This is a genomic window from Enterobacter cloacae complex sp. IR5428 (assembly GCF_049238585.1).
Classification (GTDB): domain Bacteria; phylum Pseudomonadota; class Gammaproteobacteria; order Enterobacterales; family Enterobacteriaceae; genus Enterobacter; species Enterobacter intestinihominis.
In genome coordinates this window covers 342,695-398,661 of record NZ_JBMKHV010000002.1, presented here as the reverse complement: position 1 = coordinate 398,661, position 55,967 = coordinate 342,695, and the positions used below count along the sequence as shown (strand labels likewise).

The 55,967-nt window shown below is 56.0% G+C and carries 54 protein-coding genes, 1 tRNA gene and 1 pseudogene; 26 read left to right on the top strand and 30 right to left on the bottom strand.

The window, feature by feature from the left end; all coding sequences use genetic code 11:
- Positions 1-28 precede the first annotated feature (28 nt).
- Positions 29-1,891: a bifunctional glutathionylspermidine amidase/synthase gene (gene gss, locus ACOTXC_RS04235; protein WP_045308372.1), complete on the top strand. Its 1,863-nt coding sequence runs from the start codon at positions 29-31 to the stop codon at positions 1,889-1,891.
- Between the two features lie 52 nt (positions 1,892-1,943).
- Here gss and pgaD read toward each other — a convergent pair whose 3' ends face one another.
- Genes pgaD through pgaA form a run of 4 tightly spaced genes read right to left on the bottom strand, consistent with a single transcriptional unit; the run spans position 1,944 to position 8,083 of the window.
- Complete coding sequence (gene pgaD, locus ACOTXC_RS04230; RefSeq protein WP_421767431.1) at positions 1,944-2,378, bottom strand: poly-beta-1,6-N-acetyl-D-glucosamine biosynthesis protein PgaD; 435 nt, start codon at positions 2,376-2,378, stop codon at positions 1,944-1,946.
- Positions 2,375-3,706: a poly-beta-1,6-N-acetyl-D-glucosamine synthase gene (gene pgaC, locus ACOTXC_RS04225; protein WP_023298589.1), complete on the bottom strand. Its 1,332-nt coding sequence runs from the start codon at positions 3,704-3,706 to the stop codon at positions 2,375-2,377. Before pgaC ends, pgaD begins: the two co-directional genes overlap by 4 nt.
- Entirely contained in the window at positions 3,699-5,636 is a 1,938-nt protein-coding gene (gene pgaB, locus ACOTXC_RS04220) for a poly-beta-1,6-N-acetyl-D-glucosamine N-deacetylase PgaB (protein WP_058646104.1), read from the bottom strand. Before pgaB ends, pgaC begins: the two co-directional genes overlap by 8 nt.
- 8 nt (positions 5,637-5,644) lie before the next feature.
- Positions 5,645-8,083 carry a poly-beta-1,6 N-acetyl-D-glucosamine export porin PgaA gene (pgaA, locus tag ACOTXC_RS04215; protein ID WP_421767430.1) on the bottom strand — a complete coding sequence of 813 codons (2,439 nt, stop codon included), beginning with the start codon at positions 8,081-8,083 and terminating at the stop codon, positions 5,645-5,647.
- Positions 8,084-8,751: 668 nt separating this feature from the next.
- Here pgaA and ACOTXC_RS04210 point away from each other — a divergent pair.
- On the top strand, positions 8,752-9,279 hold the full coding sequence (locus ACOTXC_RS04210; protein ID WP_045308383.1) for a helix-turn-helix transcriptional regulator: 528 nt from the start codon (positions 8,752-8,754) through the stop codon (positions 9,277-9,279).
- Positions 9,280-9,340: 61 nt separating this feature from the next.
- On the opposite strand, the gene ACOTXC_RS04205 is transcribed toward ACOTXC_RS04210, so the two are convergent.
- Both ACOTXC_RS04205 and ACOTXC_RS04200 read right to left on the bottom strand, forming a co-directional pair.
- Positions 9,341-12,373: an autotransporter domain-containing protein gene (locus tag ACOTXC_RS04205; RefSeq protein ID WP_421767429.1), complete on the bottom strand. Its 3,033-nt coding sequence runs from the start codon at positions 12,371-12,373 to the stop codon at positions 9,341-9,343.
- 114 nt (positions 12,374-12,487) lie between these two features.
- Entirely contained in the window at positions 12,488-12,802 is a 315-nt protein-coding gene (locus ACOTXC_RS04200; RefSeq protein WP_003862457.1) for a lipoprotein, read from the bottom strand.
- A gap of 175 nt (positions 12,803-12,977) precedes the next feature.
- Here ACOTXC_RS04200 and ACOTXC_RS04195 point away from each other — a divergent pair, with 175 nt between their 5' ends.
- From ACOTXC_RS04195 to ACOTXC_RS04185, 3 genes are all read left to right on the top strand, one after another.
- Positions 12,978-13,610, top strand: a complete 633-nt coding sequence (locus ACOTXC_RS04195) for a LuxR C-terminal-related transcriptional regulator (protein WP_421767428.1) — start codon at positions 12,978-12,980, stop codon at positions 13,608-13,610.
- On the top strand, positions 13,607-15,385 hold the full coding sequence (locus ACOTXC_RS04190) for an ATP-binding protein (RefSeq protein ID WP_421767427.1): 1,779 nt from the start codon (positions 13,607-13,609) through the stop codon (positions 15,383-15,385). Before ACOTXC_RS04195 ends, ACOTXC_RS04190 begins: the two co-directional genes overlap by 4 nt.
- 410 nt (positions 15,386-15,795) lie before the next feature.
- Complete coding sequence (locus tag ACOTXC_RS04185) at positions 15,796-16,122, top strand: hypothetical protein (protein ID WP_023298582.1); 327 nt, start codon at positions 15,796-15,798, stop codon at positions 16,120-16,122.
- Here ACOTXC_RS04185 and ACOTXC_RS04180 read toward each other — a convergent pair.
- The 3 genes from ACOTXC_RS04180 to ACOTXC_RS04170 form a co-directional block, all read right to left on the bottom strand.
- Complete coding sequence (locus ACOTXC_RS04180) at positions 16,100-16,918, bottom strand: DUF4225 domain-containing protein (protein WP_333028319.1); 819 nt, start codon at positions 16,916-16,918, stop codon at positions 16,100-16,102. The two genes, ACOTXC_RS04185 and ACOTXC_RS04180, sit on opposite strands and share 23 nt — an antisense overlap.
- A 521-nt stretch (positions 16,919-17,439) precedes the next feature.
- Positions 17,440-17,515 (bottom strand) — tRNA-Phe (locus ACOTXC_RS04175).
- A 95-nt stretch (positions 17,516-17,610) separates the two neighbouring features.
- Positions 17,611-18,324, bottom strand: coding sequence for a DUF554 domain-containing protein (locus ACOTXC_RS04170; RefSeq protein ID WP_003862452.1), 714 nt, complete (start codon positions 18,322-18,324; stop codon positions 17,611-17,613).
- 181 nt (positions 18,325-18,505) lie between these two features.
- On the opposite strand from ACOTXC_RS04170, the gene ACOTXC_RS04165 reads away from it, so the two are divergent.
- A complete protein-coding gene (locus tag ACOTXC_RS04165) occupies positions 18,506-20,641 on the top strand; it encodes an ornithine decarboxylase (RefSeq protein ID WP_023298579.1) in 2,136 nt (711 codons plus the stop codon).
- 99 nt (positions 20,642-20,740) lie between these two features.
- On the opposite strand, the gene ACOTXC_RS04160 is transcribed toward ACOTXC_RS04165, so the two are convergent.
- Together ACOTXC_RS04160 and ACOTXC_RS04155 are read right to left on the bottom strand one after the other, a co-directional pair.
- Complete coding sequence (locus ACOTXC_RS04160) at positions 20,741-21,433, bottom strand: response regulator (RefSeq protein WP_022649373.1); 693 nt, start codon at positions 21,431-21,433, stop codon at positions 20,741-20,743.
- Positions 21,423-23,060: an ATP-binding protein gene (locus tag ACOTXC_RS04155; RefSeq protein WP_421767426.1), complete on the bottom strand. Its 1,638-nt coding sequence runs from the start codon at positions 23,058-23,060 to the stop codon at positions 21,423-21,425. The genes ACOTXC_RS04160 and ACOTXC_RS04155 overlap by 11 nt, the downstream gene beginning before the upstream one ends.
- A 345-nt stretch (positions 23,061-23,405) precedes the next feature.
- Between ACOTXC_RS04155 and ACOTXC_RS04150 the strand changes: the two genes are divergently transcribed.
- The 8 genes from ACOTXC_RS04150 to citG are packed head-to-tail and all read left to right on the top strand — an operon-like array spanning position 23,406 to position 30,717.
- A complete protein-coding gene (locus tag ACOTXC_RS04150; RefSeq protein WP_022649371.1) occupies positions 23,406-24,767 on the top strand; it encodes a 2-hydroxycarboxylate transporter family protein in 1,362 nt (453 codons plus the stop codon).
- A 17-nt stretch (positions 24,768-24,784) separates the two neighbouring features.
- Positions 24,785-25,648 carry a fumarylacetoacetate hydrolase family protein gene (locus ACOTXC_RS04145; RefSeq protein WP_015571851.1) on the top strand — a complete coding sequence of 288 codons (864 nt, stop codon included), beginning with the start codon at positions 24,785-24,787 and terminating at the stop codon, positions 25,646-25,648.
- A 13-nt stretch (positions 25,649-25,661) separates the two neighbouring features.
- Positions 25,662-26,684, top strand: a complete 1,023-nt coding sequence (citC, locus tag ACOTXC_RS04140; RefSeq protein WP_022649369.1) for a [citrate (pro-3S)-lyase] ligase — start codon at positions 25,662-25,664, stop codon at positions 26,682-26,684.
- 16 nt (positions 26,685-26,700) lie between these two features.
- A complete protein-coding gene (citD, locus tag ACOTXC_RS04135; RefSeq protein ID WP_023298577.1) occupies positions 26,701-26,994 on the top strand; it encodes a citrate lyase acyl carrier protein in 294 nt (97 codons plus the stop codon).
- Positions 26,991-27,866: a citrate (pro-3S)-lyase subunit beta gene (gene citE, locus ACOTXC_RS04130; protein WP_023298576.1), complete on the top strand. Its 876-nt coding sequence runs from the start codon at positions 26,991-26,993 to the stop codon at positions 27,864-27,866. Before citD ends, citE begins: the two co-directional genes overlap by 4 nt.
- 10 nt (positions 27,867-27,876) lie before the next feature.
- Positions 27,877-29,394 carry a citrate lyase subunit alpha gene (gene citF / locus ACOTXC_RS04125; RefSeq protein WP_421767425.1) on the top strand — a complete coding sequence of 506 codons (1,518 nt, stop codon included), beginning with the start codon at positions 27,877-27,879 and terminating at the stop codon, positions 29,392-29,394.
- 2 nt (positions 29,395-29,396) lie between these two features.
- Positions 29,397-29,936 carry a citrate lyase holo-[acyl-carrier protein] synthase gene (gene citX, locus ACOTXC_RS04120; RefSeq protein ID WP_022649366.1) on the top strand — a complete coding sequence of 180 codons (540 nt, stop codon included), beginning with the start codon at positions 29,397-29,399 and terminating at the stop codon, positions 29,934-29,936.
- Positions 29,914-30,717: a triphosphoribosyl-dephospho-CoA synthase CitG gene (gene citG, locus ACOTXC_RS04115; RefSeq protein WP_400174504.1), complete on the top strand. Its 804-nt coding sequence runs from the start codon at positions 29,914-29,916 to the stop codon at positions 30,715-30,717. Before citX ends, citG begins: the two co-directional genes overlap by 23 nt.
- An 81-nt stretch (positions 30,718-30,798) precedes the next feature.
- Here citG and ACOTXC_RS04110 read toward each other — a convergent pair whose 3' ends face one another.
- The 4 genes from ACOTXC_RS04110 to mutY all read right to left on the bottom strand — a co-directional run bounded on the left by ACOTXC_RS04110 (position 30,799) and on the right by mutY (position 34,899).
- A complete protein-coding gene (locus tag ACOTXC_RS04110) occupies positions 30,799-32,055 on the bottom strand; it encodes a nucleoside permease (protein ID WP_022649364.1) in 1,257 nt (418 codons plus the stop codon).
- 291 nt (positions 32,056-32,346) lie between these two features.
- Entirely contained in the window at positions 32,347-33,423 is a 1,077-nt protein-coding gene (mltC, locus tag ACOTXC_RS04105; protein WP_032621902.1) for a membrane-bound lytic murein transglycosylase MltC, read from the bottom strand.
- Positions 33,424-33,547: 124 nt separating this feature from the next.
- Positions 33,548-33,820 (bottom strand): oxidative damage protection protein, encoded by a 273-nt coding sequence (locus tag ACOTXC_RS04100; RefSeq protein WP_003862425.1) that lies wholly within the window; start codon positions 33,818-33,820, stop codon positions 33,548-33,550.
- A gap of 26 nt (positions 33,821-33,846) precedes the next feature.
- Positions 33,847-34,899: an A/G-specific adenine glycosylase gene (gene mutY, locus ACOTXC_RS04095; protein ID WP_169313206.1), complete on the bottom strand. Its 1,053-nt coding sequence runs from the start codon at positions 34,897-34,899 to the stop codon at positions 33,847-33,849.
- A gap of 144 nt (positions 34,900-35,043) precedes the next feature.
- On the opposite strand from mutY, the gene trmB reads away from it, so the two are divergent.
- Genes trmB through ACOTXC_RS04080 form a run of 3 tightly spaced genes read left to right on the top strand, consistent with a single transcriptional unit; the run spans position 35,044 to position 36,863 of the window.
- Positions 35,044-35,763, top strand: a complete 720-nt coding sequence (gene trmB, locus ACOTXC_RS04090) for a tRNA (guanosine(46)-N7)-methyltransferase TrmB (RefSeq protein ID WP_022649361.1) — start codon at positions 35,044-35,046, stop codon at positions 35,761-35,763.
- Positions 35,763-36,089, top strand: a complete 327-nt coding sequence (locus tag ACOTXC_RS04085; protein ID WP_003862421.1) for a YggL family protein — start codon at positions 35,763-35,765, stop codon at positions 36,087-36,089. The genes trmB and ACOTXC_RS04085 overlap by 1 nt, the downstream gene beginning before the upstream one ends.
- A 57-nt stretch (positions 36,090-36,146) precedes the next feature.
- Positions 36,147-36,863: a DUF2884 domain-containing protein gene (locus ACOTXC_RS04080; protein ID WP_022649360.1), complete on the top strand. Its 717-nt coding sequence runs from the start codon at positions 36,147-36,149 to the stop codon at positions 36,861-36,863.
- Between the two features lie 67 nt (positions 36,864-36,930).
- Here the strand turns inward: ACOTXC_RS04080 and ACOTXC_RS04075 are convergent, their stop codons facing one another.
- Genes ACOTXC_RS04075 through ACOTXC_RS04050 form a run of 6 tightly spaced genes read right to left on the bottom strand, consistent with a single transcriptional unit; the run spans position 36,931 to position 40,670 of the window.
- Positions 36,931-37,293: an endonuclease domain-containing protein gene (locus tag ACOTXC_RS04075; protein WP_023306916.1), complete on the bottom strand. Its 363-nt coding sequence runs from the start codon at positions 37,291-37,293 to the stop codon at positions 36,931-36,933.
- 56 nt (positions 37,294-37,349) lie between these two features.
- Complete coding sequence (gene hemW, locus ACOTXC_RS04070; protein WP_303756186.1) at positions 37,350-38,498, bottom strand: radical SAM family heme chaperone HemW; 1,149 nt, start codon at positions 38,496-38,498, stop codon at positions 37,350-37,352.
- Entirely contained in the window at positions 38,491-39,084 is a 594-nt protein-coding gene (locus ACOTXC_RS04065) for an XTP/dITP diphosphatase (RefSeq protein ID WP_022649357.1), read from the bottom strand. The genes hemW and ACOTXC_RS04065 overlap by 8 nt, the downstream gene beginning before the upstream one ends.
- 3 nt (positions 39,085-39,087) lie before the next feature.
- Complete coding sequence (gene yggU, locus ACOTXC_RS04060) at positions 39,088-39,384, bottom strand: DUF167 family protein YggU (protein ID WP_022649356.1); 297 nt, start codon at positions 39,382-39,384, stop codon at positions 39,088-39,090.
- Complete coding sequence (locus tag ACOTXC_RS04055; protein WP_003860024.1) at positions 39,381-39,947, bottom strand: YggT family protein; 567 nt, start codon at positions 39,945-39,947, stop codon at positions 39,381-39,383. Before ACOTXC_RS04055 ends, yggU begins: the two co-directional genes overlap by 4 nt.
- A 21-nt stretch (positions 39,948-39,968) precedes the next feature.
- Positions 39,969-40,670: a YggS family pyridoxal phosphate-dependent enzyme gene (locus ACOTXC_RS04050; protein ID WP_023298569.1), complete on the bottom strand. Its 702-nt coding sequence runs from the start codon at positions 40,668-40,670 to the stop codon at positions 39,969-39,971.
- A gap of 17 nt (positions 40,671-40,687) precedes the next feature.
- Between ACOTXC_RS04050 and ACOTXC_RS04045 the strand changes: the two genes are divergently transcribed.
- Positions 40,688-41,668 carry a type IV pilus twitching motility protein PilT gene (locus ACOTXC_RS04045; protein WP_165715821.1) on the top strand — a complete coding sequence of 327 codons (981 nt, stop codon included), beginning with the start codon at positions 40,688-40,690 and terminating at the stop codon, positions 41,666-41,668.
- Positions 41,669-41,678: 10 nt separating this feature from the next.
- On the opposite strand, the gene ruvX is transcribed toward ACOTXC_RS04045, so the two are convergent.
- The 8 genes from ruvX to metK form a co-directional block, all read right to left on the bottom strand.
- Complete coding sequence (gene ruvX / locus ACOTXC_RS04040) at positions 41,679-42,095, bottom strand: Holliday junction resolvase RuvX (protein WP_006811925.1); 417 nt, start codon at positions 42,093-42,095, stop codon at positions 41,679-41,681.
- Positions 42,095-42,655 carry a YqgE/AlgH family protein gene (locus ACOTXC_RS04035; protein ID WP_022649353.1) on the bottom strand — a complete coding sequence of 187 codons (561 nt, stop codon included), beginning with the start codon at positions 42,653-42,655 and terminating at the stop codon, positions 42,095-42,097. The genes ruvX and ACOTXC_RS04035 overlap by 1 nt, the downstream gene beginning before the upstream one ends.
- A gap of 74 nt (positions 42,656-42,729) precedes the next feature.
- The gene (gene gshB / locus ACOTXC_RS04030; protein WP_199126774.1) at positions 42,730-43,677 is read right to left on the bottom strand and encodes a glutathione synthase; all 948 of its coding nucleotides are present in this window, start codon (positions 43,675-43,677) and stop codon (positions 42,730-42,732) included.
- 31 nt (positions 43,678-43,708) lie between these two features.
- Positions 43,709-44,440, bottom strand: a complete 732-nt coding sequence (rsmE, locus tag ACOTXC_RS04025; protein WP_421767424.1) for a 16S rRNA (uracil(1498)-N(3))-methyltransferase — start codon at positions 44,438-44,440, stop codon at positions 43,709-43,711.
- A 51-nt stretch (positions 44,441-44,491) separates the two neighbouring features.
- Positions 44,492-45,199, bottom strand: coding sequence for a deoxyribonuclease I (gene endA, locus ACOTXC_RS04020; protein ID WP_023306912.1), 708 nt, complete (start codon positions 45,197-45,199; stop codon positions 44,492-44,494).
- A 94-nt stretch (positions 45,200-45,293) separates the two neighbouring features.
- The gene (locus tag ACOTXC_RS04015; protein ID WP_032626162.1) at positions 45,294-45,791 is read right to left on the bottom strand and encodes a SprT family zinc-dependent metalloprotease; all 498 of its coding nucleotides are present in this window, start codon (positions 45,789-45,791) and stop codon (positions 45,294-45,296) included.
- Positions 45,792-45,850: 59 nt separating this feature from the next.
- Positions 45,851-47,248, bottom strand: a complete 1,398-nt coding sequence (gene galP, locus ACOTXC_RS04010) for a galactose/proton symporter (RefSeq protein ID WP_032626160.1) — start codon at positions 47,246-47,248, stop codon at positions 45,851-45,853.
- Positions 47,249-47,664: 416 nt separating this feature from the next.
- Positions 47,665-48,819 carry a methionine adenosyltransferase gene (gene metK, locus ACOTXC_RS04005; RefSeq protein ID WP_022649349.1) on the bottom strand — a complete coding sequence of 385 codons (1,155 nt, stop codon included), beginning with the start codon at positions 48,817-48,819 and terminating at the stop codon, positions 47,665-47,667.
- A gap of 425 nt (positions 48,820-49,244) precedes the next feature.
- Between metK and ACOTXC_RS04000 the strand changes: the two genes are divergently transcribed.
- The 4 genes from ACOTXC_RS04000 to speB all read left to right on the top strand — a co-directional run bounded on the left by ACOTXC_RS04000 (position 49,245) and on the right by speB (position 52,726).
- On the top strand, positions 49,245-49,385 hold the full coding sequence (locus ACOTXC_RS04000) for a hypothetical protein (RefSeq protein ID WP_418251239.1): 141 nt from the start codon (positions 49,245-49,247) through the stop codon (positions 49,383-49,385).
- 94 nt (positions 49,386-49,479) lie between these two features.
- The gene (gene yqgB, locus ACOTXC_RS03995; protein WP_057979949.1) at positions 49,480-49,611 is read left to right on the top strand and encodes an acid stress response protein YqgB; all 132 of its coding nucleotides are present in this window, start codon (positions 49,480-49,482) and stop codon (positions 49,609-49,611) included.
- Between the two features lie 8 nt (positions 49,612-49,619).
- Positions 49,620-51,596, top strand: a complete 1,977-nt coding sequence (gene speA / locus ACOTXC_RS03990) for a biosynthetic arginine decarboxylase (RefSeq protein WP_022649348.1) — start codon at positions 49,620-49,622, stop codon at positions 51,594-51,596.
- Between the two features lie 209 nt (positions 51,597-51,805).
- Positions 51,806-52,726 (top strand): agmatinase, encoded by a 921-nt coding sequence (gene speB, locus ACOTXC_RS03985; protein WP_017382921.1) that lies wholly within the window; start codon positions 51,806-51,808, stop codon positions 52,724-52,726.
- Between the two features lie 76 nt (positions 52,727-52,802).
- On the opposite strand, the pseudogene ACOTXC_RS03980 reads toward speB, so the two are convergent.
- Positions 52,803-53,135: pseudogene (locus ACOTXC_RS03980) on the bottom strand (MFS transporter); the annotation flags it as partial.
- A gap of 415 nt (positions 53,136-53,550) precedes the next feature.
- Between ACOTXC_RS03980 and ACOTXC_RS03975 the strand changes: the two are divergent.
- From ACOTXC_RS03975 to ACOTXC_RS03960, 4 genes are read left to right on the top strand one after another with little or no spacing between them, the layout of a single operon-like run.
- A complete protein-coding gene (locus ACOTXC_RS03975; RefSeq protein ID WP_003860044.1) occupies positions 53,551-53,874 on the top strand; it encodes a Rieske (2Fe-2S) protein in 324 nt (107 codons plus the stop codon).
- Positions 53,871-54,179: a recombinase-like helix-turn-helix domain-containing protein gene (locus tag ACOTXC_RS03970; RefSeq protein ID WP_032626155.1), complete on the top strand. Its 309-nt coding sequence runs from the start codon at positions 53,871-53,873 to the stop codon at positions 54,177-54,179. Before ACOTXC_RS03975 ends, ACOTXC_RS03970 begins: the two co-directional genes overlap by 4 nt.
- 10 nt (positions 54,180-54,189) lie before the next feature.
- Positions 54,190-55,212, top strand: a complete 1,023-nt coding sequence (locus ACOTXC_RS03965; RefSeq protein ID WP_063201555.1) for an aromatic ring-hydroxylating oxygenase subunit alpha — start codon at positions 54,190-54,192, stop codon at positions 55,210-55,212.
- A complete protein-coding gene (locus ACOTXC_RS03960; protein ID WP_063201552.1) occupies positions 55,212-55,961 on the top strand; it encodes an SDR family oxidoreductase in 750 nt (249 codons plus the stop codon). Before ACOTXC_RS03965 ends, ACOTXC_RS03960 begins: the two co-directional genes overlap by 1 nt.
- Positions 55,962-55,967: the final 6 nt, after the last annotated feature.

Here is a 55,967-nt window from a genome sequence, read left to right as displayed (position 1 = left end):
TGCCGCCTGCCTGTTTTAGGTTGGACACATGCGTAAAGGAACGTTAAGCAGTGACGCACCCTTCGGGACGTTATTAGGTTATGCGCCGGGTGGCGTGGCGATTTACTCTTCAAATTACGGCAGTCTCGATCCGCGTCACTACCCGGAAGACGCGGAATTCCGCAGCTATATCGGCAACGAATACATGGGCCATAAATGGCAGTGCGTTGAGTTTGCGCGCCGTTTCCTGTTTCTCAACCACGGGTTTGTCTTTACCGACGTCGGGATGGCGTGGGAGATCTTCTCCCTGCGTTTTTTACGCCAGGTGGTGAATGACAACATCCTGCCGCTACAGGCCTTTGCTAATGGCTCAAAACGCGCGCCGCAGGCCGGTGCGCTGCTCATCTGGCAAAAGGGCGGTGAGTTTCAAGAGACCGGCCACGTCGCTGTCATCACCCAGTTGCTGGACGACAGAGTGCGCATTGCCGAGCAGAACGTTATTCACTCTCCGCTGCCGATGGGGCAGCAGTGGACGCGCGAGCTGCGTCTGAGCGTTGAGAACGGTTGCTATACGCTTCATGATACGTTCAGCGATACCGAGATCCTCGGCTGGATGATCCAGACGGAGGAGACGGAACACAGTATTCCTCAGCCGGAGATCGACGGTGAGCTGCTGAAAATCAGCGGCGCGCGGTTGAAGAACAACCGTCAGTTCGACGGAAAATGGCTCAATGAAAATGACGCCCTGCAACAGGCGTACGTTCGCGCGAACGGCCACGTTATTAACAACGATCCCTGCCAGTACTTCACCATTACCGAAAGTGCCGAGCAGGAGCTGATCAAAGCCACCAACGAACTGCACCTGATGTATCTTCATGCCACCGACAAGGTGCTGAAAGACGACAGCTTACTCGCGCTTTTCGACATCCCGAAAATTCTCTGGCCGCGTCTGCGCCTCTCCTGGCAGTGGCGTCGTCACCATATGATCACCGGTCGTATGGATTTCTGCATGGATGAGCGCGGCATTAAGGTTTACGAGTACAACGCGGATTCCGCCTCCTGCCATACCGAGGGCGGGCTGATTCTTGAAGAGTGGGTGAAAAACGGCTATCGCGGCACCGGCCACAATCCGGCGGAAGGGCTGCTGGAGGAGCTGACCGGCGCCTGGAAGCACAGCCACGCGCGGCCGTTCGTCCATATCATGCAGGACAACGATATCGAAGAGGATTACCACGCGCTCTTTATTCAGCGCTCGCTGATCCAGGCCGGGTTTGAAACCAAAATCCTGCATGGACTGGGCGCGCTGAGCTGGGATGCCGCCGGGCAACTGATTGATGATGAAGGCCGTCACGTCAACTGCGTATGGAAAACCTGGGCGTGGGAAACGGCGATCGAGCAGATCCGCGAGGTGAGCGAAACCGAGTACGCCGCCGTGCCCATCCGTACCGGTCACCCGCAAGGTGAAGTGCGCCTGATTGACGTCCTGCTGCGCCCGGAAGTGCTGGTCTTTGAACCGCTGTGGACGGTGATCCCAGGTAACAAGGCGATCCTGCCGGTGCTGTGGCAGCTGTTCCCGAACCACCGTTACCTGCTGGATACCGATTTTGAGGTGAATGCGCTGCTGAAACGGACAGGCTATGCCGTTAAACCGATAGCCGGACGCTGCGGGAGCAATATCGATCTGATCGGCGCCCAGGATCAACTGCTGGACCAGTCCAGCGGCAAGTTTGTTGACCGCAAAAATATCTACCAGCAGCTATGGTGCCTGCCAAAGGTTGACGGCAGATACATACAGGTCTGCACCTTTACCGTGGGCGGAAACTATGGCGGAACCTGTCTGCGTGGGGATGACTCGCTGGTGGTGAAGAAAGAGAGCGATATTGAACCGCTGATTGTGGTGAAGGATAACTAATTCATACCCGCGACAAAAAAGCCCCCGCCGGATAACCTGCGGGGGCTTTTTCTTACTCTTCTTCCTCGACCTGCTGCTCGCTGATCTTCAGATCAATGATCCGGCCGATCTGGTCATGATAGACCGTCAGCAGGTTGTACTGGCTCATCTCGGACATAATTTGCGGCGTGACGTTAAAACTTTGGGCAAGCTCGTCATGGCGCAACATTTGCGGATGACGCCGCCTCACATGCGCGCGGCGGCGATTGTACTGATACCACAGGATCAGCAGCCAGCCGTTGAACGCGGCAATCAGCAGATAAACCAGCAATGTATTAAAGGAGGCGATAATCATGCTCCAGCGGTGATCGCTCGCCTCGGTTAACTGCATCCACAGCCTGGCATACAGGAAAAACAGGAATCCTCCCCAGGCTATCAGCGTTAATGCGGCATCGAAAAGACGCGGTGCCAGCCGATGTTCAGTCAAAATTAACGTATTCTCGTTCATTGAATGCTCCCTTTTCCCCGGTCCGGACTGATCCAGCGCGCGCGGGCGCGTTTACGTTTAAGCATGACTTTCGGAAATGCCACGAGGGTGGTAAACAGGCCAATCATCCAGTACACCATCGGGAACCAAATCACCCAGAACAGCGAGCCTGCCACTTTCCGCTCGTAGCGCCGCTCGATATACAAACTGACGAGGAATTGCAGCAGGCACATCACCCCCAGCAGCAGCCCGGTAAACGCCGGGGGAAACAGACTCGCAACGGCCAGGTTCGCGGGAAGAGGGATAATATGGCTAAGAATGAACATCACCACGGTCGCTCCATAGGCAAACGCCCACAGCGTTGACAGCGCGTACTCGAGAAACAGGGGCCACATCCGATGATGTTCCCAGCGGGCCATTTTGCGCAGGTTAACCAGAAACACCTCTGCACCGCCCTGAGCCCAGCGCAGACGCTGTTTCCACAGCCCCTTGAGCGTCTCCGGCATCAGGATCCAGCACAGCGCCCGCGGCTCGAAAAAGATATCCCAGTGGCGCAGCTGAAGCTTCCAGCTTATGTCAATGTCCTCTGTGATCATATCCGGGCTCCAGTACCCGACATCCGCCAGCGCCTGTCGGCGAAAGGCGGCGATGACGCCGGAGACCGTAAAGACCCGGCCATAGATCCGCTGCGTTCGCTTGATAAGACCAATAATGGAAGAAAACTCGCCCACCTGAATACGACCAATCAGCGTTGAGCGCGTGCGAATACGCGGATTTCCGGTGACGGCCCCAACGTGGGGATACTGAATCAGCGGTGCCACCAGATACGCGGCCGTATCGCGATCGAGCAGGGCGTCGCCGTCAATGCAGACCAGCAGATCGCCCCGGGCCGCCGCCGCACCAGCCTTGAGCGCCACGGCTTTCCCCTGATTCTCCGCGAGATTAATCACCCGCAGGCGCGGCTGCTCCTGCGCCAGTTGATGCAGCACCTGCGCGGTATTGTCCGAAGAGCCGTCGTTGATGGCGATAACCTCAACATTCCAGTACCGCTGACCCAGCGCGGCGCTAATGGTCTCCCGTGCGTTGCGTTCCTCATTAAAGCAGGGAATAAGAATCGAGATTAACGGTTCACCGGCTAAGGCGGGCGCGGGTGTTGCGTTATCCCACGACCAGTGCCGTTCAAGCTGAAACCAGAAATAGAGGCCGCCGGTTACCCAGAGCACGGACATAAACAGCGGCCAGAAAAAGACAAAGTCCAGAATCAGTTCGCCGGTAAACAGCGCGGCTACGCCTAACGGCAACCCGAATACCAGACACAAAATAGAGAAGGCGATAATGCGATCAGTCATTGTCAGGATACCAGTACGAAGAAAATTCAGGCCTGATACGCGAAATATCAGGTTGGTTGTTGAGGAAGTCGTCGGGGTAATAACCGTAATTTTTGATGCCGTTCAGCTGGAGCACCTGCATCCACTCCACCAGACGTTCATCGGCTACGGCACGCTGCGGTTTCTGCGCCCAGTCCCTGGCCTGTAGCTCAAAAATCGTTTTATTCAGCGCGCCGGGGCGTGCGGCGACGGCGTTGACTAAACGCGTCAGCCAGGCATTGCTCTCTTCTGCCGGGACGGACTCCATCAGTGGCATTGCCATCGGCACCGTCCAGTCGTAGGCCGACAGAAAATCATCCAGATTTTGCGCAAACCACGCTTCGCTTTCGGGCTGCAGAATGGGGAGGGCGAACATATTGCGCGCGGTTTTGATCTGCGGGCCACGGATGTCCTTCACCGTCTGGCTCAGGGCCTGGGTAAACCCGATAAGCTGCTGGCTCTTCTGCCGGGTCGTCTCCTGTCCGGCATCATCAACGTCCGTCAGCACCGCGTCGTCATGGAACAAGATCCCGTTGAAGCTGGCATAGCGGGCCAGATCTTCATAGATCTCCGTCACCTGTTGGCGAACCTGTGGACTCCAGGGGGAGAGCCGGATATAGGGCTCGGCGGCCACGGTCAACTCTCCCGTTTGGCGATCCCGGCGCTGCACGCGCGGCAGGGCTGGACTGAGATCGAAAGAGAGGACCGGCATCCACGCAAAGACTTTCACTCCCGCGCGGGTTTGTAGCTGCCAGGCGACAAAATTAAAAAGATCGGCCCGGACCGGAAGACGACGGTTGGGGAAATAGAGCGCGCCGATCCTGCCGTCGCCCCGCGGATCCGAAAACGCCTGGAGAAACACATGGCTGATTTTCATGTCGTAGACCCGCTGGACGAGTTTGTTGATGTTTTTCGTCTGCTGGGCCGGATCGGGATCGTAGACATAATCGAGATCAACATGCATGACGCGCACCGGGTCAAACTCCTGAACGCGGCTAACCGTGTTGGCAAAGGTTTTTATCGACGGATTTCCGGCAATCAGCAGGCGCGGGATGTTGCCGAGGTCGCGCACGTTTGCCAGCCCGTCCTCCAGGGTAAAGGCCAGCTGATAGCCCTGTTTCTGGGCGATAGCGAGCGATGTACCGTTGGCAGCCCCATAGGGCCACACCCAGGCACGCGGCGCTTTTCCCGTCACCTGGGTGATTTTTTCGGTGACTTTCCGTACGTCTGCGGCGATCCGCTGGTTGAAGTGTTCATCGGTTTCGTAATGCCCCGTCGCGTTATCGAAAAAACGGTTGGCGATAGCGGGTTCACGGCTTCCCTGCGGGTTGGCCGGGATGCCGTAATGCGAGGCCCAGGTATGCGAGCCGATTTCAACCAGCGGGGAGCGGCTGAGCTCGCGCACCATGTCCCATGTCGCGAACCGATCGCGGGGCGTCATCAGACCGCCGAAGTTAACTTTTTGATTTGCCGGCGTATCCACCCAACTGCCCACCGGCGCCCACAGCGCAGGAACGTTCCAGGCCTGAAGCAGGGGCCAGACGCGGGTGTAAAAGCTGCTGTAGCCGTCGTCGAAGCTGAGCAAAACGGCTTTCGGCGGCAGCGTTTTTTTTCCTTCATGCGCATCCACAATGTCCTGCACGCTGATGGCGTGATAGCCGTTGTGCAAAAGCCAGCTTATCTGCTCGTTTAACGCGCTGGTGCGAACGGAGAGGTAGCGCTGATCGGCAGCATCATCTTCGACGTCGTGGTAGGCCAGGACCAGAAACTGATTCTCCGGCCAGGGTTTGCTGGCCTCCAGCTGCGGCCTCTCTTCAGGAGCCATAAAGGAGAGCGGCTGCGCGCAGAGGCTCGCGCTGAGGCAGAGCCAGCCGATGACGATCAGGCTTACAGAAAAACGTGTATTCAGCATATTCATCCTTAAAAGCGTAAAGTCGCATCTAACGTGACGGAGAGATTGCTCTCGCGTTTGCCGTCGTAAGGGCGTTTATCCCAATTCAGCATCACGCCAGTATCGACAACGTTGTTCCACTGAATGCGTTGCCCGTAACCCAGCAGGGTAATGGCGCCAGGCGACTGATTTTTCTGCCAGTAGCTGCCGCCGCCTGCCACGAACTGCTGGTTCCAGAGGGTGTCGTAGTGGCGGTACATCTCATGGTCAACGGACAGGGCTGCCGTCACGGACAGATCCCGTGCCGGGTTGTAATAGAGCGTATTCCGCAGGCTGTTTTTACTGGCGGCGATCCCCGGTTCGAGATCCAGCGTCAGGTTCGGGGTCTGCCAGAGACGCTCTTTCCCAGAGAGGGTGTATTCCTGATGGCGGTTGTGGTCTGAGAAGCGGCTGACGGCGGCGTTGAACTGGTATTCACGTCGCTCGTTTTGATACCAGCGCACCCCACCTTCACCCCGGTTGGCGCTGATCCCATTGCGTAATGCCCGTAAGGGTGTCGCGCGTGATAAGCGCTCGAGGCTACCGCTGACCTGCCAGTTATCACTCAGGCTGTAGGTTGTTGAGAGCCGTGCGCCCGGCCTGTTTGTGCCGTGATAGCGGTTGCTGGAGAGCTCGGCTTCGAGCGTGAGGTCACGTGGGCGCCACTCAACGCCGCCCAACAGGTGGCGGCTGATGCCTTTACCTTCGTCGAAATTCCCCTGTGCATAGCGGGCGCCAGCAAATAGCCGCCAGTTATCCGCCACGGGTGGGCCATAGAGCGTGGCGTCCCAGCTCATGTCGTGGCTACCGCTGACGGGGTTATCTGAGTGCAATCCTTTACCCGCGTTCAGACGCAGCTCAGACATATGGTGGACCGCTCTGAGCCTGTCCAGGCGACGGGCACTGCGATCGGCGGGGGCGCGAGCAATTACGTCATCAGCCAGTAAATCCATCTGGCGCCACTCCTGAAGGTCCATTGCGACGTAAGCCTGCTGTTTTTCAAGCTCCAGATTCGCGGGTTCAAGCGCCTCTGCTTGTTTAAGCTTTTGCTCGGCCGCGCGCGGCAGGCCTCTGGCCTGAAGCAGGGCGGCATAATCAATCTGTAATCCCTGATTTCCCGGCGCCGTTGACGCCAGACGATACGACAGCTTTTCGGCCTCCGGCAGGGCGTTGGTCGCCAGCAAATAGTTAAGTTTGAGTGACTGTCCGGTGAGCCACCGATCGTTCGGCTGAGCGGTCGGGGACCCGAAATCGTAGCGGGTCCAGGGAACGCTGCGGGTCTCGCGCTCAACGTAGCGGCGGGCGGTCTGATACTGCCCCGTATCCAGCCAGGCGTAGAAAAGCGCATGCTCCTCATCCTGCGGATCGGAGGCGTAGTGTGGATAGCGTTGCACAAGCGAGAAGGCGGCGACGGCATTTTTCTCCTGCAAATATGCAGAGATCACCCAGCCGATGGCCCAGTCCGGCACCGGATGCTGGGCGGCCGTCAGCGCCTCATATTCGCTAATAACCTGCCGGTAATCACCCTGCGCATACAGCGCGCCAAGCCGATCGATACGGGCAAGGATGATGTCTTCAGCCGCCTGCGGTTCGTTTTGCCAGCGGGAAAGCAGGACGTGATAGCGATCTAATGCGTTTTGTGCCAGCCGCAGCCGCTCTTTCTCCGTTCTGCCAGGCACATCCGCCAGGCGTACCTTTTCAGCCGCGGCGTTACGCTCAAAGCGGCGACGCTCCGCGGGAGACATTGCTGCGCTTTGCGACAGCCAGAGTGCGGGCGTGCTTACCCGGTTATCCGTTAACGCATCGATCGTCTCGCGAAGAAGGGCGTTATTCCCTGGTGCGGCGTTTAGCGCGCGCATGTCCGCCAGCAGCCGGTCCCCGTTTTTTCCCTGGCGCATCCAGACATAGGAGAGCGTCTCAAGGTGCGCGGGAGAAGGATTGTCCTTAACCAGCTGCCGGGCTTTCGAAAGCGCGAGGCGATCTCTGCGGGCATCGGCCAGGGTCTTAACATAGCCGATGCGGTAATCGTCGTTATCCGGCGCAAGGCTGAGCGCCTCTTTCCACAGCGATAAGGCGGATGGCCAGGCTTTTTGGTTTCTTCTGGACTGGGCGACAGCAGCGATGGCGCGAGCGGGCAGCGGCATATAAATACCATAACGCTGCCAGACTCGAATAACCTCATCATCGCGTCCTGCCCAGGAGGCTACCTGTAACCAGTCCGCAACCTGTCCAGGTGTTAAAGCATGCTGTTGCTCATAGCGCTGTAGGTAATCAAGAAACAGAGCATAATTACCGTTACGTGCCTGTTGTATCTGATGCTCATAAACGGATTCATCAGCCTGAACCAGAACAGGAAAGAGTAAAAGCAGGAACAATAATATTGTGGTGCGATAAAAGAATAACGTAGTGAAGCTAAGCGATCTTTCCATATCTATTTGCCATTTGTTTATCGTGAATCCATTGCATAACACGGCCGCCTTTTAACTCTGCGTTAAAGGGCATAAAGGAGAACATTAAATCTGAATGATGCTACGTTATGGGGTACTTACTTAAAGGTAATTATTCGCCCTCAACTCAGTGGTCTGATTGGACTTAATGTACACCCGATGTGTTGGGGGATAAATAAGTTGAAAAGCGGCCGGGAGGTTTTGAGATAATTCTGGAAGAAGTAAGTTTTTTAGATAATTCAGTGCAGGATTGTTCTTTTTAACTGATTGATATTAAATGTTTTTCATTTTGCTGTTTGCAGTTTTTTTATATTTGAAATGAAGTTCTGCTGAGTTAATTAAAGTACTTTCTGGGGCATGTTTGGGAAGTTTCATGACAAAAATTCTTAATGTTCAGAGAAGTGACTTTTCTGAAATTCTTTTTTATTTATAATTAACGCCAGGCATTGAGTGATAGTCTGCAAAAAGTCTAGCTCACCAATGTCATATTGAGGGATGATCAAAGCCAGAAAACATTTGCCGTTAATGTAAAGCGCTATAAACGAAAGCGTCCTTGTTTCTTAAGAGGCGGGCTTGCTTTAATCTAAAAGGGATGATTAGTGGCGACTTCAATAGTGTTAGTGACTCAGGATTGTTTCCTTGTCAGGGGGATGCGGCTATTTTTCCCGGATATAATTTGCCTCTGTTCGATAGACAGAAACATATTTGATACCGACGCAAATGAATATACTGTACTGATTGATAGCCGTACGCCGCTCCGTTTATATGATTACCTGATACGCCATCCGGCCAGAACGAGAAAAACCATCTGCTGCGTTATGCTGGATATGCGCCCTCGAGAGGAGGATCTGCACAGTATGAAGCTGTTTATGAACACGTCGCTTACGCCTCCGGATATGGCGTCGTTATTCAATCTGGTGCTTGATATGAAAGGCTGGCGTCTGACAACCAAATGGCTGCTTAACTTACGGCTGAGTAGACATGAAGCGATAATGCTCCGGTTGCTGAAGGCAGGGAGGTCAATGGAAGAGATTGCAGATAAGCTGAATATGTCGGTTAAAAGCCTCTATCGCAAGCGAACGGCGCTATCGGAGCGGTTAGGGGCAGGGAACTTCAACGAGGCGTGTTTGTTTATCTTCAAAAACAAACTGCTGGACGCGGCTGGGAACGATCCCTAGCTTCGTCAGAAGCCAAAAGCACAAACCCGCCACGAGGGCGGGTTCTTTTAATGGAAATAATTCAGAACGACCAGCGCAGATTGGCGTTCACCGAGTTGACGCGGGTATCCGCACCATATTGTCCCTGGTAACCCACATCCAGCGTCGCAGCACGCGACAGCTGTACGCTCACGCCGATATCACCCACCATTACGTCCTCATCCACGGCTTGCCCCTGAGTAATGAACGCGTCGCTGCCCGCAAACGCCATGCGCGAAGAGGTATTCTTATCGCCATAAGCGTGCTGCCAGCCCAGCGAACCGTAGAGGTTAACGTTCTTCGGCAGCTCGGTCACACCGCGCACCCCGAGTGTGGAATAGAAGGTGTTCATCGTTTCGTTACGGACGCTCAGCGCAGCGGCACCGCCGTCTTCCCTGAAGCTGTCGGTATGCAGCCGGATGTACGATAAATTGACGAACGGCTCAATATTCCTGTCTGGCTGGCCGAAACGGTAGCCCGCTTCGGTAAACGCCAGCAGCGAGTTAGCGTCGTAATCTGACTTCAGCCGATCCGAGAAGCCGCTGAAATCAACATTGCGCTCGCCCTCGATCTTGTGCCAGGTGTAACCCAGCGCGCCGCGAAGGGAGAACGCATCCTGTTGACCCGCCGCATACAGGCCAAGGTGATAGTTGTCGGTATCCGTTGAGGAGCGACGGCTGTCGACGTCGTAATCACCCCGGCTGTAGCCGAAGTAGCCGCCGACACGCACGTTATGATCCGCCAGCTTGCGATCTGCCCCCAGCAGGAAGCCGGTGGTGTTGCCGTCCAGCTTGCCCACGTTTCCGTCGCCGCTGTTTCGGCTCCAGGAGCTGAAGGTCTGGCCCCAGACGCCATTGTTTTGCGGCTCCGGCTGCTGCACCAGCGACATGGCTAACGGTGGGATCGGCAGGCTGTCGTTATCAAACGCGCGCTGCATACGCTGGTTTAAAACGTTAAACACCTGCGTGCTGCCAGCGATCAGGTTGGACTGCATTGATGGATAAACTTCGCCAGAAAGCTGGTTGAACGCCTCGCGCGCTTCCGGCGCGCTCAGCAGCAACAGCGAGTTATACAGCGCCAGCGACGGGCCACTTTGCGTCAGCGTGGAGAGCGCGCCAGCGGTATTCCACTGGTTGCTGCTTTGGGCCACGGTCTGGAAAATGCCCGGCTTGCCGCTGCCCGGGTTTTCGCCGCCAGGATTCTCACCGCCCGGGTTTTCGCCTCCGGGATTTTCACCGCCCGGGTTCTCGCCTCCGGGATTCTCACCGCCAGGGTTTTCGCCTCCGGGGTTTTCTCCTCCAGGATTCTCGCCACCGGTTTCTTTCTGCGCGATGGTCAGATCTACGGCGTTGGTGCTTTGCTTAAGCGCCACGTCCAGGAAGGCGGATTTGGAAATCGCTCCGGCGAACTCACCGTCAATTCCCCCGTCGGAGGTCAAAATGCGGTAGCTTTGGCCCGTTTTATAGCTGGTTTGCGGATCCAGCGCGGTGACCTGTACCTTAGCCCGATCGCTGATGGTGGTTTTGCCCGATACCAGTAGCTGGTCGCTGCTGCCATCGCCCGCGATATCCACGTCATAGAAGGATTCGCCGATAAAGTTCAGATAGCGTTTCAGCGTCAACGTACCGATATTGCCGTCGCCCGGCGAGATATGCCCGCCAGACAGGATCTCGGTCTGGCCCAGCGTGCCGTTGCCGCCCAGCGTGCCGCCGGACTTGATTGACGCGGCGCTGCTGTAACCGACCCCGTCGCTGACGTCTGAACCCGCCGTCGCGTTGAGGATCAGCGTACCGCCGTTCTCGGCGCTAAGCGTCTGAACATCAAAAATATCGTCTTCTGGCTGGGTATTAATATTGCTGGCAATGATAACTTTACCGCCCCGCGCGGTTACGTTCGCCTTGAGTGCGGAAAGATCGCCGTTCAGCGTCGTCTGCCCGGAGGTATTGATCACATCACCTTCACCGCTCATCGTGTTGCTGAAGAGGTAATTTCCGTCGGTATGGTTGAAGTAGACATAGCTGCCGAACAGTCCGCCACGCAGGCTGATTGCAGTCTTCGCATCGAGGGTACCTGCGCCGCCCGCCGTGCCAGGCGTTGGCTCAGTTAAACCCGTGCCGGTGTCCATATTGCCGCGGCTGCCGATGATGAGCGCACCCCGGTTCGAGCCGGAACCCGATGTCCCCACGATCAGCGCATTGCTGCCAGCGGAAAATGAACCGCCGTCAATCACAGACAGCACGCCATTGCCGTAATCGCCCACGCTCACGCTGCTGCCGCTGGTAAAGCGCGAGTCCTTGCCCGCAATAACCAATTCGGCGGTTTTCCCTGCGCCGGAGACGCCCGCCACCTGCACGCCGCCAACGTTAACCGCTCCGCCGTCCAGTACGTCCAGGTCGCCATTAAGCGTTAACGTACGGCCAACGTTCCACTGTGAGCCGCTCCCGGTGACGGTGGCTTTCGGGCTCAGCGTGTCGGTTTCACCCGGTCCGGTACCATTCCCGATGCGCGCATCGTAGGCGGTATTGAGCGCCGCGCCGTCCTCAATTGCCAGCGTGGAGCGTGCGCCCAGATCGGTGCCTACGCTCAGAAAATTACTGGTCACGCGAGAGCCGGCACCCGTCGCGATAAGGTGGCTGTCGTAGCCCCGGGTGGTGCCGACAACGATCTCCTTTGCGCTCGCCAGCGCGCCCTCTTCGACTCGCAGGGTGCCGAGGCCAAGATTCAGGTCGCCGCGCAGGACGTACCGATCGTTCACCGCGTTAAGCTCAGCGTCTGGCCCACGGACCGTGACCACGCTTTCATAAATTTTGCCGTCGAACAGCCGACCGATATTGATGTTATAGGCGGTGATTTTGCCATTATCGATCAGCAGGTTTCCGCGTTGATTACGTCCAACATAAACATCTCCGGTGTAACCCAGCGTTTCGGTAATACGCGAGTCGCCATCAAAAAAAGCATCGGCTGCACGCGCGATATCGGCAGGTAAAAACAGTAACAGCGGCGCGGAAAATAGAGCGAGGTAAAGTCTGGAAAGCGGCGTCTTAACCGCTAAAGCATGCGATGTAGAGTTATTCACGGGCTATCTCCGTACTCATTAGCGTGATGTCTGGAAAATCGTTTTTATGAAAACTCAGATACGTCAGAAAATGTAAAAGGCGTTATTTATGTACGCCTTTTGATGCGGCGTTAATTATTTATGTGTGACAACAGGTGTACAGGTTGGCGCGCTTAGCGTCGGTGCGGATCCTAAAATCCCCGGCATCATCATTGATGAACAATCGAAAATACGCCCTTTTTCTGTCGTGGCGCGATAAGACAGTTTTTGTCCTCCCAGTGCGTCCGGCTGGGCGCCATTAACGTTGGTCACGGTTATTTCATCCGATGAGCCCAGTCCCAGCATTTTAGCGGTCTCCGCTTGCAGGAGTGGAATAGCCTGATCGGTTTTCAACGTGGAACAACCGGCTAGCATCAACGTAACGGTTAAAACGATTAGTGGTTTTTTCATAAATTATCCTTGATATCCAACCAGTTAATTTCACTGATTGTATTTATGTTTTCTTTTACCCAAATCAGCGAATAATATATTTCTCTTTCCTAATCGAAAAAACCCTCCTAAAGTAGGGTGGGTAGATAATAATTCATCTGTACTCTAAGATATGCGAAGGTAAAAGGAGGCTCCTTTGGGACAGAATTATGCGTTAGTCGTTGATGACCATCCATTGGTAGCAAGCGGCATCGCCAATTTTCTGATTACACATTGCCAGTTTAAACAGGCGTGTGTGGTGACGAATGAGGATGATTGCTACCGCCAAATTAGGGATCATGGCCCGCCACGTTTGCTGGTTATCGATTTTTGGCTCTCTTCCGGAACGGCCCTGAAATTACTCAAAGAAGTAAAACAACTTTACCCACAGGTACGACTCCTGGTGGTCAGCGGGGATGACAATAATGACATCTGGCGCAAAGTTAATGCCGCCGGGGGACACGGTTTTGTATTGAAAAGCGAGCCACCTGAGATGTTCTCGCGGGCCGTTTACGCACTCACTGATAATCAGACCTGGTTTCCTGAGGGAAACGAAATTTCCGTTAAGGCAAATAATGAGAAGTTAAGTAAATTTAACTTAACGCCGCGACAAATAGACGTGTTAAATATGATTATGCGCGGCCTGCCAAATAAACGCATCGCCGCCCAGCTTTCAATTTCTGAGCCCACGGTCAAAGAACACATCAGCAATATATTGAAAAAGATAGGTGTTAACAGCCGGGTCGAAGCCATCACGCTTCTGCACGGCAAGCAGGAACCGTCGGAATGAGGTTTTTCCAGAGCTTACAAAACGAAGGTATCTCTGCTCCGGCGCAGATCCGTTTGCTAAACAACACCTTTCTGCGGCTGGTATTTAGCTTTAGTGCTGTGCCCTTTGTGGGTATTCCTTTCGCCATCTGGATTTATATGCTTGGGGACGACCTCGGCCCAACGATTATCTGGATAATTATTTATCTGCTATGTGCCGTGGCGATAAGACTATTGCACCGATGCTATCAGCGTGAAGCGAAAGAAAACGGTGAAAGGGACGTCCTGCGACGCTGGCTTCCGCGTATTAATAATATCGCCTTTATTCACGGGCTGGGCATTTCTTCGCTCTATTTAATTACTCCACAGACGCAGAATTTTGACTTTTTCCTGTTACTTAATATCAGCATCGCCGCCATCGTCGCCGCCAATGCGACGCATCTGACGCCGGTCATCAGCACCTTTACGCGCTTTTTCTTCGCCTCCTGGGGGGTGCTGAACCTCGGTATTATCTGGCGGCTGGATGAGTTGATGTTCATCGTGCTCATGCTGAATCTGCTTTACGGCTTCGCAATTTACCGCCATGCGTTAACTTCCCATGCGTTCTTTATTCAGCAGGCACTGCTTGAGGAAAAAAGCTCACGCCTGGCGGAACAGTTTCGTCAGGCCAAAGAGGACGCGGAGCAGGCACTGCTGGATAAAAATCAGTTTCTGACCACCGCCAGCCACGATCTGCGCCAGCCCGTACACGCTATGGGCTTTCTGATCGAAGCCATCCTCCACCGAAACCGGGACGACAGCCTGACGCCACAGCTTCTTGACCTGCAGCAGAGCGTTCGCTCGGTACATTTAATGCTCAACTCTCTGCTCGATCTCAGCAAAATAGAATCCGGGAATGTCCTCTCTGCCCCGGCCAAAGTGGATATCGGTGCTCTGCTCGACTCGGTCATCACGCTGTTTCGCGAAGAGGCCAACAGCCGCGCGCTTAGGCTGTGCATCCGGCGGCCTAAACGCCGTATCTACGTGATGGGCGATTCGCTGCTGGTGCGACAGTCCCTGATTAACCTGATTCAAAACGCCCTTCGTTACACGCTCCAGGGCGGGGTGCTGGTCGCCATCCGACCGCGCGGTGACGAGTGTATGGTGGAGGTGTGGGACACGGGAGTCGGTATCGCCGATGAAGAGAAGGGCAAAATCTTCTCACCTTACTACCGCCCCGAGCTGGCATGGAAGATCGACAGCGCCGGACACGGGCTGGGACTGGCCGTCGTTGCCCGTTGTGCCAAGCTGATGAAGGTGAAATACGGGATGCAATCCATTGAAGGTAAAGGCTCACGCTTCTGGATGCGCTTTACCCAATACGTTGGTGAAGACATTGCGCCGGATATCCCGACCGCCGCTGACAACACCGCCACGCCGGTACGCTATGCGCCCCTGCACGGTTCCTGCCTGGTCGTCGATGACGACCCGCTGGTGACGTCTGCCTGGGAGAGCCTGATGAGCGTCTGGGGAATCGACGTACGCTGTGCGGCCTCGGCTGAAGAAGCGTTTGCCATAATCGACGACGGCTTTACGCCGTTCGCCGTGCTGTGCGACCAGCGTCTGCGATCCGGCGAAAGCGGCTTCGATATCCTGAAAGCGCTTTTTGACCGTCTGCCGGATATGAGCGGCGCGATAGTCAGCGGCGAATTTAATTCACCGGTTCTGCTGGAGGCGGAGCAGGAGGGGTATCTGGTGCTCCGCAAGCCTCTGGAGCCAGCTAAACTGCATGCGCTGCTGACGCAGTGGTCAGGGTGACGTGGATAGGGGAATAGATAATAGCAGCATTGCGCTTCACTGTAGGGCCAGATAGTACGCGGTGTCCTGCTGTGATGCCAATGTGTCGGTATGGTTGAGCCGCTGAGGGAGGATTTCGCGGGCCTGATTAATGATTTCATCGTGCATGATTCAGCCTCCTGTGGTGATCTGCATGTTGCTTCTACCGGGCAGGGCGGGAGATGTTGGAAACGGCCCCGAAGGAGTCATTAGAGTTGCTACCAGCGAAGTTCCGCAGTGGGCAATAATGTCAGTTTTCGAGCGTATACTCTAAGATATCTTCAACTCGTTGATATATATAAATTTGACGAATATCGTCAGGTAGCGATTTATCCGCAAAATTAAGTTAAACTTCGTCACAGGTTTCAGTGAGTTATGGGACGGATAATATAATGACCAGCGAAGAGGCACTTTTAAAATCAGGTTTTAGCAAACGAGATCTTCAAAAGTTAAAAAACAATATTGAAAATTACGGTGGTTCGTTTGATAGCGTAACTCATGATCTGGCCAATCGTTTTAAGGCTATGAAGTGGATAACTATTATTGCCTTCATCATACTGGCTTTAACTCTTTTACTTGCATCCAAGGATACAAGCCTGACACTTGCGCTCACATTATTGATTGTACTACCTTTCATCTGGTATATAACGCCAGCAAAACTTGGCTACAAATCCTGGCGTTATCGTAAAATGCTGACTAATTCTGGGACGGGTCGCTGACGGACAACAGATCAAAAATAATCTTAGCTTTCACGCCATAACCCGCTATTTTCATTGTAAGCTGCGGGCGGCTCAGTGTGCTCACCTTTCGGTAATAGTCAGCAGGGAGATAACGAAACAGTCGCCAGGTACCAGGTCGCCGTAACAAGCCAAAAATGGTGTACGCATTAGCGGCCAGTGAAATTGATTTGTAGACACCTAACCCATTCTCACGACTAAAGCCCATAAACTCAGCTGTAGACATCGCGGCATTCGCGACCAGCCCTTCACTGGTAGTGTTGTTAGTTGCGTAGCGAGCCACTTCTTTACTGATGCTGTTTGTCCCGTCAGTAACCAGAATCGCACCAGCAAGAACCCCGAGAGGGGTCATAGTGCCTATGAGGGTAAATCCTGCGGCTAATTCAGCACCGGCCAGGACAACACTAACAGCCGAGATCACATACCCAACAATTTTGTTATTCTCTCGGATAAACTCGACTTTAGCGTAAAGCTTCGCTGCCTTCGTTCTTAATAAACGCGCTTGTTCCAGCAGGTTACTGTTTTCTTCTCTGAGAATTTTAACGCATTCCATGCATTCTTCATCTGATTTAGCCCGACGAGCTAACGTAAACTGATGTTCTATGAGGTCCCGAATTTCCTGAACAAACTTCATTCGAGTCAAACTATCGCTGAGATGAAAAGCCGACAGAGTGTTGGCTGTATTTACCAGTTTCCTGGCTTCCATATTCACCATAGTTTCCGCCCAGGCTTTATTTCTTCCATCTGAGCGCATCATGTTAAGTAATGCTGCATCCATTGTAGTTCCTCTCAATTGCTTTACCGGCCTCTGCTTAGACTGATAAACGCCCCCATGACAGCCATGCGTGCCAACGCACACACAATATAGTAGCAATGTGGTTACGGTGTCTGAAGTAGAAGTCGCTTTTTACAGCTTCGTTCCTCGGCCTACTTTACTGCGGTTAGCCAGGGCCTGTTCCAGCAGTGTACGGAACGCCGAAAGGTCACTTTTCAGGATGTCCCGGATGGATTTACCACCGATGAATCTAATAAAACAGTTAGCCGATGGGGGGTAATCACGGATACGTGATGCCGCTCTGTCGGGCTCTGTCCAATTGATATGTGCATTTGTAATGCTCAAATAGATCGGTGAAGGTCAGGTTTTTCTGCTTCTGTGTGGCGGTAAAGGCGGTAAACAACGCCAGTTGTACCACCGGGAAGCGGGGCCGGAGGAGAGATAAGGGCGGTAACTACTGTTCAAACAACGAGTTGCTGGCTCAGAAAGCAAAAACCCCCGCCGAAGCGAGGGTTATAAATAAGTGGTGCCCGGACTCGGAATCGAACCAAGGACACGGGGATTTTCAATCCCCTGCTCTACCGACTGAGCTATCCGGGCAACGGGGCGCATTAAACCCGATCCGCCCTCCGACGTCAACGAAATTTGTTGTTTTCGTTGCAGACTGCACACTCTCTCACCATTTCGTCGCAAACTTAAGCGAAAAAGTGCGTCCAGAGCGCGGAAAGCGGCATCGCGAGCAGCAGGGCTGGGAGCATGTTCACCACTGCAAACATCTTGATGCCACAGATGCGCAGCCCTGTCGCCAGCAGCAGCAGGCCGCCGACGGCGGTAAAGTCCGCCATCATCGCAGGCGTCGTCAGCGGCAGGATCAGCGTGGCGCAGGTGGCCAGCGCCAGCTGAATAAGCAGCATCGGTACACAAATCGCCGCCACGGCGATGCCGAGGGTGGTGGCAAAGATGGTGGCAGTAAAGAAATCCAGAAACGCTTTCGCAATCAGTATGCTGGGATCGCCGGTCATCCCTTCCTGCATCGAACCGAATATCCCCGTGCCGCTGGCGCAGAACAGAATAATGATCGCAACGTAGTTCTGAATAAACGACTCGTGCGTGCCGTGCTTTGCCTTGCCCGGTCGGGCAATCAGATTTTTGGCTTTGCCTACCGCGTGATTAATGCCTTTTTCCAGATAGCAAAACTCGCCGATCAGCGCGCCGAGCAGTGTCGCCAGTACCATCACCGGCAGGTTGGCGCATTTCACCACTAAAAGGATACCAATCCCTAACGACGCCAGGCCAAAAATGGAGGGCATGGAGACGCGAATACGCTCCGGCAACCGCTGGCTTAATACTGCCCCAAGTACACCGCCCAGCAATACGGCTCCCGCATTGATAAAGGGTCCAATCACCACGTTTAACTCCTGTTATTTAAGCACTGGCATTGCATGATTATGGCACGTCCGTCCCTGATTATGCTTAGCTTTGGGAGGCGTAACGCATACTGATTCCTTCTTGCACCTGAAAATAAAAGGTGACATGATTGCGCGAATTTTCTCCTTCCTGTCTCACCGTTCGGTGAGGGTATTTGCGCTTATGAAAACCATGAAAATTGCCGTCAGCCGTGAGCTGGTATCCAAAGTTTCTACGCATCGCGAAAAGGTTATGCTGGATAACACCGATTTCACCGATGTGGCGGCAGTCGTCATTACGGTTGTTGAAAGCTACAGCGGCATTCTTGCGTTGCTGAAGCGTACGGGCTTTCAGCTACCAGTATTTATGTTCTCAACAGAGCCAGGAGAGGTGCCAGAGGGTGTCACGGCGATCATCTCGGGTAAAGCACAAGAATTGCTGGAACTGGAATCTGCCGCCTGCCGGTATGAAGAGAACCTGCTGCCACCCTTTTTTGACACCCTGAGCCAGTATGTGGCGATGGGAAACAGCACCTTTGCCTGTCCGGGTCACCAGCACGGCGCCTTTTTTAAAAAACATCCCGCCGGGCGGCAGTTTTACGACTTCTTCGGTGAAAACGTGTTTCGTGCCGATATGTGCAATGCCGACGTGAAGCTCGGTGATTTGCTGATCCACGAAGGTTCTGCCAAGCACGCGCAAAAGTTCGCGGCGAAAGTGTTCAACGCGGATAAAACCTACTTCGTGCTGAACGGCACGTCGGCGGCCAATAAAGTGGTGACCAATGCGCTGCTGACCCGTGGCGATCTGGTGCTGTTCGATCGTAACAACCATAAGTCCAACCATCATGGGGCGCTGATCCAGGCCGGAGCAACGCCTGTCTATCTTGAGGCAGCCCGTAATCCGTTTGGTTTTATCGGCGGGATCGATGAACACTGCTTTGATGAAGCCTGGCTTCGGGAACTGATCCGTGACGTCGCGCCGCAGAAAGCCGCCGAGGCGCGCCCGTTCCGTCTGGCGATCATTCAGCTCGGCACCTACGACGGCACGATCTACAACGCCCGTCAGGTGATCGACAAGATCGGTCACCTTTGCGACTACATCCTCTTTGACTCCGCCTGGGTCGGCTACGAGCAATTTATCCCGATGATGGTGGAAACGTCTCCGCTTCTGCTGGAACTGAACGAGAACGATCCGGGAATTTTCGTGACCCAGTCGGTCCACAAACAGCAGGCCGGGTTCTCGCAAACCTCACAGATCCATAAAAAGGATAACCATATTCGCGGTCAGTCGCGCTTCTGCCCGCACAAGCGGCTGAACAATGCGTTCATGCTGCATGCCTCCACCAGCCCGTTTTACCCGCTGTTTGCGGCGCTGGACGTGAACGCCAAGATCCACGAGGGTGAGAGCGGACGCAGGTTGTGGGCTGAGTGCGTCGAGCTGGGCATTGAAGCGCGCAAAGCCATTATCGCCAACTGCAATATGATCAAACCCTTTATCCCACCGGTGGTGGCGGGGCGGCCATGGCAGGATCACCCCACGCAGGCTATCGCCAGCGAGCGTCGCTTCTTTAGTTTTGAACCGGGTGCAAAATGGCACGGTTTTGAAGGCTATGCCCGTGAACAGTATTTCGTCGATCCGTGCAAGCTGCTGCTGACCACGCCGGGCATTGATGCGGAAACAGGGCACTATACCGATTTCGGCATTCCGGCGACCATTCTCGCCCACTACCTCCGCGAAAACGGCATTGTGCCGGAGAAGTGCGATCTCAACTCCATCCTGTTCCTGCTGACGCCAGCCGAGAGCGCGGAGAAGCTAATGCAGCTGGTGGCGATGCTGGGGCAGTTTGAACAGCATATTGAAGACGATACGCCGCTCGTGGATGTGCTGCCGACCATCTATCAGAAATACCCGGTGCGTTACCGCGACTATACGATCCGTCAGCTGTGCCAGGAGATGCACGATCTCTACGTCAGCTTTAACGTGAAGGATTTACAGAAGGCGATGTTCCGCCAGGAGAGCCTGCCTGCCGTGGTGATGAACCCGCAGGATGCCAACCAGGAGTACATTCGCGGGAACGTCGAACTGGTGCGTATTCGTGACGCCGAAGGACGCATTGCCGCCGAAGGTGCGCTGCCATACCCGCCGGGCGTGCTGTGCGTGGTACCGGGGGAAGTCTGGGGTGGAGCAGTACAGCGCTACTTCCTGGCGCTGGAAGAGGGCATTAATATGCTGCCGGGTTTTTCGCCAGAGTTGCAGGGCGTTTACAGCGAGAAGGATGCCGACGGGATCAAGCGACTGTATGGGTACGTGTTAAAGTAGGGCCCCTCACCCTAACCCTCTCCCCAAAGGGGAGAGGGGATTGCACGGAGCCGTCTTTTCACCCTCGCCCCTTTGGGGAGAGGGCCGGGGTGAGGGGAGTTAAGTCGCACTACGCCTGTACATCCTTCTCGGATGCCCAATCTTCCCGTACAGCATCTCCACCGTCAGAAAACCCACCTCCACGCAGTGTTCCAGATAGCGCCGGGTGGTGGTTTTACTCAGGCCCGTCTCGCTCACCACCTCATCCACCGTAAAGCAGTGCGCCGCCTTGTTGTTAAACAACGTTTGCACCCGCGCCAGCGTGTTCTCCTCTATCCCTTTGCTGCCGTTGTCCAGTCGATAATTTTTCGCCTGTAGCTGATAGAGTGAATCCACGTTCTGCTGGTCGACAATCTTCCAGACGCGCTGCTGTTCGGCAAACTGCACAAAACGTTCCAGCGACTGGCTCAGGCGTTTCCAGGAAACCGGCTTGAGGATGTAGTCGAACGCGCCGTTACGAATGGCCTGGCTACAGGTGTCCATATCGCTGGCGGCGGTGATGAAAATCACCGAGCAGTTGGCGCGGGTGAGCATCGGGTTGCTGATAAGGGTGATGCCTTTGCCGTCCGGCAGATAGTTATCCAGCAGCATCAGCTTCGGCTGTTTGCTCTCCAGTTGTACCTGCGCGTCGGCCAGTGACGCGGCAATCCCCACCAGCCTCAGGCGCGGATGTTTACCGATAAGCTCCGCGTGCAGTTGCGCCAGTTCGTTCTCGTCTTCAACAATCAGTACGTCGATAAGTTCATGTTGCATAGTCGGTATCTTCCAGTTCCTGTACGGGGTGCCGGACCGTTCCCGTGGCGGGAATAAACAGTGAGAAAATGGCACCGCGTGGGGTGTTATCGGCAACTTCAATTGCACCGCCAGCCTGCGTGACGTAGCTTTCAATCAGATACAGGCCAATACCGTGATCGCCGCGCGTTTTGGTAGTGATGCCGCGCTCAAAGATCCGGTCGCGGATCTCCGGTGTGATGCCGACGCCCTGGTCGGCGACTTCAATAATCAGTTCCTGCTCGTTCAACTTTATTAGCACGTCTACCGGGGCATGCGGGAGCGGGGCGCGCTGGGTCGCTTCGATGGCGTTATCCAGCAAGTTCCCGATGATCGAGACTAGTTCCGATTCGAGCAGCGACAGGAAGGGTTTGTCCACTCGGCAGGCCGGATCGAAGCTCAGCTCAACGCCTTTTTCACGCGCGCGGGCGGCCTTTCCAAGCAGCAAACCGCACAGCGTCGGGGAGCTAAAGCGGGACGAGATAAAGTCCAGCAGCTCCTGAGCGTGTTCCGACTGCGCCTGTATATAGCGAATTGCCTCGTCATAACGGCCCATATGCAGCAGGCCGGACAGCGTGGTCATGCGGTTCAGCTGTTCATGGCGCATGATGCGCAGGTTATCAACATAGCGCTTCACCTGGCTGAGCTGGGCGCTGAGCGAGTCGATCTCGTTGCGATCGCGAAAGGTGATCACCCAGCCCTGCAACGCATCTTCCAGCATGATCCGCACCCGGCTGGCAATGACCGTGAGATCGTTAAAGCGACAGATCTCATCGTGGGTGTCTTTCGCAAGCATGGTTTGCGCGTTAAAGAACGGGACGGGCGCGATCACCTGGCTGATGAGTTGACCCCGCAGTTCGCGGGCGGGCTGGCGTAAGCCTAATAATTTACGCGCCGCCTGGTTAATCACCTCAATGCGGAGATCGTCGTCGATGGCAATCACCCCTTCATAAATGGATTCCATCATCGCCTTTTGCTGACGCACCAGCAGGCCGATTTCGCGCGGCTCCAGAGAGAATATCTGCTTCTTGATGCTGCGGGTGAAGAACCAGGAGAAAATAAACAGGGCGATAAGCAGCAGCACGGCGGCAATCAGGATATTAACCACCTTGCTGACGGTGATGGTGTCCAGATAGCTTGTGAGATAGCCTACCGAAACAATCCCTACCACCTGCCCGGCATCATTAAAAATGGGCGCTTTGCTGCGCAGCGAAATGCCTAACCCGCCATTGCGGATGGTGATGGTGCTTTTGCCGTGTAATACCTCGTCGTTGTCTCCGCCAACCAGCGTTTTGCCTACCCGGTCGGCAAACACGGAATGGAAAAGATGCAGCCCTTTATTGTCACCAATCACAATAAAACTGGCGTCGCTGCGGGCGGCTATTTTTTGCATAAAGTCATGGATGCCCTGGATATCCGTTTGTTCGACTTCTTTTCGCAGAGAAGGAATAAGCGCAATTTCTTCGGCCTGTATTTTTGCGCGCGCGCTCATTTCCTGATAAAGCTGCCTGCCGACATCGACATAATAATATCCGCCCAGTAATGCGAACAGCACTGAGAAAAAGGCGACCAGCGAAATAAACAGCTTGATCTGAAACGATACTTTCATAACTATCACGCGAGATATCAACAGGTCGGCTGAATATATCATCTTTTAAGGCCAGGATGCCCGCTTTGCCGAAAACTTGTGATCCCTTGCACAGCGCAGCCTGTAAAAGATTTTTCCGAAAGTCTCATCCTCTTAAGGTTAAATGAATAAATGTTATTTCTTTGTTCAGTTAAGAAAAGAAACCATAAAAACCACGGCAATAAATAAGGCATAAATCACATTAAATAAAAGAAACCATTAAAACCATAGCGGCCATTAAAACTTCGCTTTTAATATGCCATCCCTCACATAAAGTAAGCCTTTGTGACTCTAAGCTGGACGCACAAAATAACTAAGGGGCTTATTATGAGCACAACTGACGATTCATTCTCTGTTACCCACGACCCGATTGATATTCAGCGGCCATCGCTCAAAGAGCGCTGGTGGCATATTATGGATACCTGGAAAATCGGCATTATTCCTCTGCCACTGTTCGTTCTGGCGGGCGCGCTGATTGCGATAGATTGCCTGGGCGGAAAACTGCCGAGCGACATCGTGGTCATGGTGGCCACGCTGGCCTTCTTCGGCTTTGCCTGCGGCGAGTTCGGCAAACGCCTGCCGATTGTCGGCAAGCTCGGCGCGGCGGCAATTTGCGCCACCTTTATCCCTTCCGCGCTGGTCTATTACGGCCTGCTGCCGGACGTGGTGGTCGAGTCCACGACCAAATTCTATAAATCCACCAATATTCTCTACCTCTATATCTGCTGCATTATTGTCGGCAGCATCATGAGCATGAACCGCACCGTGCTGATCCAGGGCTTCCTGCGCATCTTCTTCCCGATGCTGTGCGGCGAAATCGTCGGCATGATTGTCGGCATGGGCGTTGGGCTGGCGCTGGGCCTCGAGCCGTTCCAGATCTTCTTCTTTATCATTCTGCCGATCATGGCGGGCGGCGTCGGGGAAGGGGCGATCCCGCTCTCTATCGGCTATGCCACCCTGCTGCACATGGATCAGGGCGTGGCGCTCGGCCGCGTGCTGCCGATGGTAATGCTCGGCGGCCTGACGGCGATCATCATCTCCGGTTGCCTCAACCAGCTCGGGAAACGCTACCCGCACCTGACCGGTGAAGGCCAGCTGATGCCTAACCGCGCCAACGCCGATGCCACCGTCTCTCAACCCGCGTTCTCCGGTAAAGCGGATGTGACCACCATCGCCTCCGGCGCGCTGCTGGCGGTGCTGCTGTACATGCTGGGCATGCTCGGCCACAAGCTGATTGGTCTGCCAGCGCCGGTCGGCATGCTGTTTATGGCGGTGCTGGTGAAGCTCTGTAATGGCGCCTCTCCGCGTCTGCTGGAGGGTTCCCAGGTGGTGTACAAATTCTTCCAGACCTCCGTGACCTACCCGATTCTCTTCGCCGTTGGCGTGGCGATTACCCCATGGCATGAACTGGTGGCGGCGTTCACCGTCAGCAACCTGCTGGTGATTATCAGCACCGTTTCCGCGCTGGTGGCAACCGGCTTCTTCGTTGGCAAAAAGATTGGTATGCACCCGATTGATGTCGCCATCGTCTCCTGCTGTCAGAGCGGGCAGGGCGGTACTGGTGACGTGGCGATCCTGACCGCAGGCAACCGCATGAGCCTGATGCCATTCGCCCAGATTGCTACCCGTATCGGCGGGGCGATTAACGTCTCTGTCTCACTGCTGATTCTGGGCAACTTCCTCGTTTAAGTTTTCAGGAAAGAACAATGAAACTCGCAAGCTTTTTATACCAGGGTAAACGCAGCTACGGCATCGTTCAGGCCGAGGGCGTGATTGATTTAGGCCGCCGCCTGGGCGACCGCTATGGCGACCTTAAAGCGCTGTTGCAGGGGAACGGGCTGGCGCAGGCCACCCGTTTTCTGAACGACGCGGTGGATGTACCGCTGAACGCCATCACCTTCTTACCGGTGATTGTCCAGCCGGAAAAAATTCTCTGCGTGGGCATGAACTATGCCGACAAGCGCAAGGAGTTTGACCAGCACAACCCGGCCCCGACCCTGTTTGTCCGCTTCCCGGATTCACAGACCGGCCACAACGAGCCGGTGCTGAAGCCGCGCCACTCCAGCGAGTTCGACTACGAAGGCGAGCTGGCGGTGATCATCGGCAAAGGCGGGGAGAACATCAGCCGCGACGACGCCCTGCGTCATGTGGCGGGCTACAGCTGCTACATGGACGGCTCCGCCCGCGACTGGCAGCACACCTGGTTCACCGCCGGGAAAAACTGGCGGCAGACCGGGGCGTTCGGCCCGTGGATGGCGACGGCGGATGAGATCCCGGACCCGCACAGCCTGGCGATCCGCACCTGGCTGAACGGCCGCATGGTGCAGGAGGACAACACCAGCAGCATGATCCACAAGGTGGCGGAGTTGATCGAGTACATCAGCACCTTCACCCGTCTCAGCCCGGGCGACGTGATCATCACCGGCTCGCCTGGCGGGGTAGGTAAAAAGCGCAACCCGCCACTGTTTATGAAGGAGGGGGATCGCATTGAGGTGGAGATCGAACATATCGGTCATCTGAGCAACGTGATCGTGGAAGCGCCAGCCGTCGGGCTCGCGGCAGCGCACTGAGTAAGGCGGCAGCATGCAATCGCAACCCATTGATTTTCGCCACACCGTTGTGGCGAAACACCCGGAACGCTTAAGCCAGATCCGCTACCTGCTGGCAGACAGCGGCCTTGGCCTGGACAACGACATCACGCTGTTTGTTGAAGCCTGGTCCGGCGCGCAGCTGGTGGGTTGCGCCGGACTTGCTGCCAACGTCATCAAGTGCGTGGCGGTCAACGAGCAGCTTCGTGGGGAAAACCTCAGCGCGCGTCTGCTGGCAGAGGTGGAAAATGCGGCGCTGGAGCGCGGCCATTTTCACCTCTTCCTCTGCACCCGTCCGTGTAATAAGGAGCGCTTTGGCCGCAGCGGTTTCTGGCCGGTTGCCCAGAGCGGGAACAACGCGGTGCTAATGGAAAACACTCCGCAAGGGATCGTGCGCTACTGCCGATCCCTGCGCGCTAGCCGCAAGTGTGGGGAGAAGATTGGTGCCATCGTGATGAACGCCAACCCGTTCACCCTCGGTCACCGTCATCTGGTGGAGCAGGCGGCGGCGCAGTGCGATGCCCTACATCTGTTCGTGGTGCGTGAAGACGCCTCGTTCTTCCCGTTCAGCGCGCGCCTTGAGATGGTGCGCGCGGGCGTGGCGCATCTGCCGAACGTGGTGGTGCATGAAGGCTCGCAGTACATCATCTCCCGCGCCACGTTTCCGGCCTACTTCCTGAAGGAGACCGGCAAAGTGCAGCAGGCGTGGAGCGAGATCGACGTGCTGATCTTCCGGGACTTTATCGCCCCGGCGCTGGGCATCACGCACCGCTTCATCGGCTCGGAGCCGTTCTGCGATATCACCCGCCAGTACAACCAGACGCTGCACGACCTGCTGGCCTCGCACATCGACGTGGTGGAAATGCCGCGCATCAAAGCCACCGGCAACGCCATTTCGGCCTCGGAAGTGCGCCGTTTACTCAAGACACAGCAGTTTTCCCGGATCCGGGAGATTGTTCCGGACTCCACCTTCGCGCACCTCGAAGCACATTATCGTGCGAGTGCGGAAGTCGCATAACTATCAGGAATTTATCATGAATATTGTAAGGGAGGCGCTGGCCGGAACGCAGGAGTCCAGCGACCTGATGGTGAAAATCGCCCCCGCTCACGGTGAGCTGGAGATTGTCATCCACAGTGAAGTGATTAAGCAGTTTGGCGAGCAAATACGCCAGGTGGTCAACGACACATTGCGCGCCATGAACGTGCACCAGGGATTAATCATTATTGAAGACAAAGGGGCGCTGGACTGTGTGATCCGCGCCCGCCTGCAAAGCGCGCTTCTGCGTGCAGCCGATGAACAGGCCATCAACTGGGGGGGGCTGAAATGAGCAAACTCCGCCGCAGTATGCTGTTCCTGCCGGGCGCCAATGCCGCCATGCTCTCCACCGCCTTTATCTACCGCCCCGACTCCATCATGTTTGACCTTGAGGACGCCGTGGCCCTGCGCGAGAAAGACACCGCACGCATGCTGGTGTTCCACGCGTTGCAGCACCCGATGTATCAGGATATCGAAACCGTGGTGCGTATTAACCCGCTGAGCACGCCGTTTGGCCTGCTGGATCTGGAGGCCGCCGTGCGCGCGGGCGTAGACGTGATTCGCCTGCCGAAAACCGACACCCCGGACGATATCTACGAGCTGGAAGGCCACCTCGAGCGCATTGAGCAGGAGTGCGGGCGTGAAGTAGGTTCCACCCGCGTGATGGCGGCGATTGAATCGGCCATTGGCGTCATCAACGCCGTGGCGATTGCCCGCAGCTCCCCGCGCCTTATCGGCATCGCGCTGGCCGCCTTTGACTATGTGATGGACATGCAGACCGAGCGCGGCGACGGCACCGAGCTGTTCTACGCCCGCTGCGCCGTGCTGCACGCCGCCCGCGCTGCGGGCATCGACGCCTTCGACGTGGTGTGGTCAGACGTTAACGACGAAGCCGGGTTCCTGCGCGAGGTCGACCTGATCCGCAAGATGGGCTTTAACGGCAAATCGCTGATTAACCCGCGCCAGATTGACCTGCTGCACAACGCCTACGCCCCGACTCAGGAAGAGGTGGAGCACGCCAAAAGGGTGATTGAGGCGGCAGAAGAGGGCGAGCGTAACGGCCTGGGCGTGGTCTCGCTCAACGGCAAAATGGTGGATGCACCGATTATTAACCACGCGCAGGTGGTGCTGGAGCGCGCGGCAGCCTCCGGCGTGCGTCGGTAAGGATGACATAATGAATCAGACAGAACTTCTCCATGTGAATTTCCCCCATCTGCGGGATCTGAAGCCTTTTGATACCGCCCACAGCGCGACGCCGTGGCTGGCGGACAGCGAGGCGAAACACAACCGTAAGCTTTGCGCCTCCCTCGAAGAAGCCGTCATGCGCAGCGGCTTGCAGGACGGGATGACCATCTCTTTCCACCATGCCTTTCGCGAAGGCGACCGGGTGATCAACACCGTTGTGGCGCTGCTGGCGCGGATGGGTTTTAAAAATTTGACCCTGGCCTCCAGCTCGCTGATGACCTGCAACGACGCGCTGATCGAGCATATTCAAAGCGGCGTGATCGCCCGAATTTACACCTCCGGTATGCGCGGCAGGCTGGCGGAGGCCATCTCCCACGGGCTGATGGACGAGCCGGTACAAATTCACTCCCACGGCGGGCGCGTGAAGCTGCTCCAGGATGGCGAGCTGAATATCGACGTGGCATTTCTTGGCGTGCCGTGCAGCGATGAGTTTGGCAACGCCAACGGCACGCAGGGCAAATCGTGTTGCGGTTCGCTGGGCTACGCCATGGTGGACGCACACTTTGCCCGTAAGGTGGTGCTGCTGACCGAAGAACTGGTGCCGTTCCCGAATATGCCCGCCAGCCTGGTGCAGGATCAGGTGGACTACATCGTGCAGGTGGAGAGCGTGGGCGACCCGGCGAAAATCAGCGTCGGTGCGGCGCGCGTCACCAGCAACCCGCGCGAGCTGATGATTGCCCGCTATGCGGCGGACGTGATTGAGCACTCAGGCTATTTCAAACCAGGTTTCTCGATGCAGACCGGCTCCGGCGCGGCGGCGACCGCCTGCACCCGCTTTATGGAAGAGAAGATGGAGCGCAGCGGCGTGAAGGCGCGCTTCGCCCTTGGCGGTATCACCGGCAGCCTGGTGGATTTGCACGAGAAGGGGCTCATCGAAAAGCTGCTCGACACCCAGTGCTTTGACGGCCAGGCAGCGGCCTCGCTGGCGCGCAACCCGAACCACGTGGAGATCTCCACCAACGTCTACGCCAACCCCGGCAGCAAGGCGGCAAGCTGCGACCAGCTCGACGTGGTGATCCTCAGCGCGCTGGAAATCGACGTCGATTTTAACGTCAACGTCATCACCGGATCCGACGGCGTGATGCGCGGCGCATCCGGCGGGCACTGCGACGTGGCGTCGGCAGCCAACCTGACCATTGTGGTCGCGCCGCTGCTGCGAAGCCGCATCCCGACCGTTGTGAAGCGCGTTACCACGCGCCTCACGCCGGGGGAGAGCATTGACGTGCTGGTCACCGACCACGGTATTGCGGTCAACCCGGCGCGCCAGGAGATCCGCGAACGACTCATGGAAGCAGGCCTGAAGGTTGTAGATATCAACGCGCTCTATGAGCGGGCGATTTCCCTGACCGGCGTACCGAAACCGATTGAGTTCACCGACAAAATTGTCGGGGTGATCCGCTACCGCGACGGCAGCGTGATCGACACCGTTCGACAGGTAAAGGAGTGAATATGACAATTGCGACACCCGTGCGGACGGGTGTCAGCCTGGACGCGCTGCTGGCGGCGAAAGAGCGCCGCGCAGCCCGTCAGGCTGACTGGCTTACGCACCATCAACAACCGGTGATCTCCCTAACGCTGGTCACGCCCGGGCAAATCAAAGACAGCCTGCGCTATCGCAACACCATGGGCGTGGCGTTACAGATGTGCGACCAGCTGCTGTGGGAAAACCGCTGGCAGGTGCTGGACCGCCAGGTGCTCTGGCTACCCACCGGACCTGAAGCGCTGTGGTGCGTCGCGCATCCGGCGGCGGAAATTAAAGCGCACTGTGCTGAACTGGAGCAGACGCACCCGCTCGGCAGACTGTGGGATCTGGATGTGATCTGCCCTGAAAACGGCCACGTTGGCCGTCAGTCGTTGGGTTCACACCTCAGGCGCTGTCTGATTTGCGACGAGCCTGCCCACGCCTGTTCCCGTTCTCGGCACCATCCCGTTGAGCAGGTGGTTTCCCGCGTGGAGAAAATGATAGATGACTGGTTTGCTCGCGACTAAACCGCGCCCGGTTGATGTTCCTGCGCTTGCCGCAGAGGCGCTGTGGCAGGAGCTGGAGCTGACGCCCAAACCGGGGCTGGTGGACAGGCTCAATAACGGCTCCCATCGCGATATGGACCATACCTTATTCCTCCGCAGCATTGCGGCGATTACGCCGTGGTTTGCCCGTTTTGCGGAACTGGGTGAAGCACATGCGGAAAAACCTGCCGATCAGCAGTTGCGGATTATCCGCCCGATGGGAATGGCCTGTGAGCAGGCAATGTACGCCGCCACGGGCGGGGTGAACACGCACAAGGGCGGGATTTTTGCCCTTGGTTTGCTCTGCTTCGCCGCCGGACGTGTAAAAAATATCTCTGCGGATAGCCTCTGTTGTGAGGTAAGTAACATCTGTCGTGGGCTGGTGGCGCGGGAACTGGGCGGGCGCAGCGGGCAGGCAACGGCGGGAGAGCGACAGTTTCAACAGTACGGTTTAACCGGCGCGCGCGGTGAGGCAGAAAGCGGCTTCAGCACGGTGCGTAAGGCGCTGGCGCAGTGGAAGGGAAACACCCTTCATGACCTGTTATTGCGCCTGATGGCCATCAACCAGGACAGTAATCTCGTTTCGCGCGGCGGCACTGAAGGGCTGCGCTACGTCCAGGATTATGCACAGGAGCTGCTGGCGAACGGCTGGGATCAGGATGCGTTACTTAGGATGGATAACGCGTTGATTGAACGAAACCTGAGTCCGGGCGGCAGCGCGGATTTGCTGTCGGTGGGGTGGGTGCTGTCTGGAATAAAATAGCCGGGTGGCGCTAACGCTTACCCGGCCTACGGTTTGCGGTTTGTAGGCCCGGTAAGGCGAAGCCGCCACCGGGCACAACAATCAATGCGCGATCGGCTGCGCACCGTGTGGTTCGCGTACGTGCTTGTACTTGAACAGCACGATGAACGCGAAGAAAAGCACCAGTGAGTACCCGGCGAAGATCAGCCACACTGGCTGCCAGTTGGTGATGCCGTTGGTGGTATACATCTCAACCACTTTACCGCTCACCACGCCGCCCAGAATACAGCCGAAGCCGTTGGTCATCATCAGGAACATGCCCTGCGCGCTGGCGCGAATTTCAGGTTTCACCTCTTTTTCTACAAACACCGAGCCGGAGATGTTGAAGAAGTCGAAGGCGCAGCCGTAAACAATCATCGACAGAACCAGCAGCACGGTACCGAACGCGCTTGGGTCGCCGTAGGCGAACAGACCGAAGCGCAACATCCAGGCAGCGATACTGATCAGCATGACGTTCTTGATGCCGTAGCGGCTCAGGAAGAACGGGATGGTCAGGATGAACAGCGTCTCAGAGATCTGCGAGATGGACATCATCACCGACGCGTGTTCAACGATAAAGCTCCCGGCAAACAGCGGATCGTTATCGAAGCTGTGCAGGAAGGTATTACCGAACATGTTGGTGATTTGCAGTTCCGCCCCCAGCAGCATGGAGAAAATAAAGAAGATCGCCATGCGCTTGTTTTTGAACAGGGCGAAGGCGTCCAGGCCAAGCATGGTGCTCCAGCTCTGGTTTTTCTGCTGGTTAGAAACCGGAATGGTGGGCAGTGTCAGGGTGAACAGCGCCAGCAGTACGGAGAGCGCCGCGCCGATGTAGAGCTGCATATGGCTCAGCTCGAAGCCCGCGAAGCTCACGCCCCACATCGCCATGATAAAGCCGATGGTGCCCCAGATACGGATTGGCGGGAAGTCGGTGACGATATCCAGACCGGCAGATTTCAGGCGGTAGTAGGAGATGGTGTTGATCAGGCCAAGCGTTGGCATATACGCCAGCGAGTTAAGCAGGATCACCATAAACATCGCCCCCGGCGTGGTCACTTCGGCCGCCATAAACAGCGTCCCCGCACCCACCAGATGGCAAAGCATATACAGCCATTTCGCACTTAACCATTTATCCGCCACGATACCGAGCAGCGTTGGCATGAAAACAGCCGCAATACCCAGCGAGCTGTAGACGGCACCGATTGACGCACCATCGAACTTGAGCGTCACAAACATATAGGAGCCGAGTGTAGTCAGCCAGCTACCCCACAGGCAGAACTGCAGAAACGACAAGATTTTAAGCTGCAGCTTAAGGTTCATGTTACTTTCCTCACAAGTGAGCGGGAGATATGTTGTTATAGGAACATTCAGGGTTGTTATTTGATGCAATTCTATCAGTTGGCAACGATATGTTTTGTTACCTCCCGCAAAAAAATGCAATCCACATTAATTTGCAGTTTGGATTGTGATGCAAATAGCATTTTTGTATGGGTGGGGTGGAGTGAGTGCGGTCTGATGCCCCCTCACCCTAACCCTCTCCCTAAAGGGGAGAGGGAACTTGAACACCCTCTCCTCTTTGGGGAGAGGGCAGGGTGAGGGGGGTGTTGGTTTCTAGCGACGACGATAGTTCTTCTGCGCCGTATTCACCTTATACAGATAGCGGCGGGATTCCGCAGACGGGTGGCGAGTGGTCAGCGTGGAGTACACGTCCCCCGGCGCCATGCTGTTGATGATGTTCGCGGCCTGCACTTTATCGTTCGAGAAGACGCGCAGGACGCTGCCCGCGCCGCCGTTATAGGCGGTGATCACCGCATAGCGACGTGAAGTTGGGTTATCAATCCCGCCGAGATAAACATTGTTCAGCATCGCCAGATATGCGGTACCGGTATCAATGTTGCTTTGCGGGTCAAACAGGTAGCTGCGGCTCGGCGTACCGGATTTCCCCTGCGCGCGGAACACGTCTTTACCGGCGCTGTGCTGCACAACCTGCATCAGCCCCAGCGCGTCGGAACGGCTCACCGCATACGGGTTGAACGAGGATTCGGTCTGCATAATCGCCAGGATCAGCGACTCATCCACGCCATACTTACGCGACGCCTGACGCACCATGCCCAGATACTTATGCGCACGCTTGTCGAGGTGGTTCGGCACCAGGTTTATCGTAACGCTATAGATCACCTTCAGGCCATTGGTGCGGCTTTTCAGGCGCGTTTGCAGCAAATAGTCTGCGAAGTTCGTCGCGCGACCTTCCCAGCGAATCGGCTGACCGGTCTGGTCAACGACCTGCCCATACAGGAACGGCTCTTTGGAGATAGTAATGTCATCGGCATCAGAGTAGAGATCGATAGATCCCGGATCGTCGCCCATCAGCAGGGTTTTGATGATGGCCTGACGTAAATGCGCCGCAGGTTCAGTCCCCGCGATGGTTTCAATCGTAATCGTACCGTCATCGAAGTTGATGTGGCTACGGGTCTGATAGGCGTCGGTATACTTAACGTAGTCCTTCGGTCCGGCAATAAGAACTTCGTTAAATCCCCATATGTTCTCGATGTTATGGGCAAACTGCCCCATCAAAATGTCAAAACCGTTGGTGTCCTTAACCCAGGCTTCGTTATAGCTATCGCCCTTTTTGGAAGAACAAGACACAAGCAACGGCGCAACAAGTGCTAGCGCTAATAGTTTTTTCATCATTCCGGGAGTGCGTGTTGTGTTTGCTTTGAGGTTGCTGTTGCCGGGTGGCGCTGCGCTTACCCGGCCTACATAACCGTAGGCCCGTGCAAGCGCAGCGCCGCCGGGCAGCAGCCGCAGAGTATTATTTTTCCGGTGGCGTATAGCCTTCGATGTGGACGTCTTTACCCTCGAACAGGAAGTTCACCATCTCCTGCTCCAGCAGCTTGCGGTGTTCCGGGTTCATCATGCTGAGCTTTTTCTCGTTGATCAGCATGGTCTGTTTTTTCTGCCACTGTCCCCAGGCTTCTTTGGAGATCTCGTTGTAAATGCGTTTACCCAGGTCGCCCGGGTAGAGCTGGAAATCCTGGCCTTCAGCGTCGCGCTGCAGGAAAGTACAAAAAATGGTTCTGGCCATACTCATTCCTCTTTGTCTTGCCGATGCTAAACCATTGCACCGACACGTAATTGCTGTAACAGGCGCTCCACGGGAGCCGCCAGCCCGACTGATGGCGGTTGCGCTAAGTTATACCAGAGAGCGGTGCCTTCATCCATGCAGGAGGTGAATGAGGACACGGGAAGCCACATAGGCACAATATCCAGATGGAAATGGCTGAAGGTATGACGGAACGCGTTGAGTTGCGTCAGGGTATCGGCCGCAATGCCGCGCTGTTCAAGCCATGCCCGAAGCGAAGCTTCATCCTCAAACTGTGGGAAGCAGTATAGACCACCCCACAGGCCACTCGGCGGGCGCTGGGCGAGAAACACCTCGTCGCCATGCTGCATCAGCAGCATGTACCCGGTGCGTTCAGGCAGCGTCTGCTTCGGTTTTTTCCCCGGATACTGCGCCCAGGTGTGGTTCGCATAGGCCACGCAGAGGTTATTTACCGGGCAGAGTTCGCACTTCGGTTTTGAACGGGTGCAGACCATCGCGCCCAGATCCATCATCGCCTGGTTAAAACGTTCCACCCCTTTCGCCGGAGTGACCGCTTCACTGATCTCCCACAGGCGCTTCTCAACCTCTTTCTTGCCCGGCCAGCCTTCTACGGCGTAGCAGCGTGCCAGCACGCGCTTGACGTTGCCGTCGAGAATAGGGAAATGCTTGCCTAAAGACAGGGAGAGAATTGCGCCTGCGGTTGAACGCCCGACGCCGGGCAAATCCGCCACCTCGTCAAAGGTCTCCGGGAATTTACCGTTGTGGCGGGTGGCGACCTGCTGTGCGGCTTTGTGCAGGTTGCGCGCGCGGGCGTAATAGCCGAGGCCTGTCCACAGGTGCAATACCTCGTCTAACGGCGCGTTGGCCAGATCGGTGATTGTCGGGAAGCGCGCCATAAAACGCTCGAAGTAAGGAATGACCGTCGCGACCTGCGTTTGTTGCAACATCACCTCGGAGAGCCATACTTTGTAAGGCGTTTTTTCAATTTGCCAGGGCAGGGTTTTACGCCCGTATTTGTCGTACCAGTCCAGCACCTGGGCTGAAAATTGAGAGGCTTGCATGGTCATCGATTCGCTTAATCAGGGAGGCAGATTGCAGCACAGCGTCAATCTGCTGTAAACCGGATCTTTCCCATGCTTGCATAGAAGCCTTAACTTTGGATAATGCCCGTTTCCCGTACACTCTCACAAGCAGACAACTCTTTTATGAAAAACGACGTCATTTCACCGGAATTTGATGAAAACGGTCGCCCGCTGCGCCGTATTCGCAGCTTTGTCCGCCGTCAGGGCCGCCTGACAAAAGGGCAGCAACACGCGCTGGACAACTACTGGCCGGTGATGGGCGTTGAGTTCAGCGAGCAGCCGCTCGACTTTACCGAGCTGTTTGGCCGCGATGCGCCAGTGACGCTGGAGATCGGTTTTGGCATGGGCACCTCGCTGGTCACTATGGCGAAAGCGCGACCGGAGCAGAACTTCCTCGGTATCGAAGTACACTCGCCGGGCGTCGGTGCGTGTCTGGCAACGGCCCATGAAGAGGGCGTTGAGAACCTGCGCGTTATGTGTCACGACGCGGTGGAAGTGCTGCACAAAATGATTCCTGACAATTCTTTGAACATGGTTCAGCTCTTTTTCCCTGACCCGTGGCACAAAGCGCGTCATAATAAACGCCGTATCGTTCAGGCACCGTTTGCCGAGCTGGTGAAAAGTAAGCTTAAGCTGGGCGGCGTCTTCCACATGGCGACCGACTGGGAACCTTATGCGGAACACATGCTGGAAGTGATGTCGTCGCTGGACGGGTATAAAAATCAGTCTGAAAGCAACGACTACGTACCGCGTCCGGATTCACGTCCGGTGACAAAATTTGAACAGCGTGGCCATCGTCTTGGTCACGGCGTATGGGACTTAATGTTCGAGAGGGTGAAATAATGGCAAAGAATCGTAGCCGTCGTCTGCGTAAAAAGATGCACATCGAAGAATTCCAGGAAGTGGGTTTCTCCGTTGCCTGGCGTTTCCCGGAAGGCACCAGCGTTGAGCAGATCGATCAGGACGTTGATGCGTTCATCAACGAGGTGATCGAACCCAACAAGCTGGCCTTCGACGGTAGCGGCTATCTGGCGTGGGAAGGTCTGATTTGCACCCAGGAAGTGGGGAAATGCACCGAAGAACATCAGGCGCTGGTACGCAAATGGCTTGAAGACCACAAACTGGAAGATGTCCGCGTCAGCGAACTTTTCGACGTTTGGTGGGACTAATAAAGCAAGAACGGGGCCAGCATTAGCTGGCCCATTTTGTCTGAGGGAGTGTTGAAGATGCGTAAAACGTTGCTGGCGGTTGCTTTACTGGCAATCGGAACCACCGCCCATGCGGAGTATAAATGTAGCGTCACCCCGCGTGACGACGTGGTATTAAGCCCGCAAACCGTGCAGGTTAAGGGCGAGAATGGCAATCTGGTGATCACGCCGGATGGCAACGTGACGTTTAACGGCAAACAGCAAAACCTGACGGCCGCCCAGCGCGAGCAGGCGATGGACTACCAGGCCGAGTTGCGTACCGCGCTGCCATGGATAAACGATGGCGCGCTGACCCGCGTTGAGAAGGGCCGCGTGGCGCTGGATAAAATCATCACCAAAGAGGTGGGGGAGAGCAGCAATATGCGCACCCGCCTGACGAAGCTGGATAAACAGCTGAAAGAACAGATGAACCGCATTATTGAGACGCGCTCTGATGGCCTGACGTTCCACTATAAGGCGATCGATCAGGTGCGAGCCGACGGTCAGCAGCTGGTGAACCAGGCGATGGGCGGCATTCTCCAGGACAGCATCAACGAGATGGGCGCCAAAGCGGTGCTGAAAGGCGGCGGTAATCCGTTGCAGGGTGTACTGGGTAGCCTGGGCGGACTGCAAACCTCAATTCAGAACGAGTGGAAGAATCAGGAAGCCGATTTCCAGCAGTTCGGCAAAGACGTGTGTAAACGCGTGGTGTCCCTGGAAGACAGCCGGAAGGCGCTGGTGGGGACGCTGAAGTAATTTACTTCACCCCTCACCCTAACCCTCTCCCCAAAGGGGCGAGGGGATGGTTTGCTCCCTCTCCCTTTCAGGGAGAGGGCCGGGGTGAGGGTTGCAGCATTTGCAGTGTTTCAAGGATCTTTTCTAACACCACCTCTTCGTTATCCCAGAGTTCGTTGTTCCAGAAACGAATGACGTACCAGCCCTTTCGATTTAGCCAGAGCGTCCTTTGACGATCGTATTCCTGATTCTCATCATGTTGCCCGCCATCCAGCTCAACAGCCAGACGAGCCGCGCAGCAGGCGAAATCCAGAATGTAATTACCTACCGGATGCTGTCGACGAAATTTATAATTTTCGAAACGGCGGCTGCGCAGTAGATACCAAAGCCGCCTTTCTTCTTTTGTCAGCTCACGTCTGAGCTGTTTTGCATAAGAACGAGTAATTTCCATCCCCACACTCTGCCAGCCTTTCCCTCAACCAGCAGAACGGGATGTAAAATCCTGAATCAGCCTTCAGGATTTTCAGCGAGGAACAGCTCAAGAAGGGAGTTTAAGAACAGCTTACCGTGCTCGGTGATCTGCCAGTACTCATTACACTCGGTCAGATACCCCTGCGCCAACGCCTCGTCAATCTGCGGACGAATCACCGACTCTGACAACCCGGTGTAGAGCGCAAACTCCGCGCGCGGTGCGGCTTCCAGCAGACGGAAGCGGTTCATAAAGAACTCAAACGGCTTATCCACCGCCTCGACGTCATGCTGACGCTCCAGGTAGCGGCCTTCCATAAACCCGCGCGGATGACGCGTTTTGGCAGTACGCAGAATGCGCCCGTCCGGGAAGGTCACTTTGCCGTGTGCCCCGCAGCCAATCCCCAGATAATCACCAAAGCGCCAGTAGTTCAGGTTGTGCTGACACTGATAGCCCGGCTTCGCATACGCCGAGGTTTCGTATTGCTGATACCCCGCCGCGGTCAAAAGCTGGTGGCCCTGCTCGAAGATATCCCACAGCGCGTCATCGTCCGGCAGCACCGGAGGACGGGAACCAAACAGGGTGTTCGGTTCAATGGTCAACTGATACCACGACAGATGCGGCGGGTTCAGTTCAATTGCCTGACGCAAATCGTCCAGCGCTTCTTCCAGCGACTGATCCGGCAGGCCGTGCATCAAATCGAGGTTAAAACTGCGCAGCCCAAGCCCCGTTGCCAGGTTCGCCGCGCGCTTTGCCTCTTCCGGGCCATGAATGCGCCCCAGACGCTTCAGCTTTGGCTCGCTAAAGCTCTGCACGCCGATGGAGATACGGTTCACGCCCGCGCGCTGATACTCGACAAAACGGTCGGCCTCAACGGTGCCCGGGTTGGCTTCCATCGTAATTTCAGCATCCGCTGCCAGGTTCAGGCGTGCGCGCACACCGTCCAGCAGCGTCTGCATCGCCGGGCCTGAAAGCAGGCTCGGCGTACCGCCACCAATAAAAATGGTCTTCACTTCACGTCCCTGTGCGTACGGTACATCGGCATCCAGATCGGTCAGCAGATGCGCGACGTAATCATCGTGCGGCACTTCGCCCTTCAGCGCGTGCGAGTTGAAATCGCAGTACGGGCATTTCTGCACGCACCATGGGATGTGAATATAAAGACTCAGAGGCGGCAAATTAGCCATTACGCAGTGCTTCCAGTAACAGTTTCAGGGCGCGTCCACGGTGGGAGATCGCGCTTTTCTCTTCGCGGGTGAGTTCCGCAGCGGTTTTGCCCTCGGTCGGGACAAAGAAAATCGGGTCGTAACCAAAGCCGCCGTTGCCCGCCGCTTCACGGGTGATCACGCCCGGCCAGCTGCCGTGACAGACAATCGGCGTGGGATCTTCCGCGTGACGCATGTAGACCAGCACGCAGTGGAATTGCGCGGTACGCTGTTCGTCAGGGACGTCGTTCAGGGCCACAAGCAGCTTTTCCAGGTTCTGCTGGTCGGTGGCGTCCACCCCGGAATAGCGGGCGGAGTAAATCCCCGGCGCACCGCCCAGAAAATCCACGGCCAGACCGGAGTCATCGGCAATCGCGGGCAGCCCGGTGATCTGCGCCGCATGGCGCGCTTTCAGAATGGCGTTTTCGATAAACGTCAGGCCGGTCTCTTCGGCGGAGTCCACGCCCAGCTCGGTCTGAGCCACCACGTCCAGCCCAAAATCATGTAATAGCGAGGCCAGCTCGCGCACTTTACCGGCATTACCGGTGGCGAGAACAACTTTCTGCATGGTTTAGTCCTGTTTTGTCAGAGCCGCGACTTCCGTCGGGATAGATTGCGGGTTAAGGATTTTTACCTGTTTATGCCGGCCAAGTTCACCTTTCTCAATGATGACCTGGCTTTTAGCGACGCGAAACTGTTTTGCCAGATATTTAGTCAGATGCGCATTCGCCTGGCCGTCAACGGGCGGGGCAGTGATGGCGACTTTTAGCTCGTCGCCATGCAGCCCAACAATGCTGTCGCGGCTGGCTTTCGGCTGAATGTACAGCCGTAAAACCAGCCCGTCGGCGCAGGGGCTAACTGCACTCATAACGCCATCCACAGCCCCGGCAGCAGCATATTACCCGTCGCCTGTAACAGTTCCGCGATACCCATATTCAGCACGTACAGCAGCAGAACGAGAAGCATCGGGGAGAAGTCGATTCCGCCCATCGCAGGCAGCAGGCTACGGATCGGACGCAGTAACGGTTCAGTCAGCTGAATCAACGCGTACTCCACCGGGCTACGGCCCCGGCTTACCCAGCTCATAATCGCCATCACCAGCAGGACCCAGAAGATCAGCGAGCCGACGGTTTTAACCAGGATCAGAACGGCTGAAATCCAGATAATCGGCTGGAAAGTGATGACCATAAACAGCACGATCGCTTTGATAACGCTCAGAATAAACGCCATCAGCAGAGATGAGCTGTCAATCGGCCCCATTGCCGGAATGATGCGGCGAAGCGGCCCCACAATGGGCTGCGTGATTTTCACGATAAATTGTGAGAATGGATTGTAAAAATCACAACGGGCCCACTGCATCCAGACGCGCAGTAGCAGCGCCATCGTATACAGTTCAATGACCGTTGAAAGCAGGAAAGTCAACGTCTTCATGGCGTTCCTCAGGTTTCCTTATTATTGGGTGTAATCGCGCGCACCGAAAATTGCTGTGCCGATGCGCACCATGGTGCTGCCTGCCGCGATGGCGGCTTCCATATCGTCCGACATGCCCAGAGAAAGCGTGTCTACCGTGTCATAGCGCGCTTTAAGCGCCTCAAATGCTACAGCCATTTGCTGTGCTACGGCAAACTGCCTTTCATAACTTGACTCTGGTGCCGGAATGGCCATCAGTCCGCGCAGGGTTAAGCGCGGCAACGCCGCCACGTCCGCCGCCAGCGCATCCAGTTCGCTCAGCGTAATGCCGGACTTGCTGTTTTCATCACTGATGTTGATTTGAATCAGCACGTTAAGCGCTGGCATCTCCATAGGGCGCTGGTCGCTCAAACGGGTAGCGATACGCAGACGATCGATGGTGTGACACCAGTCGAAGTGCTCTGCTACCAGACGGCTTTTGTTCGACTGTAGCGGACCGATAAAGTGCCACTGCAGGTCTGTATTTCCCCGCTCCCGGAAAGCGCGAATCTTATCTACGCCTTCCTGCACATAGTTTTCACCAAAGGCACGATGACCGGCGGCTATCGCTTCTGCGATGGCGCTCGCAGGCTTGGTTTTGCTGACTGCAAGCAACGTAATTTCTTCTGAAGCACGGCCGCAACGCGTTGCCGCGGCTGAGATTTTGTCCCGGACCTGTGCCAGGTTATGCGCAATGTCGTTCATTTTCCGAGGAGTTGTCTATGGATGTGGAAGAAATTGTGGCCCTTAGTGTAAAGCATAACGTCTCCGATCTACACCTGTGCAGTGATTCACCACCGCGCTGGCGCAGGTCAGGCCGTCTTGAACCTGCGCCGTTTCCGCCCCCGGATGTGGAGGCGTTATTAAAAGCGTGGCTCAACGACGAGCAGCAGGGTGCCTGGTGGGCAAACGGGCAGGTAGATTTTGCCGTTACCCTCACAGGCGGTCAGCGGCTGCGCGGCAGTGCGTTTAAGCATATGCACGGCGTTTCGATCGCGCTACGCCTGTTGCCGCTAACGTGTCCGCAGCTCTCTACGTTAGGCGTGCCGCGCGCGATCCCGGAGCTTTTGTCCAATGACAATGGCCTGATTCTGGTCACCGGCGCCACCGGCAGCGGGAAATCGACCACCCTGGCCGCGATGGTCGATTTTCTCAATCACCATACGGACGGGCACATTCTGACCCTGGAAGATCCGGTGGAGTTTATGTACCAGAGTGAACGTTGCCTCATCCGGCAGCGGGAGATAGGCCAGCATAGCCCGTCCTTTGCCGAGGCCCTGCGCAGTGCGCTGCGTGAAGATCCGGATGTGATTCTGCTTGGTGAGCTGCGCGACAGCGAGACGATACGCCTGGCGCTGACGGCGGCTGAGACTGGCCATCTGGTGTTGGCCACGCTGCACACGCGCGGTGCGGCGCAGGCGATCGAGCGCCTGGTCGATACCTTCCCGGCGCAGGAGAAAGATCCGGTTCGTAATCAGCTGGCGGGAAGCCTGCGTGCGGTACTGGCGCAGAAGCTGCGTCAGGATGTCCAGGGCGGGCGCGTGGCGCTGTATGAGCTACTGGTGAATACGTCGGCGGCGGCAAACCTGATCCGCGAAGGCAAAACCTGGCAACTGCCGGGCATTATTCAAACGGGGCAGCAGGCGGGGATGCAGAACTTTGAGCAGAGTCTGGCGGAGCGACGGGCGCAGGGGCGGCTGTAGGCCCCGGCGCTCAGTAACCCTGTTCGAAATAGCTTTCGAGGATAATGACGGCTGAAGCTGAATCCACGCTGCCTTTGTTCAACGCCCGGAAGCCACCGTGCTCGAACAGGCCAGCGCGTGCCTCGACGGTGCTCAAACGTTCATCGTGCAGCTTAACGGAGACACCAAAGCGGCCATGAATTTTGTTCGCGAACTTGCGTGCGCGGGCGGTAAGCGGCTGCTCGGTGCCGTCCATGTTCAGCGGCAGACCGACAATCACGTCGTCCGGCTGCCACTCTTTGAGCAAGCGCTCAATAAGGTTCCAGTCCGGCGTGCCGTCGTTAGCTTTCAGCGCTGTGAGCGGGCGGGCGGTGCCGGTGATCCGTTGACCCACAGCGACGCCGATGCTTTTGGTGCCGAAGTCAAAAGCGAGAAGGGTGCCGCTCATTACGCGTGCCCCGCAACGCCAGGCATGGTCAGAATATCAATGCCAATCAGTTTTGCCGCGTCACGCCAGCGATCGGCGATAGGGGTTTTAAACAGGATATTCATATCCGCAGGGGCCGTCAGCCAGGCGTTGTCCAGAATTTCTTGTTCCAGCTGCCCTTTTTCCCAGGAAGCGTAGCCGAGCGCAACCAGCACCTCAGAAGGCTGATTTGCCGTGCCCAGTGTTTCGAGCACATCGCGAGAGGTGGTGACGACGGTGTTATCGGAGATACGAATGCTGGACGAGAAAACCGGCGGGGTATGCAGGATAAAGCCACGATCTTCTGCAAGCGGTCCGCCGAGCATCACCGGTTTATCAAGACGGATTTCCGGCAGCCGCGCTTCAGCAGGGATTTTCAGCTTGTCCAGAATGCCTTCGACCTGAAGGTTTTCCAGCGGCTTATTGATGATAATCCCCATTGCGCCGTCTTCGTTGTATTCGCAAATATAGACCACGGCGCGGCGGAAAATCGGATCCTGGAGAGCAGGCATGGCAATAAGAAAGTGATGCTGTAAATTCATTGTCAGAGGTACTGTTTCCTGGTTTAAAAAGCGACAGCGCCCAGTATGGGGATAAACACAGGCGCTGTCACAGGTTATTTCTGTAAACGTTTTTCGATAGCGTCCATTAGCATTCCGGTGATCGAGATCGGGAATTCCGCTTCGATTTCACGAATGCAGGTCGGGCTGGTGACGTTCACTTCGGTCAGACGATCGCCGATGATATCGAGGCCAACGAAGATCAGGCCTTTGGCTTTCAGCGTAGGGCCGACGCGGCGGGCAATTTCCCAGTCGCTTTCGCTTAACGGACGCGGTTCGCCACGGCCTCCGGCCGCCAGGTTGCCACGGGTTTCACCACCCTGCGGGATACGCGCCAGGCAGTAAGGCACCGGCTCGCCGTCTACAACCAGCACACGCTTGTCACCGTCTTTAATGGCCGGCAGATAGTTTTGCGCCATGCAGTAGCGGGTCCCCAGCTCGGTCAGCGTTTCGGCAATTACGCCAATGTTCGGGTCGCCCTCTTTCACGCGGAAGATCGATGCGCCGCCCATGCCGTCCAGCGGCTTCATGATGATGTCGCCGTGCTTCTGCCAGAATTCTTTCAGCTGCGTTTTGCTGCGGGTGACCAGCGTTTCCGGCGTCAGGTCAGAGAACCATGCGGTATAGAGCTTCTCGTTGCAGTCGCGCAGGCTCTGCGGCTTATTGACGATCAGCGTGCCTTTCTCTTCGGCACGCTCAAGGATATAGGTGGAGTAAATGTATTCGGTGTCGAACGGCGGATCTTTACGCATCAGGATGACGTTAAGGTCGGCCAGGGCAATATTCTGCTCGGTGCCGAATTCGTACCATTTTTCGTAGTTCTGCTCGACGTTAACGATGCGGGTACGTGCGCGGGCTTCACCGTTGATCAGGTACAGATCGTTCATCTCCATATAGTGGAGTTCATAGCCGCGACGCTGCGCTTCCAGCAGCATAGCGAAGCTGGAATCTTTCTTAATGTTAATGTTTGCGATGGGGTCCATCACGATGCCGAGCTTAATCATGTTCTTCTCCGGTTATGGGTCAGGCTTTGCTTCAACCCAGATCGCCAAATCGCACCTGTAGGGCGGTAATGGCGGTGAGTGCCGTTGTCTCAGTGCGCAGAACGCGAGGTCCCAACAGAATATCAGTAAACTGGTAACGCGCCGTCATGGCGATTTCGTCAGCCGACAGGCCGCCTTCCGGGCCAATCAGCAGGCGTACACGCTCAACGGGCAGCGGCAGCGTATTGATGCTGGCGCTGGCGCGCGGATGAAGATTAAGCTTAAGCCCGCTTTCCTCTTCTGCACACCAGTCCTCCAGATCCATCGCCGGGCGGATCTCCGGGATGCGGTTGCGGCCACTCTGTTCACAGGCTGCAATGGCAATTTTCTGCCACTGCTGGATCTTTTTGTTCACACGTTCCGCATCCAGTTTAACGCCGCAGCGCTCAGAAAAAAGTGGCGTAATGAGGCTTACACCCAGTTCAATGGATTTCTGAATGGTGAACTCCATCTTTTCCCCGCGCGACATCACCTGGCCAAGGTGAATGTGCAGCGGGGATTCCCGGTCGTCCACGTCGCCACGCAGCACCTTCACGTGCACGCTTTTTTTATCGGCGCGCGTAATTTCAGCGTCAAAAATCTGATTAGAGCCGTCAAAGAGCTGAATCGCCTGGCCTGCGCCCATGCGCAGCACGCGGCCTACGTGGTTTGCGGCATCATCAGACAGGGCGATTTCGCCGCCTGGGGTAATCAGTTCAGGGTGATAGATGCGAGGGATGCGCATAGTCAGAAATTCCATGTGTCATGCGATATAAGCGAATTGCCGTAGTGTAGGTTAGCTCTTTTGCGCCTGGCAAGCCCGCTGGACGTAAGGGTTGTGATTCCCCTGGACTTTGGCGATACGTTCGTCGCGCTGGCATTCCCAGTCCGTCACCGGGTAGAGCTTGTCCCAGGCATTGAAGAGCTGCGTCTGCTGGCGGGAAAGGTTGAGATCGTAGCGGTCGCGCATATAGAAGTAAGTGCGGGCGATGCTGCCGCGCGCGCGGGCAGGCGGTTCGGCGAGTTTCTCTTTGAAATCGACCTTCATGGCGCACTGACCGTACTGGCCTTCGCCACCGTTCCACTGGCTGTACATGAAGTTTCCGCGGTCGCCATTGACTTCACCCACGGCGGGTTGCAGGTTGTGCATATCGCTTTCCATCTGGCGGTAGACCGGATCTTTTGCGCAATTTTTACGTCCACCGTCCTGCCAGCACTGGCGCTGGTGGCCAAACTGCCAGGCCGGAACAACGTGTTCCCATTCGATTCGGCTGGCGCGATTCTCGTTCTTGCGCACCTTATAGCCGCAGGATCCCAGATCCACGACCCCTTTCTTACCCTGCCAGTTAATTTTACAGCCGCAGTAGAAATCACCCGGTACGTCGGCGTTAATCTTTACGCCTGCGGTTTTTGCCTGTGAGAAACTGTGAATACCGTCGGCCAGAGCATGGCCGGAGAGCGCCGCCGCCAGAAAAGCGACTGCGAGAGAAACATTACGGGACATCTTACACTCCGTGTCAAAACGAGCCCGCAACGTAACGAATGTTGTTCCCGTATGCAATCAGTCAGATCAGGAAAGTTCCTGAAAGTTCGAGTGATTATTCCGCCACCAGTGGTTCGCCGCACTTTACGCAGCGATAGGTCGCCTCGCCGCGCACCACGCGGTTGTGACGGCGCACGGTAAGCTGGTGCTGCTGGCACTGGCAGCGGTAGGGAAACGTATTGCGGCGTACCGATTCCAGCTCGAACTGGTGGGTGCGGCGAGCCGGAACGCCGAGCACCGCCTCCATCATCCATTTCCACTCTTTGCCGTGCGGCGCGACGCGGCCAAAGTGTTTCCACACCAGAAGGTGGGCCAGCTCGTGCGGCACCACTTCTTCGATAAACGCCTGCTGATTTTCCATCATCAACACCGGATTCAGGCGGATCTCATACGATTCCAGCCAGGCGGTGCCTGCCGCGGTGCCACGCTGCTGATAGACCAGCTTCGGTTCAGGATAATTGCGGCCGAGCTTCAGGTTGGCCTGGGCGAGTTTTTCCCGCAGGCTGCGCATGACGGCTTGCTGAATGGCGATGGGGAGACGGGGAGATTTCATAGGGGCAGAGCATAAAGCGGGAAGCGGGGAGGCGCAAGAGGCGCCTCCCCGCAGGAGGATCAGTCGTGTGCGCCGATTTCGCGCAGAGGACGACCTTTCATCAGGTTACGTTCAATGTGTTCCAGTGAAACATGTTTGGTTTCAGGAACCAGCCAGATCGTGAGAACAATAAAGAACAGGTTAAGACCGGCGTAGACCCAGAAGGTATTGGCATTACCCAGGGTATTGAGCATGGTCAGGAACGTTGCGCCGACGATCATGTTGGCAATCCAGTTGGTTGCGGTAGAGCAGGTGATACCAAAATCACGCCCTTTCAGCGGCTGGATCTCAGAACACAGCACCCAAATCAGCGGACCGGCGCTCATCGCAAACCCAATGATAAACATCAGCAGCATCGCCACGGCGAAGTACTGTGCCGTCGAGGAGTGAATGCCCATGTGCATCATGGTACCCAGTACGCCCATCCCGACGGCCATGACCAGGAAGCCCAGCGTCAGGGTTGGCTTACGCCCCCAGCGGTCCACCAGACCGATAGCGATAAAGGTCGCCAGCACGTTGGTCAGGCCGACGATCACGGTGCCCCACATCTGTTCGGTGGTGTTGGTGTAGCCCGCCAGTTCGAAGATTTTCGGCGCGTAATACATGATGACGTTCATCCCGGTGAACTGTTGCATGATCTGTAACAGCACACCGAGGAACACCGCGCGGCGGAAGTTGCTGTTCTCTTTGAACAGCGCCCAGCCGGACTGTTTGACCTTAAGGCTTTCGCGGATCTCTTCCAGCTCGTTTTTGGCTTCGGCGCTGGTATCACGCAGGCGTAAGAGCACGCGTTCGGCATCGTGGAAGCGGCGTTTGGCGGCGAACCAGCGCGGGCTGTCCGGCAGGAAGAAGACACCAATCAGCAGCAGAATGGCCGGAATGATGATGACGCCCAGCATCCAGCGCCATGCGCCGCTGTAGCTGAAGGCGGTATCGGAAAGATAAGCCCCCAGAATACCGATGGTGATCATCAGCTGATACATTGAAATCATGCTGCCGCGGATTTTTTCCGGTGCGATTTCAGACAGGTACAGCGGGGCAGTATAAGACGCCACGCCCACTGCCAGACCGAGCAGCACGCGGGAGAGGATCAGCACTTCAACGTTAGGCGCAGCGGCAGAGAACAGTGAGCCGGCAACGAACAGGATCGCGCCGATCATCAGGCTCTTTTTACGCCCGAGCTTAAAGGAGAGCCAGCCGCTGCCGACCGCGCCGACGGCGGCACCGAACATCATGGAGCTGACCACCCATTCCTGAGTGTGTGCGCTAATCTGGAACTCATCGGTGATGAAAGGTAATGCACCGGCAATTACGCCAATATCCAGGCCAAAGAGTAATCCTGCCAGAGCGGCGAGGAAGCAGACGAAGAACGTCATTGCCTTATTGGACGTACGCCCCTGTTTATTATTGTCAGGCATTATGCCCTCCAGTTGGGTTATCAGTTTTTACGATATTAAGAGTAGGTGAGCGGCTCATAAAAATATGTGAGTCAAATCACAACGGTGTAATCGGTTACACTAGTTTGTAACCGTAAAAATAATTAAAGCTTTGAAAATATAGAGGTAAATTAATTGATATGCATCGCGTTTGCACAAATTTCAGACTTAACTGAAAGGGAATGTAACAGCAGAAGAAATGCGATCATGCAAAGAGAATATTCTGAAAGCGGGGTATAGAGAGTGAGGTGTAAACGGTTCCAAACATTGCCGGGTGGCGGCTGCGCCTTACCCGGCCTACAAAAATTCACTACCCGTAGGTCGGGTAAGGCATAGCCGCTACCCGACATAAAAAAGGCCAGCACAAAGGCTGGCCTGTTTAAGCTGCTGGCAGTCGATTATTTCAGACCGGCAGCATCACGCAGCAGGGCGGCTTTGTCGGTTTTTTCCCAAGGGAAATGTTCGCGACCAAAGTGACCGTACGCTGCGGTTTCCTGGTAGATTGGGTGCAGCAGATCCAGCATCTGAATCAGACCGTATGGACGCAGGTCGAAGAACTCACGCACCAGCAGGGTCAGCTGTTCAGAAGGCACTTTTTCAGTACCGAAGGTTTCCACCATGATGGAGGTTGGCTCAGCCACGCCGATGGCGTAGGAAACCTGAATTTCACAGCGGTCAGCCAGGCCCGCAGCAACGATGTTTTTCGCCACATAACGTGCAGCGTACGCCGCAGAACGGTCCACCTTAGACGGGTCTTTACCGGAGAACGCGCCGCCACCGTGGCGCGCCATGCCGCCGTAGGTATCTACGATGATTTTACGACCGGTCAGACCGCAGTCACCCATTGGGCCGCCGATAACGAAGCGTCCGGTTGGGTTGATGAAGAATTTGGTCGCAGAGCTCAGCCATTCAGTTGGCAGAACCGGCTTAATGATCTCTTCCATCACCGCTTCCTGCAGGGATTTCTGGTCAATATCTTCAGCATGCTGCGTGGAAAGAACCACGGCATCAATGCCGACGATTTTCCCGTCGTCATACTGGAAGGTCACCTGGCTTTTCGCATCCGGACGCAGCCACGGCAGGGTGCCGTTTTTACGCACTTCAGCCTGACGCTGCACCAGACGGTGTGCGTAAGTCACCGGCGCTGGCATCAGCACGTCGGTTTCGTTGGTCGCGTAGCCGAACATCAGGCCCTGGTCGCCCGCGCCCTGTTCCAGCGGATCGGCACGGTCAACGCCCTGGTTGATGTCCGGGGACTGTTTGCCGATAGCGCTCAGTACGGCGCAGGAGTTGGCATCAAAGCCCATATCAGAATGTACATAACCGATCTCACGCACCGTGTTACGGGTGATCTCTTCGATATCAACCCATGCGCTGGTGGTGATCTCACCGCCAACCAGAACCATGCCGGTTTTGACATAGGTTTCACACGCTACGCGCGCCTTTGGATCCTGCGCGAGGATCGCATCCAGCACCGCATCGGAGATTTGGTCAGCAATTTTATCAGGATGTCCTTCTGATACGGACTCGGACGTAAACAGGTGTTTTGCCATGTTTTATTTCACCTAAAAGGAATTTGGTTAGCTCGAACTGCTGTGTGGAATAGCCAAAGGAGATAATTCTACCAAGGCCTGCAGGATTTTGACACTGGCAGTCTGAGTGTTAATCGGTATGGATGGATTAACATCTGGACGTCTATTTTAGGTCACTTCTTCACCCGATTTCCAGTTTTTTTTGACTCACCTCTCACTGCGTTGAAAACACGGCTGGAAATTTTTCCTGACGGCGCTGGCAACCTGCGCATTTTTGTTTTGCTTTTTAGCGACCTTCTCGGTATAAAACGCGGCGCGCGGCTCATATAAAATAAGCGCTCGATGAACACATCGTGTCGCCACTTCCAGCCGGGTTAAGCAGTGAACTTTTAGCTTTGGCTTGTGGTCCGTTTCAGCAGAGGCGGCCGTGGAGGTGATACGAGATAATGAACCATTGTTTTCCGCTCATTCAGCGCAGTCGTTCTGGCGCGCATTTGATTCCCACCCGCACTTCTGGTCTAAACACCTGCCGATGTTATACCCATCTCGGTGCTTCTCAGGATTCCAGAGCCGGTCACGCTTTGTGAAAACTGAACAAGGGCGCTCTTGTTAATACAGGAGTTTTCTCGTGGTTTCGCCGAACCTTGTTATACAGAGTTCGGATACGTGTTTTACAATGATATGAATAAGAAACCGGTCGCACGGTCTGGATTTCAGCATACTCTGCTGGGAAATGGAGCCGTTAATGGGTTGTTATCGCCGTATAACGCTGCGATAGTAGTCAACTGTTTTACACTTAATACAAAGAGTTGAGGTTCGCTATGTCTGACGACATGTCTTCGCTTTCGCCTTCGTCAGCAGGCGAACAGGGTGTACTACGTTCTATGCAGGAGGTTGCGATGAGCTCCCAGGAAGCCAGCAAGATGCTGCGCACTTACAATATTGCCTGGTGGGGCAATAACTACTACGACGTTAACGAGCTGGGCCACATCAGTGTCTGCCCGGATCCGGACGTCCCGGAAGCGCGCGTGGATCTCGCTAAGCTGGTGAAAGCCCGTGAAGCCCAGGGTCAGCGCTTGCCTGCACTGTTCTGCTTCCCGCAGATCCTGCAACATCGCCTGCGTTCTATTAACGCCGCGTTCAAACGCGCGCGGGAATCGTATGGTTATAACGGCGACTATTTCCTTGTTTACCCGATCAAGGTAAACCAGCACCGTCGCGTGATTGAGTCCCTGATCCACTCCGGCGAACCGCTGGGCCTGGAAGCTGGCTCCAAAGCTGAGCTGATGGCGGTTCTGGCGCACGCGGGCATGACCCGGTCGGTGATCGTCTGTAACGGCTATAAAGACCGCGAATACATTCGTCTGGCGCTGATTGGCGAGAAGATGGGCCACAAGGTCTATCTGGTGATCGAGAAGATGACCGAAATCGCGATCGTGCTGGAAGAGGCCGAGCGTCTGAACGTGATCCCACGCCTTGGCGTGCGTGCGCGACTGGCGTCGCAGGGTTCCGGTAAATGGCAGTCTTCCGGCGGTGAAAAATCCAAGTTCGGCCTCGCGGCGAACCAGGTGCTTCAGCTGGTGGAAATACTGCGCGAGCGCGGTCGTCTGGACAGCATTCAGCTGCTGCACTTCCACCTTGGCTCGCAGATGGCCAACATTCGCGACATTGCCACCGGCGTGCGTGAATCGGCACGTTTCTACGTTGAGCTGCACAAGCTTGGCGTAAATATTCAGTGCTTTGACGTGGGCGGTGGCCTGGGCGTGGATTACGAAGGGACACGCTCGCAGTCTGACTGCTCGGTCAACTACGGCCTGAACGAATACGCCAACAACATTATCTGGGCGATTGGCGATGCCTGCGAAGAGCACGGCCTGCCGCACCCGACGGTGATCACCGAATCCGGCCGCGCGGTCACTGCGCACCATACGGTGCTGGTCTCTAACATCATCGGCGTTGAGCGCAGCGAAATCACTGAAGCCACGCCTCCGGCAGACGATGCCCCACGTTCCCTGCAAAGCATGTGGGAAACCTGGCAGGAGATGCACGAGCCGGGCACGCGTCGTTCTCTGCGCGAATGGCTGCACGACAGCCAGATGGATCTGCACGACATTCACGTCGGTTATTCTTCAGGCACCTTTAGCCTGCAGGAACGCGCGTGGGCGGAGCAGCTCTATCTGAACATGTGCCATGAAGTGCAGAAGCAGCTCGATCCGAGCAACCGCGCGCACCGTCCGATTATCGACGAGTTGCAGGAACGTATGGCGGACAAAATGTACGTCAACTTCTCCCTGTTCCAGTCGATGCCGGATGCCTGGGGTATCGACCAGCTGTTCCCGGTTCTGCCGCTGGAAGGGTTGAATCATGCGCCGGAACGCCGCGCGGTGCTGCTGGACATTACCTGTGACTCAGACGGCGCGATTGACCACTACGTCGACGGTGACGGTATCGCAACGACCATGCCAATGCCGGAGTACGATCCGGAGAACCCGCCAATGCTGGGCTTCTTTATGGTGGGTGCGTATCAGGAGATCCTCGGCAACATGCACAACCTGTTCGGTGATACCGAAGCGGTTGACGTGTTTGTCTTCCCTGACGGCAGCGTGGAGGTTGAGCTGTCCGACGAAGGGGACACCGTGGCGGATATGCTCGAATACGTTCAGCTGGATCCGAAAAAACTGCTCACCCAGTTCCGCGATCAGGTCAAAAACACCGGTCTGGACGATGCCTTGCAGCAGCAGTTCCTGGAAGAGTTTGAAGCGGGTCTGTACGGGTATACGTATCTGGAAGACGAGTAGTAAAACCTCCCTCTCACGGTGGGAGAGGGTTGGGGTGAGGGCATCAGACCGCACGATGCCTTATACTCACTTGAACCCGTATGAATTAACGGCGATAATTCGCCCTACTATGCGATTTACGAATCAATCCCTTCCTCGTCGGGTTTAACGACGCGGAGGGGATTTTTTTTCATCTGTTTTAATGTATCGACTTTATAAGAGGTCAGGACATGAGCACTTTAGGTCATCAGTACGATAACTCTCTGGTATCTAACGCGTTTGGTTTTTTACGCCTTCCGATGAACTTCCAGCCTTACGACAGCGATGCTGACTGGGTGATCACCGGCGTACCGTTCGACATGGCAACGTCCGGTCGTGCGGGTGGACGTCATGGCCCGGCGGCAATCCGTCAGGTTTCCACCAACCTGGCCTGGGAGCACAACCGCTTCCCGTGGAACTTCGACATGCGCGAGCGCCTGAACGTGGTGGACTGCGGTGATCTGGTGTACGCCTTCGGTGACGCGCGCGAAATGAGCGAAAAACTGCAGGCGCACGCCGAGAAGCTGCTGGCGGCCGGTAAACGCATGCTCTCCTTCGGCGGTGACCACTTCGTGACCCTGCCGCTGCTGCGCGCCCACGCGAAGCACTTCGGTAAAATGGCGCTGGTGCACTTTGACGCGCATACCGACACCTACGCGAACGGCTGCGAATTCGACCACGGCACCATGTTCTACACCGCGCCGAAAGAAGGCCTGATCGATCCGAACCACTCCGTGCAGATCGGCATCCGCACCGAGTTCGACAAAGACAACGGCTTCACCGTACTCGACGCGGGCCAGGTGAACGATCGCGGCGTGGACGATATTCTGGCTCAGGTTAAGCAGATCGTCGGCGATATGCCTGTCTACCTGACCTTCGACATCGACTGCCTGGATCCGGCATTCGCACCGGGTACCGGTACGCCGGTGATCGGCGGCCTGACGTCAGACCGCGCCATCAAGCTGGTGCGCGGCCTGAAGGATCTGAACATTGTCGGGATGGACGTGGTGGAAGTGGCTCCGGCCTATGACCAGTCCGAGATCACCGCGCTGGCCGCGGCGACCCTGGCGCTGGAAATGCTCTACATCCAGGCAGCGAAAAAAGGCGAATAAGCCTTACGCGCTTATTGCTGCTGCGCGCCGCATGCGCAGCAGCAACATTCCCCAGGCCAGCGTGAAGGTGTAGACAAACCCCGGTTATTTCGCGGGCGATGACCATTCCCGTCAGCGAGCCTAACAAAGGCGAAACCGCGCAGACCGCGGCCCAAAGCGCAATGCTGCTTAATAATCCCTGCCGATAATGAAGTTTGCTTTCAATAACCGACGTTAATAATAGAGCGGAAAAACCATAACCCAGAAGAAAGCAGGTCATGAGTAGACCCTGTAACATTCTGTTTTCATTTAACTGAAAATGTTCGGCAAATTCCGGGTTTAAAATCATTACCGAGATATTTACCCGATCGACGTACGAAATAATAATGAGTAATAAAAGCGCAATCGTGCCTTGCCATCTTGCCTTCATCATGTCCGCCTTACGTTTTTTGTAACTTATATTTTTCATCAATGTGATTGTCACGGAGCTAAAATGATTCACCTGTGAAACTCATTGTTTATTAAAGATAAATTAAAAATGAGTTTCACCGGTGAAACGCGAAAGAGGTGACGTTAATTTATTTTTAAAGAGTAAAAAGAAAGGAAGTCAATATCTTTTATTCAAAATAAGAGACCATTAAAAAAACGTATTTCTCACGCTGTAATAATGAAAATTTCATATCGCTGCATTTTTTCGTGATCCCTTGCACACTTAGTTAATTAATTGCCGATCGATTAACAAATTCGTCACATTGTCGCTTGACGAAACATTCATCGCTTTTATATTGACCGTATTAAATAAGAAACAGAGTTTCATATATGAAACAAAAGCCTGGAGGATCGTGATGAGCTGGATAGGCGTATGTGACGCAGAACAAGTACAGGAAGATTTCCCTTTTAGCGGCAACGTCGACGGGAAAGAGATCGGCGTTTACCTGATCGACGGTGAATATTACGCGCTGGAAGACGTATGCCCCCACGCCTATGCCCTGCTGAGTCAGGGCTTCGTAGAAGACGGCAAGGTGGAATGCCCGCTGCACGAGGCGGTGTTCGACGTCAAAACCGGCCAGTGTCTGCACGGCCCCGGAGGACGCAACCTCAACCGTTACCCGGTTCGGGTCTTTGAAAACCAGATTCAGATTACCTTTGTTGAGGAGACCGTGGCATGAGCGACACGCTGAACTACAACCCGGCGCTGCCGGAAAGCCGCCAGTTTACCCCGCCGGCAGAGGGCGGTAATGGCGCCATTCACAAGCCGGGCGAGTACCAGAACCTGATCTGGCAGACCCGCAGCCGCGAGCCGGAAAGCTGGGAGGTGAAGCTGATTGCGACGCTGGAAGATCTCTTCGAGCAGGGCGTTGAAACCCTGCCGGAGCTGGTAAACGGGCTGAACGCGGTGCGCATGCACGACCAGCAGGGTGAGCCGTGGAGCGACGCCAGCTTCCAGGCATTCTTACAGGTTAACGGCTACTGAGGGCAACGCGATGACGACGACCGTACAACACTATCTGGATAAAGGCCTGCGCGGCCTCTGGTATCCGGTGCTGGCGAGCTGGGAAGTGCAGTCTGCGCCGGTGGGCATCACCCGCCTGGGCGAGCAGATTGTGGTCTGGCGCAACAAAGACGGCCAGGTGCAGGCGCTGGAGGACCGCTGTCCGCACCGCGGCGCGCGCCTGTCGATGGGCTGGAACCTCGGCGACCGCATCGCCTGCTGGTATCACGGCGTAGAGGTGGCGGGCAACGGCGAGGTGAAAGACGTGCCCGCTGTGGATAAATGTCCGCTGGTCGGCCAGCAGTGCGTGCGCAGCTATAACGTGCAGGAGGCGCACGGCGCCATCTTCCTCTGGTTTGGCGTCACCGCGGATCAGCAGCCGGACGAACTGACCTTCCCGGATGAACTCGCCGACACGGACAGCTTCAGCAACTTCCTCTGCACCGCCGCGTGGAAATGCAATTACCAGTACGCGCTGGAAAACGTGATGGACCCGATGCACGGCACCTATCTGCACTCCTCCTCGCACTCGATGGCGGAAGGGGATCGCAAGGCCGACATGGTGCTCCAGCCGACCAAAACCGGCTTTATCTTTGAGAAGAAAGGGCAGAGCGGCGTCAACTTCGACTGGGTGGAGCTGGGCAACAGCGGCACCTGCTGGATGCGTCTCTCCATTCCGTACAAGAAGCGTTTCGGGCCGGGCGGCCACTTCTTTATCGTCGGCATGGTGGTGCCGGAAGATAACGACAACTGCCGCGTCTTCTTCTGGCGCATCCGCCGCGTGCAGGGCTGGCAGCGCGATATGTGGCGCTTCATGTACCGCAACCGGCTGGAAAAACTGCACTGGGAAGTGCTGGAGCAGGACCGCGTGGTGCTGGAGAGCCTGGCGCCAAACGCCCGCGATCATGAATACCTGTATCAGCACGACGTTGGCCTCTCGCGCCTGCGTCGCATGATGCAAAAGGCCGCTAAAGAGCAGCTGGCGATACGTGAAGCACAGCAGGGGGCCGCCTGATGAACGGGCTGCTGAGCGGCAAGCGCATCGTCATAACCGGCGCAGCGCGCGGGCTGGGCTACCACTTTTCCCAGGCCTGCGCGGAGCAGGGCGCGGCGGTGGTGATGTGCGACATCCTCAAAGGCGAACTGGCCGAGAGCGCCCACCGGCTGCGTGAGCAGGGATATGCGATCGAATCGCACGTTATCGATCTGGCCGATCCGCAGTCCATTGAGCAGGTGTTCAGCGCGATTGGCGAGCAGGGGCTGATTGACGGCCTGGTGAACAACGCGGCGATGGCGACGGGCGTCGGCGGCAAAAATATGCTCGATTACGATCCGGATCTCTGGGATCGGGTGATGAGCGTCAATGTCAAAGGCACCTGGCTGGTGACGCGCGCCGCGGTGCCGCTGCTGCGCGAGGGGGCGGGCATCGTGAACGTCGCGTCCGACACCGCGCTGTGGGGCGCGCCGCGCCTGATGGCCTACGTCGCCAGCAAGGGCGCCGTGATTGCCATGACCCGCTCAATGGCGCGCGAACTGGGTGAAAAGCGTATACGCATTAACGCCATCGCGCCGGGGCTAACCCGCGTCGAGGCGACGGAATATGTCCCCGCCGAACGGCATCAACTCTACGAAAACGGCCGCGCGTTAACCGGGGCACAGCAGCCGGAAGACGTCACCGGCAGCGTGGTCTGGCTGTTAAGCGATCTGTCGCGGTTCATCACCGGACAGCTGATCCCGGTCAACGGCGGTTTTGTCTTTAACTAAGGTAGG

Bases quoted from the DNA above. Each gene is read 5' to 3' on its own strand.
- gss (WP_045308372.1), top strand. From the start codon at position 29: ATGCGTAAAGGAACGTTAAGCAGTGACGCACCCTTCGGGACGTTATTA.
- pgaD (WP_421767431.1), bottom strand. From the start codon at position 2,378: ATGAACGAGAATACGTTAATTTTGACTGAACATCGGCTGGCACCGCGT.
- pgaC (WP_023298589.1), bottom strand. From the start codon at position 3,706: ATGACTGATCGCATTATCGCCTTCTCTATTTTGTGTCTGGTATTCGGG.
- pgaB (WP_058646104.1), bottom strand. From the start codon at position 5,636: ATGCTGAATACACGTTTTTCTGTAAGCCTGATCGTCATCGGCTGGCTC.
- pgaA (WP_421767430.1), bottom strand. From the start codon at position 8,083: ATGGAAAGATCGCTTAGCTTCACTACGTTATTCTTTTATCGCACCACA.
- ACOTXC_RS04210 (WP_045308383.1), top strand. From the start codon at position 8,752: ATGCGGCTATTTTTCCCGGATATAATTTGCCTCTGTTCGATAGACAGA.
- ACOTXC_RS04200 (WP_003862457.1), bottom strand. From the start codon at position 12,802: ATGAAAAAACCACTAATCGTTTTAACCGTTACGTTGATGCTAGCCGGT.
- ACOTXC_RS04190 (WP_421767427.1), top strand. From the start codon at position 13,607: ATGAGGTTTTTCCAGAGCTTACAAAACGAAGGTATCTCTGCTCCGGCG.
- ACOTXC_RS04185 (WP_023298582.1), top strand. From the start codon at position 15,796: ATGACCAGCGAAGAGGCACTTTTAAAATCAGGTTTTAGCAAACGAGAT.
- ACOTXC_RS04180 (WP_333028319.1), bottom strand. From the start codon at position 16,918: ATGGATGCAGCATTACTTAACATGATGCGCTCAGATGGAAGAAATAAA.
- ACOTXC_RS04165 (WP_023298579.1), top strand. From the start codon at position 18,506: ATGAAAACCATGAAAATTGCCGTCAGCCGTGAGCTGGTATCCAAAGTT.
- ACOTXC_RS04160 (WP_022649373.1), bottom strand. From the start codon at position 21,433: ATGCAACATGAACTTATCGACGTACTGATTGTTGAAGACGAGAACGAA.
- ACOTXC_RS04155 (WP_421767426.1), bottom strand. From the start codon at position 23,060: ATGAAAGTATCGTTTCAGATCAAGCTGTTTATTTCGCTGGTCGCCTTT.
- ACOTXC_RS04150 (WP_022649371.1), top strand. From the start codon at position 23,406: ATGAGCACAACTGACGATTCATTCTCTGTTACCCACGACCCGATTGAT.
- ACOTXC_RS04145 (WP_015571851.1), top strand. From the start codon at position 24,785: ATGAAACTCGCAAGCTTTTTATACCAGGGTAAACGCAGCTACGGCATC.
- citC (WP_022649369.1), top strand. From the start codon at position 25,662: ATGCAATCGCAACCCATTGATTTTCGCCACACCGTTGTGGCGAAACAC.
- citD (WP_023298577.1), top strand. From the start codon at position 26,701: ATGAATATTGTAAGGGAGGCGCTGGCCGGAACGCAGGAGTCCAGCGAC.
- citE (WP_023298576.1), top strand. From the start codon at position 26,991: ATGAGCAAACTCCGCCGCAGTATGCTGTTCCTGCCGGGCGCCAATGCC.
- citF (WP_421767425.1), top strand. From the start codon at position 27,877: ATGAATCAGACAGAACTTCTCCATGTGAATTTCCCCCATCTGCGGGAT.
- citX (WP_022649366.1), top strand. From the start codon at position 29,397: ATGACAATTGCGACACCCGTGCGGACGGGTGTCAGCCTGGACGCGCTG.
- citG (WP_400174504.1), top strand. From the start codon at position 29,914: ATGACTGGTTTGCTCGCGACTAAACCGCGCCCGGTTGATGTTCCTGCG.
- ACOTXC_RS04110 (WP_022649364.1), bottom strand. From the start codon at position 32,055: ATGAACCTTAAGCTGCAGCTTAAAATCTTGTCGTTTCTGCAGTTCTGC.
- mltC (WP_032621902.1), bottom strand. From the start codon at position 33,423: ATGAAAAAACTATTAGCGCTAGCACTTGTTGCGCCGTTGCTTGTGTCT.
- ACOTXC_RS04100 (WP_003862425.1), bottom strand. From the start codon at position 33,820: ATGGCCAGAACCATTTTTTGTACTTTCCTGCAGCGCGACGCTGAAGGC.
- mutY (WP_169313206.1), bottom strand. From the start codon at position 34,899: ATGCAAGCCTCTCAATTTTCAGCCCAGGTGCTGGACTGGTACGACAAA.
- trmB (WP_022649361.1), top strand. From the start codon at position 35,044: ATGAAAAACGACGTCATTTCACCGGAATTTGATGAAAACGGTCGCCCG.
- ACOTXC_RS04085 (WP_003862421.1), top strand. From the start codon at position 35,763: ATGGCAAAGAATCGTAGCCGTCGTCTGCGTAAAAAGATGCACATCGAA.
- ACOTXC_RS04080 (WP_022649360.1), top strand. From the start codon at position 36,147: ATGCGTAAAACGTTGCTGGCGGTTGCTTTACTGGCAATCGGAACCACC.
- ACOTXC_RS04075 (WP_023306916.1), bottom strand. From the start codon at position 37,293: ATGGAAATTACTCGTTCTTATGCAAAACAGCTCAGACGTGAGCTGACA.
- hemW (WP_303756186.1), bottom strand. From the start codon at position 38,498: ATGGCTAATTTGCCGCCTCTGAGTCTTTATATTCACATCCCATGGTGC.
- ACOTXC_RS04065 (WP_022649357.1), bottom strand. From the start codon at position 39,084: ATGCAGAAAGTTGTTCTCGCCACCGGTAATGCCGGTAAAGTGCGCGAG.
- yggU (WP_022649356.1), bottom strand. From the start codon at position 39,384: ATGAGTGCAGTTAGCCCCTGCGCCGACGGGCTGGTTTTACGGCTGTAC.
- ACOTXC_RS04055 (WP_003860024.1), bottom strand. From the start codon at position 39,947: ATGAAGACGTTGACTTTCCTGCTTTCAACGGTCATTGAACTGTATACG.
- ACOTXC_RS04050 (WP_023298569.1), bottom strand. From the start codon at position 40,670: ATGAACGACATTGCGCATAACCTGGCACAGGTCCGGGACAAAATCTCA.
- ACOTXC_RS04045 (WP_165715821.1), top strand. From the start codon at position 40,688: ATGGATGTGGAAGAAATTGTGGCCCTTAGTGTAAAGCATAACGTCTCC.
- ruvX (WP_006811925.1), bottom strand. From the start codon at position 42,095: ATGAGCGGCACCCTTCTCGCTTTTGACTTCGGCACCAAAAGCATCGGC.
- ACOTXC_RS04035 (WP_022649353.1), bottom strand. From the start codon at position 42,655: ATGAATTTACAGCATCACTTTCTTATTGCCATGCCTGCTCTCCAGGAT.
- gshB (WP_199126774.1), bottom strand. From the start codon at position 43,677: ATGATTAAGCTCGGCATCGTGATGGACCCCATCGCAAACATTAACATT.
- rsmE (WP_421767424.1), bottom strand. From the start codon at position 44,440: ATGCGCATCCCTCGCATCTATCACCCTGAACTGATTACCCCAGGCGGC.
- endA (WP_023306912.1), bottom strand. From the start codon at position 45,199: ATGTCCCGTAATGTTTCTCTCGCAGTCGCTTTTCTGGCGGCGGCGCTC.
- ACOTXC_RS04015 (WP_032626162.1), bottom strand. From the start codon at position 45,791: ATGAAATCTCCCCGTCTCCCCATCGCCATTCAGCAAGCCGTCATGCGC.
- galP (WP_032626160.1), bottom strand. From the start codon at position 47,248: ATGCCTGACAATAATAAACAGGGGCGTACGTCCAATAAGGCAATGACG.
- metK (WP_022649349.1), bottom strand. From the start codon at position 48,819: ATGGCAAAACACCTGTTTACGTCCGAGTCCGTATCAGAAGGACATCCT.
- ACOTXC_RS04000 (WP_418251239.1), top strand. From the start codon at position 49,245: ATGAACCATTGTTTTCCGCTCATTCAGCGCAGTCGTTCTGGCGCGCAT.
- yqgB (WP_057979949.1), top strand. From the start codon at position 49,480: ATGAATAAGAAACCGGTCGCACGGTCTGGATTTCAGCATACTCTGCTG.
- speA (WP_022649348.1), top strand. From the start codon at position 49,620: ATGTCTGACGACATGTCTTCGCTTTCGCCTTCGTCAGCAGGCGAACAG.
- speB (WP_017382921.1), top strand. From the start codon at position 51,806: ATGAGCACTTTAGGTCATCAGTACGATAACTCTCTGGTATCTAACGCG.
- ACOTXC_RS03975 (WP_003860044.1), top strand. From the start codon at position 53,551: ATGAGCTGGATAGGCGTATGTGACGCAGAACAAGTACAGGAAGATTTC.
- ACOTXC_RS03970 (WP_032626155.1), top strand. From the start codon at position 53,871: ATGAGCGACACGCTGAACTACAACCCGGCGCTGCCGGAAAGCCGCCAG.
- ACOTXC_RS03965 (WP_063201555.1), top strand. From the start codon at position 54,190: ATGACGACGACCGTACAACACTATCTGGATAAAGGCCTGCGCGGCCTC.
- ACOTXC_RS03960 (WP_063201552.1), top strand. From the start codon at position 55,212: ATGAACGGGCTGCTGAGCGGCAAGCGCATCGTCATAACCGGCGCAGCG.